Genomic DNA, 57,671 nt, shown 5'->3' with positions numbered 1-57,671 from the left:
AAACAAAAATACCCTATAAGATGACCTTTTTGAAAGCGTCTATCTTATAGGGTACATTTTATTGTGTTGTGATGACTTAATTTTATTAGAAGTGATCCTTATTTTTCATGAAAAAAATTTAAAGCCAGTGAAATTTTATGTTTAGTAAAATTTCACTGGCTTTTTAGTTTAGGGATGAGTTTTGTCCCAGTCTCTTCCTACGATTAGTCAAGTATAGTTTTGTTCTCTACTTTATTCTATTTATGTTTTCACAATGAAAATCTTCTCCCTAATAATGTCCCTAATAATGAAGCTATGGCAACAAAAATGAACAATATCCCATATCCCATATTGCTCCAAGGATTATCTCCTATGAAATAAGTTGTTATCGCTACAATTAGAGAAGCAACTGTTAAAATTAAACCAGGTAAAATATAATGTTTTTTAGACGGATTTTTTTTTGATAATTTCGAGGCGAAAAAATAAACCATTATTATTACTGCTATGCCTGTAATTATAAAATATCCCAATTAAATACACCTCCTTTCAATATATTCAATTATAGAGGTAGTTACAGAAAAATGTAAATAATAAAAAAGGCAGGTATCAAAAGATACCTACCCTTTTTGTTATCTACATTTCATTGCATTTGGACCAAAATAATGGTAAATTAGATCAGTAGCAACTGGTCCATCCCAACGATTAGCTTGGGTACAATCTACCAAAGCTTTATCACAGCAAGCATCACCATTTCCAAATGCAGACCAACAACGATCATGAGCACGACAACAAGCATCAATTGAGTTAATCGGAGTACCGCCACCCTTTGATAATCCATCACCGCAACCAGGTCCACAGTGTTTATAACCCCCAGCTAGACAGAATGGGAAAGGAAAGTCTTTTGCTACAACTCCTTGATATTGGTCATTATCAGCTTGTTCCAGGTCGATTGTAGCATCTAAGAAATTACCTTCAAATTTAATTTTACTATTTAAACGTAACTTACCTTCTTCGAAGACATAAGTAATAACATTTTCACCGTTAACTATATCAATAATGAGCGACTCTCCTTTTTTGTTGTGATTTTGATCTTTAATTAATATATTTTTAATTTGAACTTCCTCGTTAGCTCTTACGGCTGTAATATTACCAAAGTCAATTTCTCCATTATCTCGGTAATCAGGAACGGTAAAATCATATGCAATTTTCAGTTCCAAATCTTCAGTTTTGAAGGGAACGATCTTTTGCAATTGTTGAATTACTCCTTGGCTTTCCAGTTTAGAGATAAAACCTTTTTTTACTTGAAGCTTTTCTTTTTCTTCCTTTACATATTTACCAGATAGAATCAAAATGTAACACTCCTTTTTTATTTTTTATTAATTAATGTCGGCAGTTAAGTAAAGACAACCTCCATTAATTTAAAGGTGATAGCCGGATTCGAACCGGCGATGAAGGTTTTGCAGACCTAGGCCTTACCACTTGGCTATACCACCGCGTCTAACAATCACTTGCCTTACATTCAATAAAAGTGAATTTTTAATATGGGAATTAAAAAAATGTATGAAATTTACTTATAAAATTTTATTTCTCTCTTTTTGAATTGTCTTTTAATTTTTCCACTTATAAAAAAGAAAAGGAAGTGAGTTGGATGCAGGAGTTAGAAGATTTTCTATTTCAAATAGGTAATTTTGGCTTTCCCTTAGTTTTAGCAATTTATTTATTATTAAGATTCGAAAAGAAACTCGAAAAATTGTCCAATGCTATTTCCAACCTAGAAAACACAATAAATAATAAAAAAAAATAAGTTTTTTGTAAGCCGGTATTCAAATAACGCATATAAACCCGCAGCACCTCCAGGTACTCTAAAGGTATCAATTAAAGGAGGTGCCTTTTATATGCCACAGCAAAAATTAATGATTATCCCCGTCACATTATATCCCGAAGTTAAAAATTCCTCTGCAGCCAACTCAACAGAAGATCTCCGCATTAATTACATGTACGATTAAAACAGCAACTATGACAATTTCCTTCTGTAATGGTGTAGATGAGCATATCATCCAAATCGTGATGAGGGAGTTGAAACTTCTGTGAAACGCGATTTTACTAACGTGAAAAATATCTACATCGTTTTGGGAAAGACGAATATGCGAAAAGGCATTGATGGCTTAACTACACTGATTCAAGACTCTTTCGAACTTGATCCCTATAGCAATTCGATTTTCCTGTTTTGCAGCCCAAGTAAAGATTGATACAAATGTTTGTATTTTGATGGGGATGGGTTCGCCCTACTTTATAAACGTCTAGATGGCGGAAAACTCCAATGGTCGAAAGATGAAAATGAAGTACGGAACCTTTCGCAACAAGAGCTTCGCTGGCTGCTAGAAGATTTATTGCTACAGTAGCCAAAAGCAACTTAAAAAACATCAAAAGGTGTATGGTGTGTATTCTAAATTCACTTTCTCAAATGGTATAATATGAGAATCTTATACGAGCGGAAAGCGGTGAATGTTTTGGTGAACGCTTCTTTTAACAACGAGAAATTAATCAAACTTCTTGAAGAACAGCTTGGTTATATGAAGCAATAAAACAAAGACTTATCTAAACAGATTGAAGCACTAACTGAACAAGTACGCTATTTCAATCATGATGGCGAAATTTGTTTTACATGTCGATGAAACATATGCACAAATTATTAAGCGTTTGGATGGAAAGTCCAGGCAATCGAATGCCTACAATTGAGTTTACCGCAGTGTGCCGAGTCAAGGTCCACGATTATTCTATTTCAGAGTTCGTTATCACGGGCTCGGTCTGTCCTTGAGGATTTTACAAAGGGTTATACTGGCACAATTATTTGTGATGGTTATCCTGCTTACAGCAAATTAGAAGGTGTAACCTTCGCCAGTTGTTGGGCACATGTTCGTCGTTATTGGTTGTAGGCGGATAGTAAAAACGGGCAAATCGGCGTAAAATAAATATTGCGATGATTTATATCGACTTGAACGTAAGTTTAAGCACATATCTACAGGGAAACGTCGAAAACAACATAAAAAGCTTTCGAGGACAATCGTTGAAAAGTTTCTGGATTGGGTTGGAAAATCGCCTTTCTATGGAAAAAATGCGCTTGCAAAAGCTGCAGAATATACACTCAATCGGGTGAATGGTCTGGAATGTTGGGCGTATTGCAATCGATAATAATCCAGATGAAAATGCCATTCGTCTCAACGTCATAGGGAGGAAAAATTGGCTTTTTTCTGTCAGTGAAGCAGGTGCAAAAGCAAACGCTATCTGCTTGAGCATCGCAGAAACAGCCAAAGCAAATGGTGTGGACTTCTATCAATACCTGATGAAGTTAATGACAGATCTACCGAATCTGGATATCCATCGAAACCTAAAAATTTTAAATCAGTACACGACTTGATCAAAAAAAATCCAAGTTGCATGTGGAAAATAAAATCGCCGTATATCTGATGAAAAATCAATGATATACAGCAATCGTGATGCGTATCGAAAAGGTTCACCTATTTTTTATAATTTGGGCTTACTTTTTTTAATAATCCAGTCTTAATTTCACTTCTATATATTGAAATGAATTTTAAGGAGGAGTTTTTTATGTCTATAGCAAACAAAACTAAGATTACCGTATTTACTCAAACTGGCTGCCAGCCCTGTGTAATGTTAAAAGAATGGTTAAATGAAGAAACTATTCAATTTGAAGAAAAAAACATTAAAGAAGACCCACAAGCTCGAAAAGAATTTGATGATTTAGGCCTTGCATTTACACCTTTTTCTTATATACAATACAAAGGAGAGGAACATACTGTTCCTGGAGCTGCAATAGAAAGGTTTAAAGAAATTCTTGCCCATTAAATAAATTTCTGAACAAAAAAATCTCGCCTAAAGCGAGGTTTTTTGGCATGTTGTTGAAAAACTATTTTGTTAATATCTATTTTTAGAATTTTCAGTTAAAATTTCTTTCACTCAACTACTTTGAGAGGGAGAGATTTTTTATGTTTTATACACTTTCTTCACAAACCATTGAAATGAATCGACCCTTCTATCGTGCCAGGGTGGATCCAACTCATCCCTTACTTGCACTTGATCATTCCATGAATTGGTCTTTTATTCTGCAAGAAGTCTCAAAGTACTATGTACAAACCAAAGTGGGACGCCCGACTATAGACCCTTTAGTCTTAGTGAAAATCTTATAGATTCAAGTTTTTGAAGGCTTTCGTTCCGTACGTTTTACGTGTCGCCAAATTCATTCGAATGTCACTTATCGTTGGTTTTTAGGCATTTCTCCATTTCAACCCGTTCCTCATCACAGTACGATTTCACGCTTTTTATGGGAACGATTACGAGGGGGAGCTTTTTAGCAAACCCTTTTCACTGCACAACTCGACCAATTCTTCAAAAAAGGGTGGATTGCCAACGAAACATGGACTGCGGATGAAACAGAGTTGAAGGCGAATGCCAATAAACGAATTCGTCAACAGCTACCTATTTTCACAACCATCGCGCCAAAAGAAGTTGTCCATATCACCCATTTCAGTCCAGTTGATTCAGATGCTCGTCTCTCCGTTAAACATGTGAAACGCGGACAGTTTGCTTACTTTGAACACCGGGTTGTCGATACTCCATGGGTTCATTTTGGCCACTGAGGTGACCGCTGCCAATGTGCCAGGGCATCAAATTTTACTGCAACAAGTAGATGAACTACGAGATGTATTGGGAAGTTATGCGAAAGAAATTGCATTGGACGCTGGCTACTACAATGCGCGCTGTGCGAAAGCTTTATTTGAACGGGGCTTTTTGGTGTCTCTGCCTTATAAACCTCCACGGACAAAAGAACAACCACCATGTAAACGAATCCACTTTCAACGGGTACATGAAACGCTTTACTGTTGCCCAAACGGTATCCCTTTCACTTATCGGACAACGACCAGACAAGGCTATCATGAATTCAAGCCTCCCAAAAATAGCTGTGTAGGCTGTCCATTTGCCTTGAAGAACAATCAAGACCGTGTCTTACGCATTTCTATCCATCAACCTATCTATGATCGTTTACGTGTCATTCCTTTATCTTGGCGAGGGAAGATTCTAAGTTGGGTAAGCTTCAATCTTCTTCTTTAAATCTTCAAACGGGCACAGTTCTTCACCATAATACATTTCTTGTTTTAATAAACTGAAAAAGTTCTCCATTGGTGAATTATCTATACAATTACCTTTCCGTGACATACTCTGGAATATTTTGTTTTCCTTAAGTGCTTTTACCCATTTATTATGCTGATAATGCCATCCTTGGTCCGAATGAATCGTTGTTCTGTACGTAGAATCTTTTACGATTTCGAGAGCATCCTCGAGTGGTTTAAGAACTAGTTCTAGGGTTGAACGTGACCTATACCGTATGAAAGAATTTCGCTATTAAACATATCCATGATTGGGTTCAGATATAGTTTTACACCGTCTAAACACTTGAATTCTGTTATATCAGTAGTTAACTATAAATGCTAAAATCTACATGTACAAACGCACTCACTTAAAGATGTACACTTTTGCTTCACTTTCTTGCATACTAATCATGAGGTGATTAGTATGTACATAACGCTAGATGTTCAAACGAATTTTGAGATTAACAGTCTTTCAGACTTACCAAAATTCAAACAGTTAATGGGGAATTTAAAGATGAAAATAAATAAGAGTCAGTTGGCAAGAGAAATGGGTGTAGATCGACGTACTGTTGATAAATACTTAAATGGATTTACACCTGTATTTCGCAATTGAAAAATGAGCCACTTCGCAACTTTCAAATAGAGCCACTCTGTACACATGTGGAGAGGAACAGTTTGTCTTCTTCTAGGCTTGACATGGAGCCTCTGTGAGCATGATTCCCTCATGAAAGGCTTGGCATCAGGTTTCATGTCCTAACCACGGTATCATGCTCACCTCTCCATGTAAAGCCGAGTTGTCCTTCTCAAAAGTACAGGGAATTTTTAGTGGCTCACCTTTTTGATTAATAAATGGCTCAGAATTAGGTTGCGATATACATACACCAAAAGGAACAAAAGAAAAGATATCTATTTTAGACGATTATTATGAAGTGATTACAGCTTTACTATCAGAAGATTCGAAGCAAGTATTTTATTACCGTCGCGTACTTTGGCAATATTTAAGGGATAATTATGGGTTAGAATGTGGAGCTTCTACATTCCGCCGCTATATTTCTAAGAAGCCTGAATTCGCCGTTTATTTCACAGAACAAAAGCGTATCCCTTCACCTAAAGGAACGACAAGATTCGAAACACCACCTGGGCAACAAGCACAATTTGATTGGAAAGAAAGTATTCCTTTTGAAACAAGTGACGGCGAAAAAGTGGAAGTAAATGTAGGTGCGCTTGTACTGGGGTATTCACAATTCCGTGTATTCACACTTACCTTACGAAAAACACAGGATATTTTATTCTCTTTTTTAACAGAAGCATTTGAAAAAATCGGTGGTGTGCCAAAAGAGCTCGTCACTGATAATCCAAAAACAATTATGGACAAACCACGAACAGAATATAGTTCAGGAAAAGTAAACAGCCGGTTCTCAGCATTTGCGAAGGATTTTGATTTCAAGGTACGACCATGCATTGCGGGGCGTCCTCGAACTAAAGGGAAAGTAGAAACACAGATGAAATTCATAGATGAAATCTATGCGTATCAAGGTCAATTGACCTTAGAAGAGTTACATCAGTTTATTGAAAAGTTGATGAATCGCATCAATCAATCTTTTCACCAAGGTTCTGGAAAAATACCTGTATTCGCATTAGAAAAAGAAAAGAGCTCCCTTCTTCCGCTACCAACAGAAAAAATCAGGAACTCTTATCGTATCAAGCATCAGCTTGTACAAGTGAATACATCAAGTATGATCTCCTACAAAGCCAACCAATATTCAGTCCCCACCAAATATATTGGGCAAAAAGTCGGGATACAAATACATGATAATCAATTATGGATTTATTATAACATGGAGTGCATTGCACAACATCCTATATCTAAACGAAAATTAAATATTCGTCCTTCGGATTACAAAGAAACGTTGCAAATTTCTGCACCTCATTATCCAGACATTGATGCTTTAGCGAAAAATAATCTAAAAGCCATTGGAGAGGTGTATGACACATGATACAGCAAACAAACTATCAGCAGCTTCTAAAGAATCTAGAGTATTTAAAATTAAAGCAGATGATTACACATCTAGATGAAGTCGTAGACTTCAGTGTTCATAATCAATTACCGTTTATTGATACGTTGATCAAGCTAACAAATTATGAAATTGATTTACGTGAGCAAAATATGATTCATGCGATGGTAAAAGTGGGCGCATTTCCTAACTTAAAAGAAATAAAGGACTTTGATTTTGACTTTCAACCAACGATAAATCCGCAGCAAATTCACGATTTTACTACACTGCGTTTTATTGAAAGTAGTGAAAACATTGTATTTTTAGGTCCAAGTGGGGTTGGCAAAACACATTTGGCCTCGGCAATCGGTATCGCAGCTGCAAAAAAACGTACAAGCACTTACTTTGTGAAATGCCATGATTTGATTCAAAACTAAAAAAAGGCTCGCTTAGAAAATCGTCTAGAGAGCCGTTTGAAGCATTATACAAAATATAAGTTACTTATTATTGATGAGATTGGTTATTTACCGATTGATCCGGAGGATGCAAAACTATTCTTCCAATTAATCGATATGCGTTATGAAAAACGTAGCACCATTTTTACGACAAACGTTAACTTCAAGTCCTGGGACGAAGTGTTTCAGGAACCCAAATTAGCGAATGCGATTTTAGATCGTATTTTACATCACGCAACAGTTGTCACAATCGTTGGCAATTCATATCGTTTGAAGAACCACTTAGCTCCAGAAGGTGAGTAATTTTATACACAATTAAGTGAGCGTTTTTGTACATAGATTAGTTGACATTTGTAGTTAACTTTTGATGACATACATTTGTGTGAAAACGGCGATTAATACGGTTCTTCGCAATCGTCCCCACAGTCTCTTTGTAAGAACTATACTTACGTGATTTTCTTATGAACTTATCCCTTTTAAGGTCTCGTTTTTTCATGATACGTTGAACCTTTTTGTGATTGACTTTATGTCCCTGGTTTTTCAATTCCAAGTGGATACGACGATAACCATAATTGCTATTATTCTCCTCAAAGATAGAGAAAATACATGCTTCTAGTTCCTGATCGGGATTCTCCTTCTTTGTCATTTTTATATGATAATGATAAGAGGATTCTGGTATACCAACTACCTGCAGGACATCCTTTAATCGGAACGTTTCTTTGAGTTCGAATGATAACGCTGCTTGTGCTTTTCGAGATAGCCGTCCGGATTCATCTGAAAAGCTCGTAACTTTTTTAAGTATTCTCCCTCTAAACGAAGAAGCTCATTTTCTCGTTCCAATTGTTGTTCATATGTCATTTCTTTTTCAACTGAGTGCTTGTTCGTTCCGTTCTTAGCTTTATCAGATCTTAGCTTTATCAGATACAGGTGGCTGTCCTTTCAATCGATCCAGAGCTTCAGCACCACCAGCTAAAAATGTTTTCTTCCAGGCAGTTATCATAGGAGGATTTGTTAGCCCAAATTGAAGGGCTGTTTCTGTTACTGAAGACCCTGTTCTTTTCATAAAGCTTCATACATCTAGCTTGAATTGAACAGAATAAATTTTATTCTGTTTCTTCTTTATGATCCCTTCAATTCCGAATTTCTCATAATTTTTTACCCAGTTAATAATCTGCTTATGCGACTTCACGCCATGTTTCTTAGCCAAACGTGGATATCCAAGTTTTCCTTCTTGATATTTCCGAACACTATAATCATCTTAAATTCATCACTCTATTTAGCCATAAATAAACACCCCAAAAGTTAGATTTTCAACTCTAACTTTTGGGGTGCATCACATAAAAAGCGAGGTTTTTTGTTCATTATTACAGCAATTACAAATCTTAATATTGTAACTTTCTTCGATAGCACTCTTTAAATTTTTTAACTCTTTTGAATATTCCAAGCAAATATTTTGATAAAATTCTTTTTCTCTATTCTCCGTACATTTATCTATACATTGAGCCAATTTTATTAACTCTGTTTTGATGCGATTATATTTAACTATCTCTTTTTCCATAATGGAATCACTCAATATAAATACCTCCTACTTCTTTTATTGTTTAAGTGAAATTTATCAACTCAATTTAAAATAAATTCGTAAAAAAACTATTTTTAAACTATTGAAAATAATTTCACTTATAAAAAAAGGAGGTGGGGTATTGGTAAATGTTCTTCTACCAAAATTCACTATTAAACAATTAGAAACACGTAACTATGGGATTGAAAAAATGGGTGTGGGTAATTTGTGGAAAAAAAATACAAAAGGGAAGCGCATCAATGTAGCGGTTATTGATACGGGGTGTGATGTTGAACACGAAGAATTAAAAGAAGCAATAATAGGCACTTATAATTTCACCACCGACGATAATGGAGAGATCCACAATGTAACTGATTATATAGGACATGGCACCCATGTTTCGGGGATCATAGGAGCTAGAAACAACATATACGATATAGGAATAGCTCCTGAAACAAATCTTCTAATTTTAAAGGTTATCAATAAAAGTGGTTCTGGTAATATAAATGATTTATACAATGCCGTTGAGTATGCTATCAATTGGCGAGGAAATGAAAGTGAAAAAATAGATGTTATTAATATGTCCTTAGGTACTACAGAAGATAGTGTAAAATTGAAAAATGCCATTATTAAAGCCGTAAAGAAAAATGTTATAATTGTCGCAGCAGCAGGAAATGAAGGCGATGGTAAATCCGATACATTAGAAATTTCATATCCGGGGTATTACTCCGAAGTTTTTCAAATTGGTGCTACAGATATTAATGACAATCCAACATTTTTTACAAACAGTAATAAGAATGTTGATTTTCTAGCTCCAGGTAAAGATATATTTTCTTCTAAACCTAATAATAAATATGCAATTCTTTCTGGCACTTCTATGGCTGCTGCACAGGTTGCAGGAGTTATAGCATTAATAAAAGGTCTTTATAGACAACAGGGCCTTGAAGTATCAAATATAACTATTAGTGACTATTTAAAGCAAAGATCTACATTTTTACCGAAAATTTCAACATATATCCAAGGATTTGGTTTAATAAAAATTTAACGCAAAAAAGTTATGGAAAACAAAATTCCATAGCTTTTTTTGCGTAACTCACATTTCGTACCCATATCAGGTTAACTCTTTATTATTTTCCATAATTTTAAAATTATGGAAATAAGAGCTATACTAAATAGCCGTGAAAAAATTCGTTTTTTCACAGCTAGTTTAAGTTGCTCTTACAGATAAATTGATTCGCTCAATCCAAGGTCCGACAGAATACGTTTTCTTCATAGGTCATTGGCTGCCCAAATTGGCATTGCGTACGGCCATCGGGAAGCTCCAGCACTACGACTTGTGTATATTTCAATAGCTGAAAAATTACTTGTCTCGTGGGCTTTCTCAAGATACATCCTCCGGCCTCGTGCAGAGGATTTTTTTCTGTAATCTTTTGACATAATCGACGTTGGAAAATACGGTAAACTACAAGTGCCAGTAACAGTCAGTAGCCGAGCACCAACACACGCTCAGGTTTCTTCAAATAAACTTCATCGACATAAACAGGATCCTTCAAAAACGAAAAGTTCATCTCCATGTTGATTTGACTTTTGTACAGCTCAAGTATCTTTACTTCGTCCATTTTCTTGCCGTCTCGCTTGTTTAGAAGTGTTGTGACGAGCACAAAACGAGAAGCATGGCGGCGCTATTTCATCAAACCGTTGTTGGTCGAATGTGTACGCGACCTTCACGATATAATTCATCACGATTTCAGGCACCGTATCTTTCTTCGGACGACCACGCTTTACTTTAGGACGTTCCTTTTTTCCACCAGTGTTGTTACTGTATGAAAATCTAACTTGAAGCTAGGCGTCACGTCTTATGCGACTTTTTCTGCATCTTCTAGGCAGTAGAATGGTTGCTTTTGGAGGTCTTTCATCAGTTCTTCCATACGTAATTGTTCTGATTCGCATCGGCGTTTAAGCGTATTTTCCTTTTTCTTATCCAGTGCGCTCAATTCTACTACAATCAAACGTACATCATGATCATAATATGTTGCACTCGTTTCAAAAAATTGATAGACAGCACCTGTTTTCTTTATGTACTGATACGGCTCGGACCAGACAGTGGTTGCTTTATCAGCTTGTCCGATCACTTCTTTTACGATTTTGAGATTGCTTCCACCACGTGAAATCAAATGTGACTTTGCTCGTTTAATCGCATTCAGTAAACGCTGAGGAATCCGCAACGTAGACAAAGCCATCTTCTAGTTCCACCTGTTCGAATTGTCGATGTAATCGCTCGAGGACCTGAGAGTTCCACTCTTTGTCCGACGTATTACCATCATGTACGTCCGCATAAATTGGAATCCCGTCCTCATTGCCAATCAAGTCAAACTGAATCTATTTGGCACCAGCACGATCACGACTGTAGCCAGATGTAATTTGAAGGGCATCACTTGGGTTTTCATATGCCCTGTAAAGCGACATACTTGGTGTCTCCCCTTGAAAAACAGTCAGTGGGATTTTCTCATGTTGGTAAGTTTGAAGCAAGAATGTGGTAATGATTTTATGAATCACGTCATACAAGCGAACGAAATGTCGTCCAATTGCTTCATCATTAAGATCAGACGGTTCTAACCCAGACCGAATCAGCTTCTACAAATCAATTTGGGTTGCCATTTTTCCAGATTCACAATCGCTTGTCAGCCGCTCAAAATGTCGAGGATGATAATTGTACAATATCACTTGGCTACTATCTTGCATTGCTCAGCGACAGGTACCAATTTGTCGATAAGTTGTGGTAACTTCAGTTCCTTCATCATCTCACTCATGATATTTAAATACATGGCATTGTATATCGCTTTAATTTGAATTATCACCGAATCCATCGCTCATTTTTTACAAGTTATGATTTATTTCTACAAACAGATAAAAAATCCTACTTCTTCACTTCGGAGAAGTGCGGAATGTGAGACATAATTAAAATATTCAAAAAAACGAATAATATAAGAAAATTATAAAATAATGGTGAATTATACATATTTTTTGTAATTATAGAACATGTTTTGATTTTTCTTTTAAATTTTACCAATTAAATTCACTTAATAAAAAAGAGGAGGTGTTTCTTTTGAAAGAAATTAATGGCCTTTCAAATGAAAATGTATACGCAGTAGAGGAAGATCAATGTTTACAGAAAATCATTCAAGAAAAGTACTTTGAACTAAAAGAACTTCCTGAAGTTCAAGAATTTATTAAGGATAGTAAAAATGAAATTCTCCTATCTGAAGCATTCCAAAAAGGAGAACTTGAAACAGTTCGTAAGTTAAACATTTCTTTTCAAGAATTCCAAACAATAAATAGAAAACGAAAAGCTATTAATTATTCAGTTGGAATTATTAGAATATATTCTAAAGATTATGATAAACGTGTAAATAAGAGGAATAATCGTAATCTTTTAATCTTAGATAAACCTGTTAAAGATAGCAGTGAATCTCCAACTGCATTAATGATAGAACTAATTCAAGATCATAACCAAAAAGAGTTGTCTAAAAGCCTTTTTGTAGATAATCAATTTGAATTTGAAAATGATAATTTGGAAAAGTCTTATACTTACCTTTCGAATTTCCAGAAAGAATTGTTAAATCTTAAATATGTTGAGGGTTATAGCCAAAGAGAAATTTCTCGAATTATTGGCCAAACTGAACAGAATATATATTACTGGCATAGAAAGACTATCAAACAACTTCAAATGATTTTGTCTTCTAATTTGGGTGGTGACATAATACGTGGATAGAAAAAACGATGTGAATAGAGAAATAGAAGAAATTTTGAAAATTATTGAGCCAAAAAAGAGATTTCATTTATTGCAAACAAATATTAACGAAAGAGAAGATTTATCACAGGAAATCGATCTTTTAATCTATCAAAAATTACAAACGTATCTTGAGAAACAACCACAAACTTTTTACCAATATCTAAAATCAAATGAAAACAAGACAAAAGAGTAAAAAAGGAAGAGGGAGGGATTGGACTGACCCCAACAGTATAGACAAATAAAACAATCATGAGCTTTCTTCTCCCAACCCTGGCATGAAAATAAGTTCTTCCTGTCCATAATGGTAGGGACACAAACAGGATGTAAGACGCGGCTTTTTTTGGTGGCTTAGACCCTGGGCATAAAACTGTTTGAGTGAATTTGGTGTTCAATCCTTTGTTAGCTCCACTTGATAGTAGGATGACTACGTACAGAAAAATGCTTATTTTCAAATTCACTCACTGTTTGTGATCTTTATTGTTTGGAGTGATTTTTATGGAGGTATTTATTAAGAATTGTGCAGGCTTAGATGTGCATTCTGAGACAATTGTTGCTTGCGTTTTAAAAGGGAGACACGAAAACGAAGTATATCAAGAAACAGAAACTTTCCCTACGCTCACGAAAGATTTGTTTCGTCTATTGAAATGGTTAGAAAGCCATGAAGTTACACATATTGCGATGGAGAGTACGGGTGTGTATTGGAAACCTGTATTTAATATTTTGGAGGACTTTTTTGATATTACACTTGCGAATGCCCAACGAATCAAAAACGTTCCTGGCAGAAAAACAGACGTTTCAGATGCAGAATGGATTGCGAAGTTATTACGTCATGGCTTGATTGAAAAGAGTTTTGTTCCACCCGTGGAGATTCGAGAACTCAGAGATTTAACAAGACTTCGGAAAAAGTGGATTGGTCATTTAACTTCTGAAAAGAATCGCATTCAAAAAGTATTAGAAAGTTCAAATGTCAAACTAAGTACTGTGATTTCAGATGTATTTGGCGTATCCGGGCGTAAATTACTAAATCGATTAATTGAACAAGGTTATGTAGATAAAGCCGATGTCGAAAAGAATATTCATGGAAGGTTAGCCCCTAAAAAACAATTGATTACCGATTCTTTATTTGGAACACTCAATGAACATCAACTATTTCTTATTCGCCAATCTTGGCGACACATTGAATATTTGGAGTCATTGGTTTTAGAAATTGAAGAACGGATTAATCAACTATTACAAAATTATCATGAAGAACTTCAATTATTAATGACAATTCCAGGTATAAAAAAAGATACTGCCGCAGTTATCATTGCAGAAATCGGTGTAAACATGAATCAGTTTCCCACATCACAACACCTTGCTTCATGGGCAGGCGTATCTCCTGGTAATCATGAGAGTGCAGGAAAAAGAAAAAGTACGCGTTCTATTAAGGGAAATCCACACATTAAATCGGCCATGTGTGAGGCAGCTTGGGCAGTTTCAAGAAGTCGAAATCGTTGGTTAGCGAACAAATATTGGTCACTCGCAGCACGAAGAGGCAAGAAAAAAGCACTCGTTGCGATTTCGCATCGAATGCTTCGAATTATTTACTCCATGCTACTGAACAAGGAGCCATATAAAGAACCACAATTGGTTTCGTTTAACCAAAAACCAAAAGTTATAAACCCAGATACCTTCCGACAGGTACCTTTGCTTTCTCATTGGCTTTTTTCGTTATTTATAGAATGACCTAGTCCACTTAATAATATTCAAAAAACAAAGGCATTATTTATTTTCACAGAAAAAAGCATTTTCGATTGAATTCGGGTTTAGAAACCTAAACTTCAATTAGGAGGTGCTTTTTCTATGAGTACAAGAATGAGTTATTCATATGAAATAAAAATGAAAGCTATTGAGATGCGACTAGCAGGTATACCAATGAAACAGATTTTAAATGAATGAAATATACGGCATCGAACACGGGTGGAAACATGGATGCGTTGGTATAAAAATGGAGAAACCCATCGATTTGAACAACCTGTCGGTAAACAATATACGTTTCATAAAGGGCCAGAGTATGCGAGTGAACAAGCAAAATTAGAAGCTGAAAACCGTTATTTAAAGCAACAGATTGAGGTCTTAAAAAAGTACGTGGAGTTGGAGAGGAAGCGGTTGGAGAAGTAGCTGTACAGTTGAAGGGATGTGCGTAAAGGATATATGTACACACTTAGGGATTGCACGATCTACCTACTATCGTTGGAAACAGGCATCTACTGATGGCGGGTATCATCAGGCCATAGAGCGATGGATTGGTCATCTCTGCCGTGCACATAAATTTCGATATGGTTATCGAAAAATTACGGCACTCTTACGCCAAGAAATAGGCGTGAATCATAAGAATGTACAACGTATCATGCAAAAATATGGTTGGCCATGTCGCGTGAAAGTGAAAAAACGTAAACAAACTGGACAACCTTGCTATATCGCCCCTAATGTATTCAATCGCGATTTTATGGCAACCGCACCTTTACAAAAGCTCGTTACCGACATTACTTACTTGCCTTTTGGTCAGAAACAGTTGTATCTTTCAAGTATTCAAGATTTATATAATGGCGAAATTATCGCTTATTCAATTAGTGAGCGTCAAGATACGGATTTTGTGTTGCATATATTAGCCCAACTAAACCATGTGCCTGAAGGTTCTACGTTGCATAGTGACCAAGGCTCGGTATACACATCTTATCGTTATCAACAAGCTGTAAAAGGAAAAGGCGTTACCATGAGCATGTCCCGTAAAGATACACCCGCTGATAATGCTCCTATTGAATCGTTTCATTCTGCATTAAAGTCTGAAACGTTCTACTTAGACAATTTAAAGCGTACTACAACGACCATCGTAGAGCAAACTGTCAAAGACTATATAAATTATTATAACTATATCCGAATACAAACGAAACTAAACAACCAGTCGCCAGTTCAGTACCGCCAACTGGTTGGATAATGCTTTTTTGATCCCTATCTTATATATAGGGGTCAGTCCCAGATACCCTTCCTTTTTTACTTTTTATAATGGTTGACAGCATCCATAAGCAACTTTTCTTCCATCAATAAACACTTTATATTGATTCAAACAGTCTGCGTTTGTATAACAACAATTACGGTTTTTATTTTCACAAGTTATATAATATGGACCTTCATTAATTGCTTTTGGTTCTAGGTTATTTGAATTATTTTCCATTATTTCACACTCCCTTTTTTATTTTATTAGCAATTACAGATAGTTTTTTTCACAATATTGTGAGTATAAGAGATATCTTGTTTCCGAATGAAACATTACCTCATATAGACAACAAGACTCATCAGCCTTTTTTACCGCCATCAATTTCGTATTTTAGCCAAACCTTAATCACCACCTGTCATAATAGATTAAGTGAATTTAGTGATTAAAATCTAAAATACTTAATGAGAAAACTATTATCTTATTATTATTTTCCCAAAAACATGTTTGTAACCTACGGAGTATTTTTCATACATTATTTGGATTAACCGGTAATATACAGGATTTATGTTCTTTAGTTAGAGTACCGTCAAGAAAGTAGGCTTAGCATTGTAAATCTGCATTCTCACTACGGTATCCCATAATTAATAAGACAATAATTCACGTCTGTTGATTAACTAATTTCTACCAATAAAATAGAACAAAAAAGAGAGATTCCGTGTAAAATGTAAGTTACCACACCAACTTTTACGAGGAGGAATCTCTCATGGCTAAGAATACCACGATTTTCACGTACCCTCAAAACTTTATTTCACAGGACGAAATCGCAGGGATTCTTGCTGAATTTGGCTTTGAAGATACGGCTCGTAAATGTGATGTACCAACACTTTTAAGCTATTTAGTTGGTGCTGCGGCGTTTGAATGGAAAAGCTTGCGTCACGCAGCGGATGTCGCTTCTGCACAGGGCTTGAAATCAGTGGATCATTCCACGCTTTCGAAACGTTTGGACGAACTCAATTATCAGATGGTCAAACGTATTTTTAATATCATTGTGGGCCGTTTGAACCGTGCCGCACGACGCAAATTAAAGCTAAAAAAAGACTTACTGGCAATCGATTCAACAACGATGACAGTTGGGAAAAACCGCTTACCATGGGCGTTATATCACGGTGAACGTTCAGGCATTAAACTGCATGTTAGCTTCACGAATGCGACTGAGATGCCGCTCAAAGTCGTGGAAACAACGGGCTTGAAACACGATGGTCCAATCGGCGAAAAGCTGGCGGACAAGCGCTTCATTCTCGTGGCAGACCGTGCTTATTTTTCGATAGATAAAGCCGATTGTTACGCACAAACAGGGCAAGATTTCGTCATTCGTTTAAAGGAAAACATTCATTTAAGCCGTAAAAAATCATTGAAACGAAAAGCGAAAAAAGGCTCAAATGTCTGCGCTGATTTCACATGTATTCTGGGCACACCCCAAAAACAAACGATCAAACGTCATCGTATCGTAGAATTTACCGATGATGAAGGTAACCTCGTTCGTGTGGTCACCAACATGCGTAACGTAACCGCTGAAGAAATCGCCGGCATGTACAAAGAACGCTGGGCCATCGAATCGTTCTTTCGTTGGATCAAGCAGAATTTGAACATCCCAGTGTTATTTGGCACGACTGAAAATGCGGTGTATAGTCAGCTATTCGCAGCATTAATTGCCTACGTGTTACTGAAGTTTTTACAAACAGAATGCCATAAGAAAAAGAACTGCAAACGCCTGTCTTTCGCTGGTTTCACACGCCAGTTTCTTTGGGATACCCTGCCGCTTGAATGGCGCATTGAGTTGAAAGAAATAATTGAATTTCAGAGAGCGCTTTATCAGATAGATATTGGATGATTTTGGTTAATCAACACATGTGACAATAATTCATTTACAAATAAAGAGCAGCTCAAAGTTTCTTAATCACTTTTCTTATTAAATTCTTTCTTTGTATAAAGTGAACTAGAATTTTAATCAAACCAATGAGTACGATAATCATTAAGGTTACGTGAGGATCCATTTAACTTTTTCACAAATTCCGAATGTAGTCCAGTTTTTTCAATGCCTTCAGCCATTTTCGGCGTGTTATATGAACTATGCCAATAAGCATTGGCATGGGGGTATTCATATTCCGTTAATTGGGTATCATTTTTAAACCCGACTAGCCCATTAAAAGGTTCCTTTGATAGAAGTAAATACCATCAAAAAAATCTTTTCAAACTATTCTGCTATAGTTTAAGTTCAATTTATCAATAAGTCAGTCTAAACTCATTAAAACCTTTCTACTATCAAATCCATATTGATGCTTACGGCAGCCTTAAACCCTTCAGCAGCAGCAATCATTAACGAAGACGGAGCTACCTTTTTAGTTTCACCTGCAATATATACGCCGCTCACTGTCGTTTGTCCAGCGCCATCTGCCATAATACACTGGTTTTCATCAAGTTGACAGTGCAATTGTTCTGCAAATTTATTTGGACGCGTAAAGCTTGGCACGACAAAGCCACCACTTCTTGCAATATTTTCACCTGTTGTTAATTCAATGCTCTGCAAGTTACCATGCTCGCCATGTAATTTTTTAATAGGAGCTGTATAAATTTTAATCTTCCTCCGTTCAAATTCATGGTGAATTTCATTGGATAATGGATTGCCATTTGTAAACACCATTAAATCCTGTGACCAATTATAAACCAATTTAGTCATATGCTGAATATGTTCTTCATTCTCTGCTAGTATAGCCAACGGTTTTTCCTTCAGCTCCCAGCCATCACAATAAGGGCAACTAAATAAGCTTTTACCATAATATTGTCGAATCTGTGCTAGAAAGAACTCCTCCTGTATACCACTAGCTAATAGTATTTTTTCGGATAAATAAGACTCATTATTGGCAGTTTGCACTAAAAATAAATTAGTTTCTTCTTTCTTGATAGCAATAACTGTCTGATGCAAAACTGAAATAGTAGGATAAGCCTCCAATTCCTTCATCGCAATGCTTTTAAATTTTAACGGTGTAATACCATCTCTCGTTAAAAAGCCATGTGATGCTTGTGTCACACGATTGCGATTTGTTTCATTATCAAATAGAGCAACCTTTCTACGCGCTCTTCCTAAAGTTAAGGCTGCACTTAATCCAGCAGGTCCGCCACCAATCACAATACAATCATATTTATTCATCACTGTGTTCCTCCATTTTCAAAATATATATTACAGACCTTTATTATCTATAATTCAAGTAAAAAAATATTACTACAAATAAGAATACGTCTAAATATAAATTTTTATACAACGTTATTTCTACGTTGCTCTGTTATTATGTAGCCATTTAGCATAATCTTTAGCGGAATATGTGATGATGGGCATCAGCTCCTGCTCTAAACATACTTAGAAAGGTTTCTTCTACTACTTGCTGTTCATCTATCCAGCCATTGATAGCGGCTGCTTTAAGCATGGAATATTCTCCGCTAACCTGATAAGCAATAATAGGTAAACTACTATTATTTCTAATATCTCTAATAATATCTAAATATGCTAATGCTGGTTTAATAATAATAAAGTCTGCTCCTTCCTTTATATCAGACGCTAGTTCTCTTATTGCTTCCAATCTATTGGCAGGATTCATTTGGTATGTATCTCTATTGTCTCCACCAGACGGTGCATTTTCAGCAGCATCTCTAAATGGTCCATAAAAAGCAGAACTATATTTTATCCCATAAGACATAATTGGCGTATGTTCAAAACCATTATTGTCCAATGTAGCTCTAATCGAGGCTACAAATCCATCCATCATACTTGATGGTGCTACTATATCAACTCCAGCAATAGCCTGTGATAAAGCCACTTGATTATGAATTTCTAAGCTTTCATCGTTTACAATGACACCATCTTGCAATAAACCACAATGACCATCCGTTGTATATTGACAAATACATGTATCAGCAATCACTAAAAAATTAGGATAATTTTCTTTAATGAATCGCGTAGCACGCTGGATAATGCCATCTTTCTGAAATGCCCCACTGCCTAATGCATCTTTAACCTCTGGAATGCCAAATAATATTATTTTATTTAATCCTAAAAAACGAAGCTCCTGTAATTCAAGTAATAATTGATCTAATGATAAATGATATACACCAGGCATACTTGGAATTTCTTCTTTTATATTCTCCCCTTCTACAACAAACAAAGGATAGATTAATTTATTTATATCAATCGTCGTTTCTTGTACAAGCGCACGTATTTCCTTTGAGGCTCTTAAACGACGATGTCTTTTAAATTGATTCATAAAAATAACTCCTTTTTTCAAATAGTAATGATTACGTTTTTCAAAAATGTTACTATCATAGAGTAGCAATATTATTTTATATTTGCAAGAAATTTAATTTAAAGGGCTACAGCTAATCATTATTTCATTAGGAGGAAATTCTATTATGAATTTAGACCAAATATATAAAGCAGAAATTATCTCATTGGCTCAAAATTACAAATACCGCTATAAGCCTCAGGTGTATACACACCAGATAAACTTTAAAAATCCCACTTGTGGGGACATTATGTCATTATACTTACATGTTCTTGATGACAAAATTATTCATCTTTCATTTGTAGGAGAAGGGTGTTCTCTTAGTATGGCATCGACAAATTTATTTATTGAATATGCTACGGGTAAAACTTTTGAGGAGGTAAAGTGCGCCTCGGTGCTATTCTATCGCTTAATTATCAGCAATGAGATAATAGACGAAAAAGCTATGGATGAATTAAATATTTTTGCCAACTTAAATCAATTGCCTGCTAGACATAATTGTGTGCTCTTTCCTTGGCAAGCATTCAATAAATTAGTCGCTTCTCTTTCATCATCATAAAAATGATGTTAATAGCAAAGGGGTGATTTCCATTACGACAATCACCCCTTCTATACTTTTATGAACAACTTTATTTTTCAACATGATGAAAAGGGCTCTGCTAATGCAAAGCCCATTCCCTCAATTGCTGACAATAAATTTAGGTAATGGATCACTAAATTGTTGCCAATCCTCCATCATTTCAGCATCTGTTAATAAACATTTATCAAGTTCACTTTCAATTTCTTCACGATCAAGCTCTATGCCTATAAAAACCAATTCCGTTTGCTTATCACCGTATGTTTCATCCCAACGCGCTCTTAATGCTGGGTCCTCCTTCAATTCAGCCTCCTGAAGCTCTTGAGGTAAATCGGCAATCCATTCACCAGCTCCTTGGAATTGAATAGAAGCTCCTGCTTGCGATAATATGCCAGGTATATCCCTTGTAGCTAGCCAAAAGAAACCTTTTGCTCTAACAATTTCAACTGGTAACTGATCTAGCCACTCATACCAGCGCTGTGGATGAAATGGTCGTCTTCTTCGGTACACAAATGAAGAGATGCCGTATTCTTCAGTTTCAGGAACATGCTCTTCATTCAGTTCTTTAATCCAACCAGCACCTTGGCTTGCTTTATCAAAATCAAATAAGTGACGATCTAATAATAATTCAGGTTTAATAGTGCCATTTTTCACGATATGTTGTTCAGCATCTGGGTTTAGCTTTAACAAAAATGCTTGCAGAACCTCAAGATATTCAGGCGTCACTAAATCTGCTTTTGTCACACAAATAATATCCGCAAATTCAATTTGATCAATTAATAAATCGGATACATCACGTTGATCGTAAATATCATCTGTTTGCTTTCGCTCTAGTAACGTTTCGCCACTCTCATAGTCATGCCAAAAACGATTAGCATCTACTACAGTAATCATAGCATCTAATCGACAATGGGGTGTTAAATCAATGCCTGTTTCCTCATCAATATAGGAAAATGTTTGAGCGACAGGTATTGGCTCACTAATCCCTGTTGATTCAATAACAATTGAATCAATGTCGCCTGCTGCCACTAGCTTCTCCACTTCAATCATTAAATCCTCACGTAATGTACAGCAAATGCAGCCATTCGATAACTCCACTAGCTTCTCTGTTGTCCTAGAAAAGCCTTGCTCCTTAATTAACTGTGAATCAATATTAATTTCACTCATATCATTGACGATAACGGCTATTTTTCTACCATCTCTATTTGCTAATAATTGATTGAGTATCGTCGTTTTTCCTGCACCTAAGTAGCCACTTAGCACAGTAACAGGTATTTTAGTCATACTGTACGATTACTTCCCTTCAAATGTTAATATTGCTCTAACTGATTTAATTGTTCCTTTAGTAAATCCTTAGCTAAATTTTCACCAATAATGACAAGGTTTAATGGTAAATTCATTTCTTCTCTGTAGAAAAAAGGTACACCAAATGCATATTGAAATAAGGCGATACTATTTACATCATCTAAAAACTTTAGAAAACCTTTTATTCGATAAACACTTACAGGCAATTGTTCTAACCATTTTATAAAGAGGTCCCGATTAATCGGTTTGTCAAATGTATAAGTGAGGCTTGAAACATGTAAATGCTCTGTTACATGTAGCTTTTCATGGCTCAACAGGCTCTTTTGATCCCTATTAATGATGTCCACTACATTTAATCTTGAAAATGTTGTCATATGTTGCATAGCATGTGGATTTAATTGCTTCGTATCTTCTACAATTTGGTTGTACTGCCCACTTGTTAATAAATCTACTTTATTAATAACAATTTGATCAGCATATCGAATTTGCTCTTCCAGCAATTTTTGGATACGCAAGCTTAATGTATGTTTTCCAGACCATATATTTCCGTCTACTACAGTGATGATGCTTTTAACTATAATATTTTGAGCAATTACTGGTGATAGACATGCATCATAAATTTCCATTGGATGTGCTATGCCAGAGCCCTCAATATAGATTACGTCTGGTTTTTCTTGCACATAAAGGGTTAATAAAGCATTTTCAAGCTGTGTTTTGCTTGTACAGCAAATACAGCCATTGATAATTTCTTCAAGAGGTGTATGGTCATTTAATAAGTTACGATCAATGGATACCTGCCCTATTTCATTCATCAGGACAGCAACTTTACGATTCCTTTGCTGCTCTTGCGCTAATAAATTTTGTAGTAATGTCGTTTTACCGCTGCCCAAAAAACCACTTAAGATCACAATTTCTATCTTATCAAGCATACTATCTACCACTAATCTTCCAGCCAAATGGGTCTGCAAGCTTGTCCCATGCCCCCATCATTTCATCCGTTGTTAATAAGCACTTATCTAAGCTGCTGACAATAGCATCCTTCGGTAAATCCATTCCAATAATAACGATTTTCGTCATACGATCTCCGTACTCCATATCCCAATCCTCTTGAATGGCGGGATTTTGCTGTAGTATTTGCTCTTTCTGATGCTTTGGTAAAGCAGCTACCCAATAGGATACTGGGTTAATATTGACAGAAGGGCCTGCCTGCGATAAAAGAATAGCGATATCATTATGCGCTGCACTCCAAACAATCCCCTTTGCTCTCACGATTGATTTTGGCATATGCTCTGCCCATTCTTTAAAGCGCTCTGGATGAAATGGTAGTCTTCTTGTATATGTGAACGAGCTAATACCATATTCCTCTGTTTCAGGTGTATGATTTTCATGTCCTAGCTGCAATTCCTTTAACCAGCCTGCGGAATTTGATACCTTTTCAAAATCAAAGCGTTTGGTATTCAATATTTCTGAAGGGTCAATTTCGCCGTTAATCGTGCGAATAATTTTAGCTTCAGGCTGCAATGTTCGAATGACATTCTCAAGCTTCTCTAATTCTTCCTCATCTACTAAATCACATTTATTTAGGAGTAGAATATCGCAAAACTCTATTTGATCAATTAATAAATCGGCAACATCTCGCTCATCTAACTCTCCAACAGCTTCCTTTCTATCCAATAGACTTTCGCCAGATTGGAAATCATGCCAAAAACGATTAGCATCTACAACTGTCACCATCGTATCTAGCTTGCATGTAGCTGTTAAATCAATGCCTAATTCTTCATCAATATACGAGAATGTTTGTGCCACTGGAATTGGCTCACTAATCCCTGTTGATTCAATAACGATATAATCGATATTGCCTCTTTCCGCTAATTTCTGTACTTCAATTAATAAATCCTCACGCAATGTACAGCAAATACAGCCATTTGACAGCTCCACAAACTTCTCCTCTGTACGAGAGATGCCGCTGCCCATTTCCACTAGCTCTGCATCAATATTAATTTCACTCATATCATTGACAATGACAGCCACTCGAAGATTTTTTTCATTTTGTAAAATATGATTGAGAATAGTTGTTTTTCCCGCACCTAAATAGCCGCTAAGCACTGTTACTGGTATTTTTTTCATAAGGAATCTCCTTAAATAGTAATTATTACGATTTAACACTTACAAAGTAAATCATAAAACAAATCATATTGCAAGTTTTTATTCTCTATCTTGATCTAAATAAATTTTGCTGCCTACTGCATTCTTTTGATATTTGTATTTTCCATTGTATGCATTTGCAACAGGTAGATCTGTTTTAACAAAGACGAGCTGGCAAATTCGAATCCCTTCTTCTATAACGACTGCTGTATCATTGGCATTAAATAATTCCAGCGTGATTTGCCCCGCAAAGCCAGGATCAACCCAGCCAGCATTTTGAATAAATAAGCCCATTCTTCCTATAGAACTCCTTCCCTCCACAAAGGCTGTTAAAAAATTCGGCAACTCTATATATTCTTTCGTTGTCGCTAACAGGAAGGATTTTGGAGGGATAGTCATCCTCTCTGCTATTATTTCTTCATACGCCATTGCTTGAGCAATATTAAAGCAATTATCTTCATTAGGCATAGCCTTTAAAAAATGATTACCCAATCTTAAATCGACAGAAGCAGGTTGTATTTGCTTTGTTCCTAATGGTTGAATTTTCATAGATGCATTATTAAGTAAGCTTTGTATTGTTTGATCTGAAAGTACCATCTATCCCCCACCTTACGTTATTTATTGCTTTCAATGACAGCAATTGCATTGTGTAAATGAATGGATTCTTCATTTTCACAAGTCACTTTATAATGTTTAATCCAGTGTACTTCTTCCAAATCCGCTGCCACCAATCGCGCTAAATCTTCAACAAACCTTGGATTTTGATAGGCTTCCTCCGTCACAAATTTCTCATCCTCACGTTTTAAGACATTATAAATAGGGGCGCTGGCATTCGATAAAGCAATGTTTTTTAAGTCATGTTTCCAGTTGTCACTAATTGCTGTTTCATCTACCTTCGCTTGCATTGTAATAAAGCCACGCTGATTATGTGCACCGTAGATGCTTATTTCTTTAGAGCATGGACATAGCGTTGTAACCCCTATTTTCATCGCAACCCATAGCTCCATTGTCTGGTGACTATCATAGCGAATGTTTAGCTGTAGATTAGCATGCTGCATGCTTGTTAATTGTGTAACGGGACTAGTTGTTTCAAAAACCCATGGAAAATCAATTGCTAAATCAACACGCTCTTGCTTTAACGAATAGGCTATTTGTTGGACTAATTCTTTTAATAATGGCAATGTCAATGGCTTTGCTAAATACAGTTCAAGATTTTGAATAAGCCGACTCATATGTGTACCCCGCTCATTGCTTTTTAAAGATGTTGTGAGTTTGATTGTTGCTAAAGGAGTCTGTAATCTCTCTTGTTCCTTTAAAATAATCGGTAATTTGACATTCGATATCCCTACTTCTTGAATGTCAAACTCAAAATTCTCCTTTTGCTGCTGCACATCCTTTAAGCCTTCTTGCTGATTTAGAAAAGCTTCATCACTATGAAATAGAGTTTTCAGCTTGTGATTAATCGTATCTACTTTCAACATTTACGAACTCCTTTTCAACACTTATCAAATTTAAGTTAATTTTTAATACTTTTATATGGTAACATAAAAGAAAATAGTAATCATTACTATTTTCATAAATAGTGTTATTCTCTCTTAAATGCTTCCTTCCCTATGTCGATTTTATACATCCGTCAACTCCTTGATTATTTTAATAAAAACATAGATGAAAATAGTAAAAAGGATTGCTTGAACATTAATTTCAAGTCAATCCTTAGCATTTTTCTTACTTCAAAATTTCATGATTCTCTGCATTTAACTGCATTGTATGACTTCTTACAGCTTCTTCGATTTCTTCAAAAGCCCAATAAGTGATTGGAACATCAATAAATGTGGAGGTTGTTACACCCGTTAATGGCCCACGTTTAAATAAGCGGTTTAATACCTTCACTGCTTGGGCTCTTGTTAGTTTTTCATCAGGACGGAATGTCTGGTCCTCATAGCCAATCATAAAGTTGGATACTTTCATAAATTGAATGGACTCAAATGCCCAATGAGTCGCTGTTACATCCTTGTAGCTTCCTTTGTGTAGGGATACAAGCTTTGCACAGCTATCAAATGTATTTTCATCACGTTGACATTCATTTTTTATCCAACGATAGGCAATTTCCGCCATTTGAGCACGTGTGATTGAACCGTTCGGATTAAATTGATTCTCATTTGTACCAAGCATAATGCCTTCTTGTTTTACTTTCATAATCTCTTGATAGGCACTATGAGTTGAAGGAACATCCGAATAATCAGAAATATTTGTGGACACAATTTTTAAATTACGTCCAAGCATTGTTGCCATTTGTGCTCTTGTAATATGCTCATTGGGGCGGAATGTTGCACCGTACCCTTTAATGTATGGCTCATGTAATAGTACCTGGCTGTTATTATTTTGCTCGCCCTCTTCCATGTAAATTAACGTAAAGGTACTAAATTTATTAACTGTAAATTGTATTCCTTCAGTACCATCGTTCATTTTTACAAGAGTGCCCTTCATTAATTCTTTTGTGCCGTCACTATGCTCAATATAGACGCCTAAATTAGCTAGTATTTTTGTACGTTCTTCTGCATTTAATGGCAGGCTTTCTTTTAATGGAAGAACAATGGATACTTCTCTATTTTGCATATTTGTTGCAATTTCCATTGGACGTCCTATCACCTGTACGGATTGTTGATGAGCCACCTGCTGAACAATTTCCTCTGACTTCGCTCGGTTTTCAAGTTCTTTCTGTTCTTCCTCTGACTTAATAGGAATTACTCGGAAGTAGAGATTATCATTGAAATCTATAATAGAGGCTGTCGGAATGGAAATGATCGCATTTGCTGTTGCAATTTCAAGTTTTAGCTTACCTTTGTTTAATTCTTCCAATGCTATCTTTGATATCTCAACAAGTACTTCTTTCACTTTATCTTCATTATCTGGAATAACAATCCGTGCTGTATCAAGACCCTGTTCTTTCGCCTTTTCTACAGTTTCTTTTGCAATTTTCTCTGTCAATGAAACCTTATCTTTTAGCGTTCCATCTGGTTCTGTTGTTCGAGTAATTGGCGTTTTAGTTAAATTCCAACCATTCTCACCATCTACATTGACAACAATCATTTCTGTTGTAGGAGAAGGTGAAGAAGGATCTGTAGCCCCATCATTCCCTGTTGGATAGGAGGTAGATGGGGGAGTTAGAGCTTCCCATTTTGCATATAAGATTACATTTGTACTGCCAATTGTGAATGTATTATTAGCTATATAGGTTGTACCAGTCCCATTAACTTTGGTATTCCAGCCAACAAACCTGTAACCTGTTTTTTCTAAATTACCTACGTTGCCAGCTACTGTTGCTGTTGTTCCTGCTAAATATTGAGTAGAATCGGTTGGGACACTTCCACCTGTATTGGTATTACCATCATACATAATAGTAAAAGTAGGCTGGGCTACATGAATCGTCACTGTACCCGTAATTATTCCACCATGTCCATCATCTACTTGAATTGTAAAGGTATCCATTCCTACAAAATTACTATTCGGTGTATAAGTCCATACGCCGTCCACATTCACTTCTACTGTTCCATTTGTTGGTTCACTACCTTTGCTGTACGTCAATGGATGATCATCCGCATCGTAGCCAGTCGCTATAGCTGAAACAGGTGTATTAGCAGGAGTTGTCTTTGTAATATCAGCCATAGTAGGTGGTGTATTGATTATCGTTGTATCCTGAACTGCTATAGCTAGATTCATTGGTAAGCCATCGCTAAATGTAAAGGTTAAATTTGTTGTCCCAACTGGTTGTGAGGATAAATATTCTTTTGTGATTGTCACATTGTTTTGCACATCAATAAAATAGTCAATATCCTTTACTAATAAATTACTGCCGTTTGCAATACTATCCAAAATGTTACCATTTAGCGACATTGTCGTTATAACATCTGCACTATTTGTAAGGTTCTTATCAAAAGTAGCTGTAGTAGGACTAATTGTACTATTAGCATTTGAAACGGTGTAGCTTTCAGACATTACTTGACTTGCTATCCAGCCTTCCTTCATAGCAATTGCTTTAACAGTCATTGGATGATCCAATTGAATGGGTTCACTATAAACAGCACTATTAATAGTCGGATCATTTCCGTCTGTTGTATAATAAATAACAGCCCCCTGTGTCTTTGATGTCAACGCAATTGCCGTTCCCCATGGCACATGACTACCAGCTATGCTCGTTTGAGGTTTATAGACACGCAAGCTCGGTTTGATCGTTTCAGCATTATTTATATTGATAGGACCCGAATTACCTGACCCTCCTGCTACAAAAATAGTTTCTCCATTTAAGGATGCTGAAGAAGTGTGACCAAGGCGGCCTGGACTCATAAAATTACTACTTTCCGTCCAAGTATTTGTTTCTGAATCATAAACAACTGCAGAATTTAGCAGTACATAATTGGGATCAAATCCACCTATTACATACACTCTGCCGTCTGCTGCTGTTACCGCAGCTGTCACATATCTAGGTTGAGGCAAGCTAGTTCCAGCCGACCAACTATTAAGGATCGGATCATATATTTCAACACTGCTCGACATGGATCCATTGACTGTCCCTCCTATTACCATGACTCTACCATCATCCAGCAACACTGCACTATGCTCCTTTCTAGTTGCGCCCATATCAGGACCTAATGTCCAAGTATCAGTAGATGGATTATAAATCTCGGTAGATTTCAAATCCTCTTCATCGTTTCCGCCGCCAGTTACCAATACCTCACCACTCGGCAAAGTCACAGCTGCATGGCTAGCACGTTTTATAGACATTGGCGCACACTCCGACCATGTATTGTTTAAAGGATCATATATTTCTGCCGATTGTAAGACACCATCCTCGAAACGATTTCCCCCTGTAGCTAAAATCATGCCATTTTGAAGCCTTACAGCTGCATGGCTAAATCGGGCTGTATTCATATTTGCTGCTACATCCCATGTGCTTGTCGTTAAATTATAAATTTTAGTGGAGGTTAGATGAGTTAAGCCATCATTTCCACCCATAATGATAATTCTATTCCCATCTAAGGGGGCAGATGATAAAAGTTGGCGCTTGTCATCCGTATTAGCAAAAACAGAAGCCCCATTAGAAAATGAAGTTAGACCTAATAAAAAAATTACTACAACTATAAATAAACGTTTAAAATTAACTTTCATATAACACCCCTAATAATTGATATATTCAGTAAATAAAAACCTAGGAACTATAATTACTCTATTTTCCTCCTACTTTTTTGATGAAATTAATAAAAAAATTATAGCATAATCAGTATATTATTAATTGTTAAAAAAATTTAACATACTCAAATTGTTAAAAGAAGTCACGTACAAAAACTTTATCTATTCTACTCATCTCGTACTTAACAAGACATTCTGTTATATTGTTAATCTAATCGATTCGGAAATTCAAATCTCTTGTGGATTTTTATACGGTTTTAGGGGAGAGGAAAAGTTATATAATATGTAAGGAAAATGTAAAAGTATCACAAGTATCTAACTTATAAAGTGCTCGTTTATTATTAAATTTGTTTAAAACTATACGAAACTTTTAACAGACATACATCAAAATGAACTGCACCTTCACTTGTTGATATGCTCCCCAATAAGTAGACAGATTAAAAAATAAAATCTGTTTACCTATTGGGGAGATTTTTTATGAGAAAATATAGCTTTTCAAAAGAAGAAAAGTTAGAGATTCTAAATTTTTATGAAAATAGCCAATTTACTCTTAATGAGGTGGCTGAACTGTATAAAGTTGATTCTCGAACGATCAAAGATTGGCAAAATAATTACTTGTTTTTTGGAGAGGATATCCTTAACAGAAGTAAACATCATAATACATACCCTAAAGAATTAAAGCTGGCAGCTGTTCAAGACTATATTTCCGGAAGTTATTCATTAAGAGAAACCGTTAGAAAATATAGACTTTCTGGTACAACCGTTTTGCGAAATTGGATTAAAAAGTATACTAGTCATAGTGAATTAAAAGATTCAGGTAAAGGAATGAGCAAAACTATGACTAAAGGTAGAAAGACAACAGTACAAGAGCGAATTGAAATAGCACAAGCTTGTATTGCCAACGGTAAAAAATATCAAGTAATAGCTGAACAATATGCGGTTTCTTACCAGCAAGTATATCAATGGGTAAAAAAATTCGAACAATCCGGAGAGTTAGGCTTACAAGATCGCCGTGGTCTTACAAAGTTAGAAGAAGAGTTAAGCACTGAAGACAAGTTTCGTTTAGAACTCCAACGTATGGAACGTGAAAATGAACGATTACGTGCAGAAAATCTTTTCTTAAAAAAGTTAGAGGAAATCGAAAGGAGGCGTCGCTAAGCCAAATTCGCTTACAACAACGCTATGTAGCGATTCAAGAAGTACACCAAGAGGAGAAATTTTCGATTCTTTTACTATGTAAAATCGCTGGTGTTTCGCGCGCTGCTTACTATAAGTGGCTCAATCGCAAGCCCTCTAATAGAGAGGTTGAAAATGAAGCCATTTTAAACGCGATTCATCACCTTTACCAACAAGTAGAGGGTATATATGGCTATCGTCGTACGACGTTGACCATCAATCGTCAGCGAAAAGAAAATCATCAAATGATGGTGAACAAAAAGCGTATTTATCGTTTGATGAAAATGTGTCGATTAAAATCGGTGATTCGTCGAAAACGAAAAAAATATCGTAAATCAAATCCAGATTATGTAGCAGAAAATATACTTAGTCGCAAGTTCGAAGCAGACCTACCAAACCAAAAGTGGTGTACAGATGTCACGGAGTTTAAATATGGGAATGGAAAAAAGGCTTATCTAAGCGCCATTATTGATTTATACGATAATTCAATTGTGAGTTATGTATTAGGTCATTCGAATAACAATAAACTTGTTTTTCAAACGATGACGCCAGCTATACAAAAATTAAAAGAGGATGAGCATCCCCTTATTCATAGCGATCGCGGTTATCAATATACTTCAAAACTTTTCAAACAGATGATAGATGATGCTGGGATAGTACATAGTATGTCTAGAGTGGGACGTTGTATCGATAATGGACCAATCGAGGCTTTTTGGGGTACGCTCAAATGCGAAAAATACTATTTAAATAAATATGATACATATGAAGCGCTTAAAAAAGCAATTGTAGGATACATTTCGTTTTATAATTCAGAGCGCTATCAAGAAAAATTAAACGGCTTGAGCCCCTTGGAATTCAGGGATCAAGCCGCATAAAGTATTTTTATTATTTCCACTGTCTACTTGACGGGGAGCACTTCATGTTAAATAGTGTCTAACAAGTGAGGTGCAGTTCAAGAGTGTATAGTTTTTATAAGCTTACTAGCTGATTAACTGTGCTATACTTCCCTTCATAAAAGGCAAGTGGTGACCCTTCACTCATAACGATATCAGTTACTTCGCCAATAAAAAGTGTATGATCTCCTGCAATTTGTTTACTATGAACATTACACACAATATTTACCAAGGCATTCTTTACTACTGGTAACCCATCTAACCACTCAAACTCAACTTGACGTTCTTCTTTAATTTGTCCCGCAAAATGCATTGATAGTTCTTTTTGTTCCTCTGACAATATATTAACAGCGAATTTGCCTGACGTATTAATTTTATCTAGCATTCTAGCTTTTTCACCAATTGATATTAACACCAATTTTGGGTCAAGCGATACCGACATAAATGCATTTGCTGTCATACCATGTGCTTCCCCCTCTATAACTGTTGTAATTACTGTTACCCCTGTAGCAAATTTACCCATTGCATTTCTAAAAGTTCTATCATCCATCATTTGACTTCCTCCTTAAAATTAAAAGTGTTTTATTATAGATTTAAAATGAGCTATAAATAATTTTATCGTGACTTCCCATTGATTTAAGGACCTTGGATACGGATATCCAAAGACGTACAATTTTTTATTTCATAAGATTCAGAAATAAAATTAACTACCTTTTCAACCTAACTATTTAATAACCAGTTCTTTCTGAGGTAATGATTGATCATCTACTAGGCTCTCTTCCATCACTGGCGCCTTGCGTAAAAATGTGACAGAGATAAAAGAAGCTACTGAAAGGATCGCAATAAAAATAGCGAGTGGAATCCAAGAGTTATGATAAGCACTTAGTAAGACAGTAGCGATCATAGGAGCAGTTCCCCCAAATAATGCCGAGCCTGCTTGATAGCCAAGTGTTATTCCCGTATAGCCAACATTCGTACTGAACATTTCTGTAAACATTGTGCCAATGATACTTGCAATGGAAGACCATAGAATACCTAAGCCAATAATGGAAACGGCATAAGCCCAAAATGTTGAGGCTGTTGCCAATAAATAATAATAAGGGAACGAGAAGAGAGCAATGCCAGCTGCTCCCATCATGAATACACGTTTACGGCCCAATACATCCGATAATTTCCCCATTATTGGAATACATAATGTTGTTACAATAGTTGCAACAGTAATAATGTTTAATGCTGTAGTCCTTGAGAAACCTATGCTGTCTGTAGCATAGGAGATAAAAAATGTTGTGAATAGATAGAATGGACCCACTTCAACACATTTTGCTCCTAATGAAATTAACACAGCTTTCCAATGATAACGTAGTGTCTCAACAAGAGGAATTTTCACAACATTTCCTTTTTGTTTTTCTTCACTAAAGGCTGAGGTTTCTTCAATACCACGGCGTATCCATAAACCAGTAATTACTAAAACTGCACTTAGTAAAAAAGGAATTCTCCATCCCCATGAAAGAAATTGTCCCTCTGGTAGTAAAGTCATTATTGAAATAGCTGTTGTTCCAAGTAACATACCAAGAGGGATTCCCATCGCAGGGAAACTTCCGTAGAATCCTCGTTTTTCTTTCGGTGCATTTTCAACTGCTAAGAGAACAGCTCCTCCCCATTCCCCACCAACAGCAACCCCTTGTAAGAGTCGTAAGAATACAAGTAGAATGGGTGCTAAAATTCCGATTGTACTATATGTTGGTAGCAAACCTATACATACTGTTGAAATCCCCATTAATAGAAGGGAGATAACAAGGGTATTTTTTCTTCCAAATTTATCGCCCATATGGCTAAAAATGAGACCACCAAGAGGGCGAATAAAAAATGTAACACCAAAGGAAGCATAAGCAAGTAATAGACTTACATATGGATCATGGCTTGGGAAAAATAATTTATTGAAAACAAGCGCTGCCACGGTACCATAAAGAAAAAAATCATAAAATTCAATTGTACTGCCCACTAAACTAGCGAATAATACTTTTCGGGAACTTGCAGTTGATTGTTCTTTTCTCATTCATCACATTCCCCCAACTATTTGATTTTTAAATACAGATTTGTAGATAAGCTTTAATTCCAAATAGGTATAGTATCCATAGAGGCTACTTTGTTAAAAAATTTAACAGTAATTTCTTTTTGATGCCCTTCTTTCAATTGTTCCAGTTTATTACTGCTTAGTTCAAAACGATTGTTATGAGGGCTAGTATGCTTAAAGAAACCTTGAATGGTTCTGATCCCATTCGTAATTTCGACTTTATAGAGGCCTCTTTTCGGCAAAACATACTTCCCATGAATTTGAAACTCAATATTACTTAACTTCTGTTGTGTATACAAATTCATGGGAAAATTTATTACCCCATTCATTTCATAATGTTTCCCTAAATAGAACGGTACTAAATGAACATCACCTTCACTTATTAACGCTCTAATTAACGTTGAACTTATTTTATTATCATTCGTAACCCTTTTTGAAATTACTGTCACTTCAAAGGGATTGTACATACTGACCTGTCGTAAATAATCTACATTGCCTTGAGCTTTACAACCAAAAGTGAAATCAAAGCCCACAACAATATGGGTTGCATGGAGATTTATTATATATTGCTTAATAAATTCGCTTGCAGAAAGTGAAGCGAACGGCAATGTAAATTTCATTACAAAAACTTTATCTACACCAAACTTAGACATTTCTTCAAGTTTGGAAGCCAATGGGGTTAAATATTTTCTATCTGATTCACGTTTGATGATCTCACTAGGATGAGGATCAAAGGTCATAACAGTTAATTTTATATTTTTTTTGTTGGCGATTTTCTTTGCTTGCTGCAATAAAAACTGATGACCTAAATGAACACCATCGAAAAAACCTAAAGCCATTACATGAGGTTCTTGAACGCCTAATGGCTCATTCATTGGATGTGTTAAATGTAAAATTTCCACTGTGCTTCACCTTCCTTACAAGCTATTTCGTTATGAGAGAAACGAATTCTACACCTTTAATGCATACTGTATTGTGTATACATTAAAGAACGATAAAAAGTGCAGAATTTTGTCTAATTTCACATATATATATTCGTACCAGAGGCATTTTAGATGAGATTCTTCACCCCATCTAATTAGCTTCTATTTCTATATTATTTAATTGCTTATTCGTTAGTAGAGTAATAGCGAACCTCGAAAATTTTACAGCCATTTGGTGATTTCCATGGTCCATGCTCCATACCAGGAGGACGACACGCAACCATTCCCGCCGTAAATTCCTCGTTTAGACGTAAGTCGATTAATGATCCTTCTATAATGTATAGTTCTTCCCAGAAGTCATGGATTTGTACGCCATCTGGAGATGTATCTGTTCCTGCCCCTAGCTCAAGGATACGAGTCGCAACTTCAGTACCTGGAATTTGTGCAATAATTCGTTGTGCTGACCCTTTCACTGTTTTTGACGGAGTTGCTTCAAACGTTTTATAATCAACAAATTCATGTTCCATTTTTTCCTGGTCTGCATAATAACGAACTTCGAAAATTTTACAGCCATTTGGTGATTTCCATGGTCCATGCTCCATACCAGGAGGACGACACGCAACCATTCCCGCCGTAAATTCCTCGTTTAGACGTAAGTCGATTAATGATCCTTCTATAATGTATAGTTCTTCCCAGAAGTCATGGATTTGTACGCCATCTGGAGATGTATCTGTTCCTGCTCCTAGCTCAAGGATACGAGTCGCAACTTCAGTACCTGGAATTTGTGCAATAATTCGTTGTGCTGACCCTTTCACTGTTTTTGACGGAGTTGCTTCAAACGTTTTATAATCAATAAATTCGTGTTCAGGCTTAATCGTAACTTCTATTTCTGATTTTCTCATGTTATACGACCTCCGCATCTGTCAAAATATGAACCTTATAATTTAATTGGATTTTACTGTCCGTTAAACGATCATATAATTCTGCTGAAAAACCATCACCGTAAATAAATTCACCAGTTATAATAGGAAGCGTTCCACAAAATACAACCATATCCTCACTGTAGTATCCACGCTCTTCTATAATTTTAAGTAAATCTTTGGGCTGGAGGAATTCTCCGAGTGTTCCTGCTTGATACTCTTTCTTATCACCATCAACAATCATCCAGCTTCTCATTTCAATGTTATCCCAGCGGCTTTCAATGTCATCTAAAGGCCAGAACTGTGCAGAAATAGGCTTGCTGCAAACTTGTTTAGATTTCTGAATAGACACTTTTTCAAGTTCACGATCCGTATGATCACTCCCAAGTCCTACATACCATTTTCCGTCAACACTCATAATAATTACTTCTGCTTCTCCACTACTACTTTCTTGGACAACTGAAATAGATTGACTTGTCGTAAGAAGATTTGTTGAAATATCATAAATCATTGGAACTTGTGGAGGAGCTGGCACGCCAATCTCTCTTAATTCATCAATATGTTTTTTTACAGATGCCTGATCCTTCCCCGTGTAACCAGCAATAAGTAGTCGTTTTGGGCTTACACTTATATGCTCTCCGGAAACATGAATATTCATTAAATTAATTCCTCCTGTTTATCTAAAACTCGATGCTTTAAATTTGGAAAAGCATCACGAATAGAAGCGATTTGAGATGGATCAATTTCTGTTTTTACAATCGTTTCTTCATCGCCTCCACTTGCCATTACAATTCCCCAAGGATCAACCACTTGACTATGACCACCTAATTGGATGCCATGTGTATTACCTACACAATTACTCGAAATCAAGAAACATTGGTTTTCTAATGCTCGAGCCATATTAAATATTTTCCAATGCTCTAATCTAGCATGTGGCCAAGCAGATGTAACAAGAAGTAATTCTGCTCCTAAATCTACTTGTGCACGATACAATTCAGGAAAACGTAAATCATAGCAAGTTGATAATCCTACCTTCCCAAAGTCTGTATCTACTACAGTTGTTTCATTGCCTCTTGTTAAAATTTGCCCCTCCTGTGAACCGTAACGGAATAAGTGCATTTTTCTATAGGTTCCAATAAGTGCACCTTCTGGAGAAAATAAAACACTAGTGTTATAGAATTTTCCATTATTTCTTTCTATAAAGCTGCCTGCAAATAGATAAGAACGAATTTCTTTTGCCTTTGAAGAGAATCGCTGTACAAAATCTCCATTTATTTCTTCCGATTCATCAACATATCGATCAAATGCAAAGTACCCAGTTGCCCATGTTTCAGGTAGAACAATTAAATCTTGACCCTTTAATTTATCAATCATTGCTTCCACACGATCTATACGAGCGTTTTTAGATTCATTATCTTTAATCTCTAATTGTATTGATGCAATCTTCATTTTTTCAACATCCTTTTATCTATATTTCCTAAACGAGTTCCTCCACTTGTGTAGGGAGAGAATAACTTTCTAAAAATGTCTCAACCATTCTCACAGGTTCTTCATATCCATAATTTCTAAATGAATAGCCTTTCGTAACGAACGGTGCGCCATTATAGAACATTTCGTACTGTTGATGTCTCCCTCCAAATTCTGATCCAATGATATCCCATACTAACTTAAATAATTTAATTTTCTCCTCAGCACCTACGCCTGTAGAACGTATATATTGATAGATATCATCTTTCGTCTCAGGATTGATCAGTTCTTTATAGGAAGAAGGTAATTGTAAAACGCCTCCACCACATAGCTCTCTTAAAATTCTAATAACTGATGCATAAATAATATCCTGTTGACCAACTACACCGTAAAGGAAACGCGGATCTGGTCGTGCTACACCATTTTTATCAATGGTACAATTATATTCAGAGGCTAAAAGGTTACCTTCGACAGAAGCTGCAATAGATGCCAATTCACCTAGCTTTTCTTGAACAGAAGGAATTTTATCTATCCCGTTCATTGCTGTCACTTTTCGAGCCGCACCAATTAAAAATTTCAATTTATTACTAAATCTTATTTGGGCTTGATTATTACCTAATACGTGGGCCGGCGTTTCATGGAACTGCGCTCTTACAATATCAATATTTTTGTAAACAAAAATATCTGACCACGGAATAAATACATCATCAAAAACAACTAATGAATCACTTTCATCAAAACGAGAAGATAATGGATAATCAAATGTGCTTGGTGATTTGTCAGCGTAGCTAGGTCTCGCATAGAATTTTAGCCCTTTAGCATTGATTGGTAATACAAAGGATACAGCGTAGTCTTCATCACCAGGTCGCAGTGGAGTAAGACAACTTACAAATAAATAATCAGATACTGCTGATGCTGTACCAAGCATTTGAGAACCTCTTACAACAATACCGTCCTCTTTTTCTTCATAAACACCCACTGGGAGAAATTTATCTTCCAATTCATGAGCTGCTTTACTTCGGTCAATTTGTGGTGGAATGATAACATATGTTACATATAAATCTTTATCGCGCACATGCTTATAGAAATTGACAACATTTTCTCCAAAACCTTCTCCACCACGTTCAAATACCTCGGGTGAACTAGCAAATGAGGCTAAAAAGCTAGCAACATGATCAGGACTTCTGCCTACAAAACCGCAAGTTGCTTGAGACCATTTAGAAATCGCTAATCTTCGTTCCTTTAGTTCTTCACGACTCTTCGGGATCATATAAATTTTGTTTGCGAGTGTGCCATCCTCTGTTGTATAAGTCATATTTTGCGAGTCATCTAATGCTAAATCATATAAACCAGCAATCGTATTTGTAATTCCTTTAAAGGCAGGATGTGTGGCTACATCTTTGACTCTTTCTCCATTTATGTAGATCACTCGATCATCTTTCAGTGCCTCTAAATACTCTTGACTTGTTCTAACCATATTTAATTCCTCCTCGTGTATTAAATAAATAGATGTTTTTAATGAATCATTAACTCCCTTTTCAGCACTCCGCATACTGTATTGTGTATACATTGATTCCCTCAAAATTTTATACTACAACAAATGCTTAGAAGCAAGCGCTTTCATTCAAGCAAATTAATTTACAAATGCCACAACATATTTACTAACATCTAGCTCATTCGAAGTTGAAGCATCCGTTAAATAGTATCGAGACAAAAGCCCTCTTGCATAAGAACTTCCTTATAATGGGAAGTTCTCCCTCCACTAAAGTTAGTGGTACACTTCCTTAACACCCCCCTTCAAAACATTTTACCTATCAGGAATTATCAATAACTACTAATGTTTCTTTTGTATTTTCTAAATGGTTTACAATCATCTTTGAAGCTAATTCAGGATTTTTTTCCTCTATAGCTTGTACAATCTGCTGGTGTTCAATTAGAACACTTCTCATTCTCCCAGGCTTCCTCACTGCTCTCAGCCCAATAAGCTGAGTAAGATTGTGAAGATTCGTTAAAATTTGTTCAATGATCGTGAATTTAGCCAGCTTTGTAAGAGATAGATGGAACTCATGGTCTAGCTCAATAAATCTAATCGCATCATCATTTTCCAATGCTTCCTCTTGTTGTTTTAAAATTATTTTCAATGATTTCAGCTGCTCAGTCGATGTAATTATTTCAATAAGCTTTTTTACTGCTTCCACTTCAATAGCACTTCTTACTAAAAAGATTTCATCCTGTTCCTCTTTAGTAATTTTTTTTACGGTCATTCCCTTTCTTGGAATCGCCACAAGCAAACCTTCTTTTACCAAATCTTGAATAGCTGCTCTTACTGGTGTTCTTGAAGTATTGAGTGTTTCTGCTAATTGCACTTCCGTAAAAATTTCGTCACTTGTAATCCCACCAAATAATATAGCTTTCTTAATTTGTTTATAAACTTTATCTTGAGTTGTTTTTTCTTTTGCTATTGGCTTTAATTGAACCTCTTCCATATTAATCCGTCCTTTTACTAAGTCTTTACCATACTCCATTAAAAATTTGAATTTATATGAATGGTTTAAACTCTTTATGTTTTATGTATACATAATACGAAAAACTACTTATAGAAGTCAATATTTTTTATTTTTTCTGAAATTTTAGAATAAAATTTAATTAATACTTAGAATGTTCAAGTCTGTCGCTTTATTAAAATATCAATCGTATACGTCTTTAAGGGAGATTAATTCATACACCTACTAAGACTGACAGAGCCAATAATTTTATAAACAGCTCCAAAATAGGAGGAGGTTCTACCAGCTGTAATAGAATCCTCCTGTTTATTTGCAAGGTTCTTCTATAGTCATAATTAATTGTTATTTAGCAATCCCCCGCCAAAAAACTTCCCAGCTTATCTTTAATCTTCTTTCATATTCTTCTTCAGAGAAATTCACCATATAAAAGAGCGTACCATCTAACATACAAAGAAAAGCTGTCACAATCGTCTCTGTTTCAACGTATTTATCCGATTCATTCTCTAAAATATTATAGAGTAATTTTCTAATTTCTGATTCCGATTCATTATATTTTTGAAGCATAAAATCCTTAAATTTCTCAGGAGGCACAACCCCATATCTTTTAATAAAAAAGCCCAGCTCGTGATCATAAAAATATTTATTTAATTTTTCCATAAGCGTGTATAATTTTTCCTCTACAGAAAGCATGTTTAACGAACTTAATTGGTTACGCATAAAAAGATGATAATCTCTCATAACATTATTAGTGACATTTTCAAACAATTCTTCTTTACTGGAGAAATAAGCATAAATAGATGGTGCTTTAATATTTACCCTGTTTGCTATCTCTTTAAGAGATGTTTCTTCATATCCTTTTGTAGAGAATAGGATTAGAGCATGCTTCAATATTTCTTGCTTTGTTGCTTCTCCCTTACTCATCATTTCTCACCTCATTATAATATCCTCCTATTAGGATACCAATTTCAGCCCAACAATACTTATGATAATTCCACCAACAAGAACTAGCTTTTTTGCATCCTTAGGCTCCTTGAAAACCATCATGCCAATTAACACACTTCCGGCTGCCCCGATTCCTGTCCATATACCATAACCAATGCTTACAGGTATTTCCTTTAACGAGATAGATAGAGCGATGAAGCTTAACCCCATAAATATGATTAACATAATAGTTGGCTTTATTTTCGTAAAGCCTTCAGATAATTTTAAAAATATTACACCACCGACTTCCATTATTCCTGCTAGCACTAAAAATAACCAGCTCATCCTATACACCATCCTCTGTTTCAGACTGATTGGATATAAATTTAAGCCCAATAATACAGCTAATTAACATTAACACGAATACAATCTTTATAAGACTAACGGAATCCCCTAAAAATACCATGCCGACAAGGGCCGTCCCAAAAGAACCCAGACCTGTAAAAACAGCATAAGCCGTTGATATGGGAAGAAACTTTAACGCTTTAGAGAAGGCATAGAAGCTTAATACCAGTAATATAACTGTTGGAATTACGACTTTTATATTTGTGAAACCATTTGAATACTTCAATCCTAAAACCCAACCTACTTCTAGAATTCCTCCAAAGATAAGAAATAGCCATGCCATAAAACTGCTCCTTTGTATATATTTATTGTCAATAACGTTTACCAATAATAAACGTAGTGTGAGATAAATAGATAATAATTTAACTAATGTTAGTTAGATTTTAAGTAAAAAAAAATAAAAAATCAACCTTTTTATTAAGTATTTTTCAGGAACGATCATTTTTTGTCTGTAGTGAATGGGCGTTTTCCCACGTCTCGCATTGATTGGTGATAGAAGAGCATAAACTAAGAACTTTGCATCCTGCGAAAACGCTTGTGTGACCGACATCTTGTTGACCTCAACCTTTATTTTTACAGGCTGTTTGTCCCTACTTACACACGATGGTTTTACCTTATGTTTTGAAGTGGGGATCTTACAGCCTGTAGCTGCCGCTGGTATGGCATTCTAAAATTGTACCTTTCGGTTACTAATTTATGTATGAAAAAACCACTTGCCAACATTACCCAATAAAAGTAAACTCCTCGTTGGACCAAAAACGTTTGACAGGAGGATTTTAGGAGTTGTTACATGTGGTAGAAATCAATTATATCAGACATGAAGTAAACCAAAAAGGTAAAAGTTATGCCGAAGTTGCAAGGCAAGTTCAGCATGATGAACGAACGGTGAAAAAGTATGCAGATCAAGAGCAGTTTCCTCAAAGATATAAACAAACACGTACATCACCAGTCATGGATCCAGTAAAACATATACTCGATGGATGAATTCGTGAAGATTTGAAGTTGAAAAAGAAGTTTCAACGCACGGCACAACGTATGTATGATCAATTAGTTGAAGTACATAATTTCTGTGGAGGAGATCATACGGTAAGACGCTATGTTTCAGAACGTAGAAAAGAACTCTCAAAAGAAGCTGAAGGTGCATCCCTACCACTCGAAACGATTCCGGGTACAGCACAAGTAGATTTCGGAAAGGCACCCTTTAAGTATTTAAATGAAGTAATTGAATTACCATTTCTGGTTATGTCCTTCCCCGATGCCAATACATTCTATTTTCAGGTATTTCCGTCGGAAAATACAGAATATCTATTAGAAGGTTTACAGCGTATTTTTCAGCAGATGAAGAGTGTACCTAAAACGATTCGATTTGATAATTTATCGCCAGCTGTAAAGAAAGTTCATGCAAAAGGTGAACGTGCTCTAACGGATATGTTTGAGCGATTTGTGCTACATTACGGATTTGAATACGAGTTTTGCAATCCCGCAAAAGGAAATGAAAAAGGTCACGTAGAAAATAAAGTGTACCCTTTGTAAAGGACATTTTGAAAAAGGTTAGGCAACTTCTTGAAGCTGCAGTCTGTATTTTACAGGCGGCAGCTTTTTTAAATTCCACTGACCTCGATAATGGTTATAATAGATCATATAGCTTTTCACTTCTTGTTTTACATCTTCTAATGTCTCACAATCTTTTATATTCGACTCATCTTTAAAATGCCCAAAGAATGATTCTTGAGGTGCGTTGTCCCAACAGTTGCCTCGGCGTGACATCGATTGACCTAAGCCCATTTGTTTCACGAGTTTTTGGAACGCTGGATTGGTATAATGAAAACCTTGGTCTGAATGGATGAAGGCGTCCTGAGCTAGATGCTTTAGCTTTTTCAGTTTTTTCAAAGTGTTGAGCACAATCTCCATTGTGATGCTATCTGCTACTTCATACGCCAAAATCTCATTCGTTTCAGCGTCTTTAATCGTTGATAAATAAGCACGTTTACCATTTTTATAAGTCAAATACGTGATATCCGTTAAGAGGACTTTACCAGCCACGCCTTGTTTAAATTGACGTTCGAGCATATGTGGACACGTACGATGTTCTTGTGTGGCTTTGGCTAGACGACGATAAGGATTCGCTTTACGAATTGGACAGATCACCCCGAACTTCTTCATAATGCGGCGAATTCGCTTCAGGTTATAGGTAATACCGTATGGATGGTGAAGCGTCATTTTGATTTGACGTGCTCCTTTGTGACGTCGTCGGAATCGATACGCTTTTAAAATCACTTCCTTTACGACTTCATCTGCTTGGTGTTTTATCGCTCTTTTTTGAAGAGATTCTTTCTTAAAATAGTTATAATAGCCTGAGCGTGATACCTCCAACACTTCACAAAGATAGCGTACCATTCGCTTCAATCCATACCTTTCAATCGTTTGACCAATCAGTTCAAATTTCAGTTCTGGTGCGAGTTTTATTTCTTTTTCAACATCTGCCTTTCGAGTAAATCGCTCTTTTTTAATAGTTCGTTTTCCGCTTCTAGTAAACGCATTTTCGCTTCAAGTCGTGCATATTTTTCCTCTATACTTAATTCTCGCTCAATAGGACGTCCTGAACTGTGTTTTCGAGAATCTTCTAAACCTGTAATTCCACGTTTTTTATAAGCTGTTCTCCACCTAGTACCTGCTCTGTGAATACGTGTTATACCAATCGCTTCCACGTCAAATCCCGCTTCTTCAAAAATTTCTCTTGGTAATTTTCCTGTTTCAGATTGTGCAATAAATAAGCGTTTAAACTCATCCGTATACGTAATCGCTTTATCGCTCACAGCTTTTACATACGGATTCTTTTTTAATTCATTTTGTTGGTGAGGTGTTAAAAAGTTCTTAGTCATAGTAGTGGCTCCGAATCTTGTTTTTTTCATTATAAACAAAAAGCGCCCTATAAGATGACCTTTTTCAAGTGTCTATCTTATAGGGTACATTTTCTATTAACAGATCTATCTTTCTTTTTCCTTTAGGAATTAGCTGCTGCAATAACCCAGATGGAAATGTTAACAGAAATAATAAGAAGAAGTGTGTAAATTAGATACTTATTATCTTCTTTCTTCTCTGTTTTAAAGAATAAAATTTTGATGAGCATCAACACAAATGCAAGACCGCTAAGTATTTTTGCAAGTAGGAACATAGATATCTTTGTTTTTCTCTCCTTTAATTACTACTTATTAACATCGCGAGCCTGTTCAGTGAATTATTAAAACTCCATATCTATTTGCATTGGCCACTGTTAAGGCACCCGCTTCTATTTCATCAAATTGAAGTCGATTTCCAATGAAAGTGAATAAGGGTGAAATTGCCAGAGCATTTTTGGTTATTTTATTAGACTCTCTAATTTTTCTTTTATTTTATCGGATGAAATCCCAATCAATAAATCCTATAAATCTTTATCGACTGTCCCTTTCTCAAATTATTTGTTACTTTAAGTGTAAATTATTTACTGTAAAATAATAGTTTCAGTTCGATCTTCGTTGACAGTATAAAGAAAGAAGTTTAATGTAATCTCTTGATCTTTTATATTTTTAAATGTTTCTACTTGTTTGTTTATACTTAACAATCCTTCATTAGAACGATTTTCAGCAAAGATTCTTTTGCCATTCTGATAAATAATACTTTGTGTGATACCACCAAATTGCTTGTTCTTACTTTCTGATTCAACAATTAAATCACTACCATTAGAATAATACGTTATATCAATTGGATACCCATGTAATTCTGTTTGTATTGTTTTTGGTATATCAGAAATATTTTCAAGTAGTACTTTATCTTGTTTTTCAGCTTCATAAGAGACACTTGCATCTTTCAAAGTAAGAGCAATTTCTTTATTCGTAATATCTTTAATCAACTCCTGTGTTTCAAAAGAGAAATAATCATCATCTAAATACCCCGATAATTCCTGTTCACCCACTCGTAATTTTATCTGACGATAATAATTGATATAAGACCAATTATCATTGGTTTCTATATGGTTCTCATCAAAATAAAGCTTCACTCTACTCGGAGTAATCACAAGCTCTTTAAGTTGAAGTTGTCGAGAACCCCTCTCAATATTTTCGTCTATATCCATAACAAAGGTAGATTTTTTAGCAAGAGCATGATTATATTGAAAATCTAGATTCCATGTTTCTGGTTTATAACTTACCGTATCATTATAATTTAAAAATACACCTAATTTTTCTACCGCTTCTTTTGGTATCTCTAGTGAATCACTTTTTTTAATGACGTTTGGTTGTGGACGTTTACTCGTAACACCAAAATTCGCAATGGGATTGTTTTGTAAGGTATAGGATAAATATGCATGCTCTATGTTATTGGGCTCCTCCAGCTCGATAAGGTAATCCAATATATATTGCCCATTTTGATAATCATTTGAAGTGAACTCTATTTGTGATATTCCATCTTGATGAATGGTAATCTTTTCAGGATATGTGTGTGATTGAGCCAAATCTTTTAACTCTATACTTTTCAATTGTATTTCCTTTAAACCACCTAGTTGAAGTGTAACATTACTGTTATGTGGGATTTCCTCCTCTGTGTGTAGGACCCCCACTAATTTATCTGACTCAAGATTATATACTGCACTTGCTTCCATCTGTATTTCTTTTCTGTCATCCAATTTGAGTAATGCTTGTTCGAAGTCTGCAGCATATATTGGATAATCGTGATCAATATCTAAGCTAAAGTTAATAGTAGTACCATTTTGATCTGATATTACATTATGGATAGTTAAGACCCCGGCTTCATTTTCAACAGTTTTATTGATTTCCTGTCCAAATCCATTTTCTAAGGAAGTAATAACACCCGTTCTATTCATATTTCTCATCCATTCCAAGATTTCTGTTGTATATTTAGCAAATACAGGTGTGGATGATAAAATAATTGCAAATAAAATGGCAGTTAATATAATTTTTGGTTTATAGCTTTGTTTTTTAGTTTTATAATTAGGATTTTGTTGCTTAAGTAGGATTTTACGCCACATTTCATTTTCATTCGGGAAATCAACTTGATCATTTCTTACTTGTTCTTTTATTAAATCATCCATATTACTCACGATGATCCCTCCATTCAAACAACAAATTTTTATCTACTTCTATAAACTTTTGAAGTAACTTTTTCCCTTTAAAAAGCCTCGATTTAACCGTCCCCTCAGGGATTTTTAGAATTTGAGCGATTTCTCTATCTTTACAATCATGCACATATTTCAACACCATAACCTTTCGTATACGAACAGGCAGTTTATTCATTAAATCGACTAACTCATTTTTATTTTCGTTGAGCTGTATTGTTCGCTCAATATTTTGGGTATTGTCAAATCGTATAGATGATAGAAAATTAAAGTTTTCTTTTAAAAGTATTCTGTTCTTTTTCTTTAAATAATTTCGAGACATATTCATGGCAATACTAAGTAACCAAGATTTTTGATTTTGTATGGCTCGAAAATCTTCACTCAAAGCTTTCGCAAATACATCCTGACAAAGATCTTCCGCATCGTATTTATTTTGAAGCATGTAATAGCAAGCCCTGAAGACGTCTTTATAATATGTTTGAAACAATACTTTTTCATCGCTAAATTGTTCCACAACCCCACCTCCTTTTCCGATTTCTACACAAGTAACAATTTAGTATTATAAATAGTTCATTTTTTCAAAAAAATTTTTACAGAGTTTAATTAAAGAATGTTCACTAAATAATTCGGATTTATGGTTAAACGGTGCAGTACTACCCTTATTTGTATTATTGGCATCTTTATACTGGCATTTGTGATGACTGACAATTTAACTACCTCTATTAGTGGTTTGTTTAATAGCTTTATTTATGAGCTGTTATCGACCATTTAATGATTTCTATTATTGTTGCCATGAGTCAGGTCATGATGACATCAGGCATTAATGAGATCATGGTTGCTCCGTTTACAAAAATTATTAAAATACCTGCAATCGCCTATTGGACAATTGGTTTGTTCATGATGTTTATTTCTTGTTTTTTCTAACCTCCCCTTGCTGCTGTACTGTTAAGAGCGATACTATTGCCTGTGGCGATTCGGATCTTCCAGCCCTCGAAGTGCCGAACGTCATCAAAAGAACTTTTTAAATATATAAAAAATCAATGTTATTTTCATCCCTTTTCTTTCATTAGATAATCTCAAAAAGGCTTAGGGATAACTCCTATGCCTTTTAATATTAAGCAATAGAATAAGGATTGAAAAAGTTTCCTTCAGTTTTTATTTAAAGAGTCAATAAACCAATCAAAACAATCACCAGTTGGAGGGGCTGTCGGGGCACTAGAAGTACGACTTTAACAACTTGAAAAAGCTGAAAGTCGTAGCTAGGAATACCGAGTGTCTTCATAAGAACCTTTTATAAAGAAAGAGCATTCCTATTTTTATATAAGAATGCTCTTGCTAATTTAAAATAACGTTTGATCAATTTGATATTGGTAGCCTTGAATAATAGATGATTTTAAAATTTTTGAATTTGCTCCTTAATATTTACCTTACTCAATCCTCCATGGTAACAAACCACGCATTCAATATCTAGGTCTAAATATTTCTTTAAGGATTGTCGAGCAACATTTATATCCAAAGTGGTTGGTGCATGAATTCCCTCGAGCGTACCGTTTACACTATACATCGAATCCCCCGCAACAAGCGTTTTACTTTGCCTTAAATATAAGCTGATATGACCAGGAGTATGTCCTGGAGTATGAATAACACGAATTCCGCCACAATACGGCAGCTCTTGACCGTCATGCAAGGTATCATCTACTTTTCCCTTGGGTGGATTCACTATGTGCCCGTCTTTCAAAAGTGGTAATTCCCCCTGGATATAAGGCTTATCTAGTTCGTGAGCATAAACGTTAATATTCCTTCCACACTCCTGTAATATTTCAGGAAGGCTGCCTATATGATCTATATCCTGATGTGTCAAAATCACAACTTTTAGTTTATTAAACGACACGCCTACCTTGTCCATTGCTACGCGCAAATCCTCCATTTGCCCCGGGAATCCAGTGTCAATTAAAACAGCCATCTCATGATCCCATAAAAGCGTTGGATGAATGAAGGCTCCGTTAAATTTAAGCTCCAGAATCTCTACTCCCCTAGAAATTTTCATCATTTCTTCCCCTTTATGATTAGATTTTATTATTCTTTTACATCCTGAAGAACAGTCCTCTTCCGCCAAAGCAACTCTCTCAATGTTTCAAAATTGACTAGAATCGTTCCAACAATAATCGTCAGCGTACCTATTCCTGTTAACCACGAAATATATTCATGATAGAAGGTAACACCAAGTATAACGGCAATTAATGGTGAGATATACAGCCATGTAGAAGGAAAAACAGGATTTGTCTGGGAGACAAGCCAATAATAAATGCTATGACCAATCATTGAACCAAAAATAATTAAATAAAGAAGAGAGCCCATTGAAGCTGAGCTTAAAAGATAATGAAGCTGAATATTCTCGGTAAAAAGTGACAAAATGATTAATAAAATCCCACCATGCATCATTTGCGCTGCATTTAAAGCAATCGGAGATGTCGTTTCAAATTTTCGGATGACATGCTTTGTATAAATCGTTCCAGATGCATAAAAAACTTCACCCAATATAATGGCGAAACAGCCAATCATCCAGAAGGAATTAATGTCAATTGAAAAACTAGGTAAGATCAAGAACATGACACCAATGACTCCAACAACACAGCCAATAAATGATTTTCGATTTCCTTTTTGCTTCAATAGGAATGTCTGAATAACGATAATCATCATCGGACCTGTAGCAGATAAGACAGCTGCAATCCCTGATGTCACATACTGTTCTGCCCAGTATAAGGCGGCAAACGTCCCAAAGGTTAAGCCTACTCCTGTAAAAAACATTTCTTTCCGAAAAAATAACCGTATTGTCGTTTTTTCTTTCCAAACCATAAAACTAAATAGCAGCAAACCGGCAATGAAAAACCGAAGGCCAGCTGATAAAAACGGAGGCACCCCTGCATCCACACCAATTTTAATCGCTAAAAATGTCGTGCCAAAAATCAAACACATAAAGAAATAATTAATAATAACCATAGTAATCTCCTCCTCTTTTCTATCATAAAAGAAAAACGATAGAACAGAATAAAAGGGATAGAACAGATTAGATTAGATCGTGGTACAATCATTTTAAAGAGGAGGAATCGATGTGGGTAAAGCGGTTCAAAATGGAGACTATCTTTTTATGAAAGTGTACGATTATGTACTTCACAGAATAGAACGTAAAGAATGGAAAGAACATGAAAAGCTTCCCTCTGTCCGGCAACTAGCATCTGAAATGAAAGTTCATCGATTAACGGTCTTAAAGGCTTATCAATTGCTGAAACAGCATGGCAAAGTTTATGTAAAAGATAAAGCAGGCTATTTTGTCCAATCAAATGTCACGAAAAATTTTGAATATCTATATCAGGACAATCCCATTGTTTCTGCATACGTACAAAAAAATCATTTATCTGAAATCCATCAACCATCTGTTTCCTATCATTTTTCTCAGGCATTAATTGATCCAAACCTTTTGCCTAATCATTATTTTGCAGATTACGTGAAAAAAGTGTTTGACCTTTATCCAAAAGTACTTGCCACTTACTCAACGGTGCAAGGTGATTTAGAGCTACGTGAAACACTCACTCAATATTTTATCAACCAGTATAAAACTCATCTCCATGCAGATAATGTGTTCATCACGTCTGGCTCACAGCAAGCGATTCACTTAATCGCTCAAGCTTTTATTAAACGAGGAGACGTGGTTTTATTTGAACGTCCAAGCTATAGTGCTGCAATTGATATTTTTAGAGCACAAGGAGCACAGATTGTAACGGTTGATATTCATCCAGAGGGGTACGATTTAGAACAGGTTGAACTAGCTATTAAACAATACAAGCCACGTCTATTCTATCTCAACCCCACATTCCATAACCCTACTGGTTATACTATTTCTATTGAGCAGCGTAAAAAATTAGTAGAATTAGCTGAACAATATCGATTTCTATTAATTGAAGACGATGCCTATCACGACATCTATTTTGATCAAGCCCCGCCACCACCAATTTATACCTATGATAGTGCTAAGGCAGTTATTTATATCCGAAGCTTTTGCAAATATATCTCACCTGGCTTGAGAATTGCAGCTGTTATTTGTCCATCATCATTAATGAACTCACTACTAGCACAAAAATCGTTAGCTGATAATGGCTCACCACTTCTCAATCAGAAAATTTTTCTCCATTACTTTTCATCACTACGAATGCAGCAGCACTTGGAGAAAATCCGGATTGCCCTACAGATCCGAAAGGAAATCATGGAGAGAGAGCTAGCGGTAACAGATTGGAAATGGACCAGTCCAAAAGGTGGTCTGAATTTATGGGTGCAGCTCCCAGATAATTTTTCAACTGAATTATTATTAGCCAAAAGTATCGAACAATCTATATCGTTTGTGCCAGGTCAAATTTGTGATCCATTAAAACAGCTATCATCCTGGATACGTTTAAGCTATTCTTATGCAAATGAAAAACAACTAAAAGAAGGGGTAAAAAACTTGGTTGCAGTCGCGCAATCTCTTTCTAAGTAGGGAGCTTGGGAAGCCAGATACCCACTTTCAGAGGAGCCTAGGCTTTTAAATTTTCTTTACAAACTTTTTATTTGCACGTTGGATACTAATTACGATTGTTGCAACTGGCGATTTAATTTCATCTATAAGTGATGTTTTTAACAGCTTTATTTATGCCTTTACAGAGCTATTATTAACCATTTTAATTATTTCGTTTATTGTTGCCATGAATCTAAAATGGCGGTGGTCATAGCAACAATAGACAACCACATCCACCTAACATATTTAACTGTCAATTGGAATAATATGAAACAAAGTTATACACCTAGCTCTTATATGTAACATGGCACAACATTCGTACAGATGAGAGCTGTTTTGAGGCACTCGATACAACGAATTCCAATGATAGTGCCACAAAAAAAGTAATTGCAATGAAGGACAGAAAAAAATTGTTCTCCATGTAGTCGACAAAGTAGTTTATGTAATCGCAAATGGATAAAAATTCGTAATTACCATTAGCCTACAGCTAAAATTTCCCAAGGAGACGACAATGGTGCCTTTATATTTGATAAAGTCATATTGACTTTTTATATTTCAACAAAATAACGGTCAAATCTACCGAAAAACAAGATTGAGAAAAATTTCTGTTCTCATAACATCCCTGTAGAATGATAGAATATTTTTATACAGGGATAGAAGGAGGAGAAAGATATTGTCTAATCAAAATGAGACTTCATCAGATAAGGAAAAACAACCTGATCCGAAAATCAAGGTAGAAAGGAAAGAGGGAGAACCGACTGCTGCTTTTAAGGGCGCTTCCTGGGCAGCATTGTTAATAGGGGTTACTGCTTATTTTATAGGCTTGTTTAATGCAACAATGCAACTAAACGAAAAAGGATATTATTTAGCCGTTTTAGTATTTGGACTCTACTCAGCAATATCTTTACAAAAAGCAGTAAGAGATAAAGAAGAGGGAATACCTGTCACTAATATTTATTATGGTATCAGTTGGGTTGCACTTATTGTATCTATTTCATTAATGGGTATTGGGTTATATAATGCTGGAAGTATTATTTTAAGCGAAAAAGGGTTCTATGGTATGTCATTTGTTCTTAGTTTATTTGCATCCATCACGGTTCAAAAGAATATTAGAGACACACAGCGGGCAAGAGAAAGAAATTAAGTGATATTACTAAAGGAATCGAGAAGTTCATTGTCGATTCCTTTGTCATTTTTCTTCGCTCATTATATTTCATACTAGTCGAGCATAAGCATTTTATTAAGCTGCTTGTCATGTCCAAGCAGCTAGTTTGTTTAAAGTCATAGCAACAAAAATTCCGCATGGACAATCTTTCAAAAATTATTTTCTGTAAAATTCTACATACCTTTGGAACGTTCCACTGCCGATTTTAGCGAAAATTTTTCATATTGATTAATGAGTAAAAACGGTGCTCTTGCCTGTTGTGGCACTTGGCGTTCAGAATGCTAACAAAAAACTGGTGAAGAAAAGTCTATCAAGTGTATTCACCAGTTTAATATTCAAATAATTATTACACATACAAAACAATATTAAAATCCATATCCAAAAGAAGATTGGATAGACTAATGCCTAATAGTGTAAACACAATTTTAGTATTATTGTCATAATAGAAATAAAGCTAATAAATATACTCTTCTAGTTGTTTAGCCATATGAAGCAATAACGGTGCTTTTAAGGTACCTTTATATTGATGGGCAAAAACTCGATAATTATGTGTTAAAGAAATCCATTCTTCAGGATTATCTTCTTTATTTAAATGAATTGGATACAGCTCTACTATATTCGAAAATTTTAATGGCTTATTTGCATTTTGCATTAGAAGCTTACTGTTATTACTATATAAAGTATTAGCATAATGAGCATCTAAGGGTTTTTCACCCAAACTATAAAATACTTCATTTAAACTAAATAATCCTTTTTTCGATTGATATTCTCCATTCTCTTTTTTAGGTGTTAAATAATCCGGAACTTCATCATTTACCCTAACACGAACTAGCCTTAATTGGTTCTCATCAGTGAAAGTAAGCCCTTCATTTTCTTTGCCTTTTTCAAACCAAATTGATTTTAAAGTATATAACTCTTCTTTATTAATAGAGGATAAATTTTTATCTGTAATAAATGGCCATTCTTTACGGGTAACACCATCACTAAATAAAAGTAGTAAATGTGGTTGGTCCTTCTTATAACTCAATTCATAAATTTTATTTTTTATATCTCCAATAACACGTTCCGGGTTAAACTTTTTAAAGCCTTCAACAGTTGCAATTTCTTGGAAAGCAAGACTTGCTTCCCAATAATATTTTTGTCCATTCCATAAAGCAGGACATTCAACTAATACTGGGCCTTGATTTGCTTTCCGAACAATATAAACAACTGCTCGTTTCGTATTGCCATATGGAGTTCTCTTAAAATTAACAATATGAAGAGCTGAAATAGTTGTATCATAATTAACCGTTTCAAATTTATTAGTTTCAAATGGATCAATATAACCTAACTGTCTTAGCAGATCATGAATAGCAACTTTCACACGATATTCTGGCGACTTAGGATTCATACTATCAATAAATTGAGACAATCTACCAGTTGTTGCTAAACCTGCTCGTATAGCTTTTTTCGGATCTTCTTTTTCTTTATAATATGAATGACCTTCTTCATTAATAAATGGTAATAATACTAAACAAGCTGTTAAACCTGTTGACTTATGAATTGTTTGCTGAATTTGTTGAATCCTTTCTTCATGGCGATCTTTTTCCTTTTTTGTTTCATCTAATGATGATAACAATTCGTTTTGTCGACTATAGGAAATACTGATTTTTATATGTTCTGAGGTAAATTCCCCTTCTCCTACACCCAGTACCATTTCTAAATTTTGCTTTACTAAATTTATTAACTCTTCTTGTTCCCCTATATAAAGTACTTCAATAAATAATTGCTTTTGACCTGTCACTTTCGCTAGAACTTCATGTACCTTTTCGATATTTTCTAGATTATCTTTTATTCTTTTTTTACTGTTTTGTCCGATAACACTTTTACTTTTTAATACCGATGCAAACGGTTTAATTAGTTCGTCAAGTTCACTTGTAATCCAATCGTTTAAAATATAACGATCATGCATTGATTCCCCTGCACCAACAGCAATATTACCAAACTCTAATCGATGAGATACATAAAAATTATTAAAGCTATTTGGACGATTTACGAGTTCATTAATAGCCGGTAAAGGCTGACCTATATAAACCGCATTATACATTTCATGTTCAGATGGTTCCCAAAATAGTTGATTATTCTTTTTCACAATTTCTATTTTTACTAATCGATTATCTAAATGAGCATAGACTGACGTGTTTGATTCATTCCGGCTATATAAGGGTAATTTATAATTCATCCAACGTGTTATACTAAACTTAAACTGTATCATTGGAGTACACTGATGTGGAGTTGTTTGAATATTTGCTATGAGTCGAATCGAATAATAATATTTCGAATTTTTTGTACTATAACAGAGCAAATTTGGTTCAGAAAGCATACCATTATGTGTTGGTATAAAAGATAAAGTTTGATCCCCTAATACTAATGGCTTTGATTCTAGTTGTTGATAAATAAAACGAGGTAATACTTCAAATGCTAAATTATTTTCATGGATCGTTCCTTCATTTGTCGTTAGAGGAATTCGCTTCATAATAAGCTTCAGTTCAATAATTTCATCTAAATTATTAATCCAATTCTCAAAAGCTTCTTTAGTATAAGGATTTTTTATTAAATCAATCGTAATTTGCAAACACATTTTAAAGATTGCTATTACAGTAGATTCATCTATAGGTTTACGAGATAAAATCCATGTATTTTGCCTATAAGTATTAGTAAAATCATTTACAAATAAAATATTAGGATCCCAACTATATAAAAATTCTTTTATTTTTTTAAATGGTAAATGTCTTTTATCCTTTCCTAAAAGAAGATTAACAGTTTGAAAGCTTTCAATCCATTGTTGCGGATACTGATAACAGTATACTTCAAGTTCTATATTTGGTTGTAATGTATATGCTTGTAATTTTAATGTATCAAACAAGTGATTTCCCTCTTTTCAATCCTTCTAAAAAAGGACTATATAATTTCTCTACTAAAACACCATCTCTAGGGGATACCATTATATCTTCTAAATATCTTTCAATCTCCTCTAATAAATCAAAATCATTCTGCTTTCTTCCGACAAATGCATGATCTAATAAATTGATTTCAGGTGGGGCAGCTTTTAAATTTGTTACCCTTAATAAACGTCCAATTAACTGCGTTAACAATATCAATCGCGAAACAATGATATTACGCTTTAGAAGCTCATCCGCATTTTGAATGCCGTAAAAGTCACGTAAGGTTTTATTCCAAATCATCTGTGCAGAGTTCCTACAGTTTTTAATTCTTTCAAGCTCTACAGATAGAAAAGGTGATACTAACTGCATCGAACGAATCCTCGTCACTTCACCATTTACAATTGATACGATTGTTTCAATTTCTTTTGGCTTTGACATAGGTCTTACAAGTACAAACATTTTTTTGAATAATGAATGCCCTTTTTCATCCACAATATTAAATCCTCTCGCAATAGCAATTGCAGGTGCAATTAAAAATTTATAAGCGATATTTTTTGACTGATTTAACTTACTTCGCTGAATCGTCTCATTTGTAACAATACTTGAATCCGGGATAAGTCGATATACTTTTGTAGGTAAAATTTGTTTCAACTCATTTTGAACCCATTGTGCCTGTTCATAACTATTAACAATTATGAGTGAACGCCCGTCTTCATTTAATGCATTCATAAACAGTTCCTTGTTAGCATGACAGATTTCCTTTAATGCTGCTTTTTTATTTTTAGCTCCGGAGATTTTAATATTAGTGTTTACATATTTTATATTTATTTGTTTTATAAACTGCTGAATATTATCTGGAGCTTGTAAAATATATTTTACTGGACGATGAATATGATGCGCGCTGCTACCTGGTGCAAAACTTGACCCTGATAATAAAATTGTATGTGGTCCAAGAGGCTTGCCATTTTTATCAACTTTTAGATATGGCAGATCAGTCATCGCACTTCGACCAATTGCTTGCTGTCTAAAAATTTGCAGCGTATTTCCTTCTTCATCATATATAAAACCAAAACGATTATTAGTAGGAGAACTTGGTAATAAACGCATCAAATCTTTATTAGGCCGTTTAAATATATTCGGTATCCCAGTTGTTTGAATTGTATTATTATTTTTTTGTATTTTCTCTAACTCGGTTTGTAAAGATAAAATATACTTTTCTGTAAGTACTAAAGCTATTAAAAAACGGACAGCAAAATAATCTTTCTTTTCAATACGATACTGCTCATATAACTCCTTATATCTTGCATCTAACTTTTGTGAACCCATTAAGTACGCTTCTTGCATACCAAAAAAACTTTCATCTTTATTTTCAAGTATTCGATTATAATCTTGTGCAAATCCATTAGGCAAAAAATCTATTGATTTAGCTAAAATAAATGATGAAAACCATTGACCATATTTAATTTGTTTAAACCCTTCTAGTACTGATCGCTTTTTTAATAAGTTTTTTACTTCTGTTAAGCCGTTTAGTACTATTCGGAAATTAGCATCCAAATCACGATATTCACTGAAATCACCGTTTGAAATCGCTATTTTTATATAATTATATAGCTCATTAAAACTATTATTTAAAATCGTTTCAGTATATTCTGATTCATTAAGCAGATGATCTAGTTTCATTTGAAGCTCATCTGCTTCATCAAAAATCACTACATCTACAAAATCGATCACATACTCTAATAAAAGCAGCCTACCTCGTCCTTTTATTAGTCCTGTACGGTTATATAATAAGCTATTTATATTTGCAAAAATGGCGGATGCGTTATACAGTTTTCGGCTATTCTGTTTTCGAGGACAAATCGAGTAAAATGGACATAAAGTAGCTTTTCCTTCATATGTCATACGATAACATGGTTCCTCTCCGTACAATTTCAAATCATCGTATACACCGCCTGATAACTGACTAATATAACAATTTCCTGTTAAATTACTCGCATACTTTTCGGGTATAATCATTTCTTGATATTCAATCACTTTTTGAACACGTTTCTCTTGCTTTCTTTCACCATTAATTGCTGTAGATAACACACCCAAATTATCAAATAAATCAGCATGTGTTAATACATCTTTAACCGTTTCAAACAGCACCATTGTTTTATATCCATTTTTTGACAAATAATAAACAAGTACATGAATCAGCGTCGATTTTCCAGTTCCCACCATACCAATGATATGACACACTTCTTTTAAAAGAATTTGATCTGTTGATTGTATTCCGTAGTGATCGTTCGCATAAATATCAAACTTATTCATTCGATCTACATAGTTTTGCTCATCTACATTTGGTTTACTTGCAATCATTGCATCCATTTCTTTAGCAGCTAATTTCAAATCAGCTATCATAATTTTAATATTTCCTCCCTTACGAGGTGAAGGTTGTTGGACTTCATATTCTGGTAGCTGATATTTAGAAATATCAATTTTTTTCCCATCTAGTTCGATGTGTGAAAGATCATTTTTTACTTGCGGTATTTTAACTCGATTAGTTTTTTCTAATTCTTGAAAAGTTGCCTTATAGATACGGATACGATCATTATAAAAATCTGATTCGCTATTTGTTTCGAAAATATTTTCTAAATCAAACATTCGTAAATTCTTTTCTAAGTGGTTGTATTCTGTGATTACCTTGTCCATTTGATTCTTACTCGAAATTGCTTTCAAATTTTGATTAATTATATCTAGTTCATAGTGAAAATTTGTTAATTCACTCTTAGCAATTTTATGCATACCTTGGAGTATATTACGTAATTCTAGTGGATTTTCCGTCAGCTGGTGAATATAGTTAAAATATAATAAACTTTCAAATTTTAATGTTTGTACAATTTGTTTTTCTGAAAGAATACTGTTACCTAATTCGTGAATTTGAAAAACTTTCTTAGAAAGTTGCTTAAATGTCTCCATTTTTTACCTCCTCACGTAATAATTTTTTTAACTGTTTCACATTTATACATTGAATGTTTTTATATACAGATAATGTATGTTTAACTATTTCGAGGTAGCCTTGCTTTCGTATTCGATGATCAGGAATAACTAATATCGGTCGTTCATCTTCATTTAAACGGTTGAATAACCCGTTTTGTTCAATATGATAAGCTAACGAATAAGGAC

The 57,671-nt window shown here is 35.1% G+C and carries 46 protein-coding genes, 1 tRNA gene and 8 pseudogenes (1 of these 55 only partly in view); 19 read left to right on the top strand and 36 right to left on the bottom strand.

Annotation, left to right across the window (positions count from 1 at the left end; translation table 11 throughout):
- Window positions 1-248 precede the first annotated feature (248 nt).
- From MHB44_RS07405 to MHB44_RS07395, 3 genes are all read right to left on the bottom strand, one after another.
- Window positions 249-509, bottom strand: coding sequence for a YesK family protein (locus MHB44_RS07405; RefSeq protein WP_341302193.1), 261 nt, complete (start codon window positions 507-509; stop codon window positions 249-251).
- A 99-nt stretch (window positions 510-608) separates the two neighbouring features.
- Entirely contained in the window at window positions 609-1,328 is a 720-nt protein-coding gene (locus MHB44_RS07400; RefSeq protein ID WP_341302192.1) for a hypothetical protein, read from the bottom strand.
- 73 nt (window positions 1,329-1,401) lie between these two features.
- Window positions 1,402-1,472 (bottom strand) — tRNA-Cys (locus tag MHB44_RS07395).
- A gap of 155 nt (window positions 1,473-1,627) precedes the next feature.
- Here MHB44_RS07395 and MHB44_RS07390 point away from each other — a divergent pair.
- The 8 genes and pseudogenes from MHB44_RS07390 to istB all read left to right on the top strand — a co-directional run bounded on the left by MHB44_RS07390 (window position 1,628) and on the right by istB (window position 7,899).
- A complete protein-coding gene (locus MHB44_RS07390; RefSeq protein WP_341302191.1) occupies window positions 1,628-1,783 on the top strand; it encodes a YvrJ family protein in 156 nt (51 codons plus the stop codon).
- A gap of 931 nt (window positions 1,784-2,714) precedes the next feature.
- Entirely contained in the window at window positions 2,715-2,915 is a 201-nt protein-coding gene (locus MHB44_RS07385) for a transposase (RefSeq protein WP_341302190.1), read from the top strand.
- 79 nt (window positions 2,916-2,994) lie between these two features.
- Window positions 2,995-3,397 (top strand): annotated as a pseudogene (locus MHB44_RS07380) (transposase).
- A gap of 191 nt (window positions 3,398-3,588) precedes the next feature.
- Window positions 3,589-3,846, top strand: a complete 258-nt coding sequence (locus tag MHB44_RS07375) for a glutaredoxin family protein (protein ID WP_341302189.1) — start codon at window positions 3,589-3,591, stop codon at window positions 3,844-3,846.
- A 780-nt stretch (window positions 3,847-4,626) separates the two neighbouring features.
- Window positions 4,627-5,109, top strand: coding sequence for a hypothetical protein (locus tag MHB44_RS07370; RefSeq protein ID WP_341302188.1), 483 nt, complete (start codon window positions 4,627-4,629; stop codon window positions 5,107-5,109).
- Window positions 5,110-5,571: 462 nt separating this feature from the next.
- Window positions 5,572-5,745: pseudogene (locus MHB44_RS07365) on the top strand (IS21 family transposase); the annotation flags it as partial.
- 280 nt (window positions 5,746-6,025) lie between these two features.
- A pseudogene (gene istA, locus MHB44_RS07360) lies at window positions 6,026-7,144 on the top strand (IS21 family transposase); the annotation flags it as partial.
- Window positions 7,141-7,899: pseudogene (gene istB, locus MHB44_RS07355) on the top strand (IS21-like element helper ATPase IstB). The pseudogenes istA (MHB44_RS07360) and istB, both read left to right, overlap by 4 nt.
- 399 nt (window positions 7,900-8,298) lie before the next feature.
- Here istB and MHB44_RS07350 read toward each other — a convergent pair.
- The 3 genes from MHB44_RS07350 to MHB44_RS07340 all read right to left on the bottom strand — a co-directional run bounded on the left by MHB44_RS07350 (window position 8,299) and on the right by MHB44_RS07340 (window position 9,169).
- The gene (locus tag MHB44_RS07350) at window positions 8,299-8,454 is read right to left on the bottom strand and encodes a hypothetical protein (RefSeq protein WP_341302187.1); all 156 of its coding nucleotides are present in this window, start codon (window positions 8,452-8,454) and stop codon (window positions 8,299-8,301) included.
- Window positions 8,455-8,497: 43 nt separating this feature from the next.
- Window positions 8,498-8,659: a helix-turn-helix domain-containing protein gene (locus MHB44_RS07345; protein ID WP_341302186.1), complete on the bottom strand. Its 162-nt coding sequence runs from the start codon at window positions 8,657-8,659 to the stop codon at window positions 8,498-8,500.
- Between the two features lie 270 nt (window positions 8,660-8,929).
- Entirely contained in the window at window positions 8,930-9,169 is a 240-nt protein-coding gene (locus MHB44_RS07340) for a hypothetical protein (protein ID WP_341302185.1), read from the bottom strand.
- A gap of 127 nt (window positions 9,170-9,296) precedes the next feature.
- Between MHB44_RS07340 and MHB44_RS07335 the strand changes: the two genes are divergently transcribed.
- Entirely contained in the window at window positions 9,297-10,199 is a 903-nt protein-coding gene (locus MHB44_RS07335; protein WP_341302184.1) for a S8 family peptidase, read from the top strand.
- 193 nt (window positions 10,200-10,392) lie between these two features.
- On the opposite strand, the gene MHB44_RS07330 is transcribed toward MHB44_RS07335, so the two are convergent.
- On the bottom strand, window positions 10,393-10,539 hold the full coding sequence (locus tag MHB44_RS07330) for a hypothetical protein (RefSeq protein WP_341302183.1): 147 nt from the start codon (window positions 10,537-10,539) through the stop codon (window positions 10,393-10,395).
- A 471-nt stretch (window positions 10,540-11,010) separates the two neighbouring features.
- Entirely contained in the window at window positions 11,011-11,394 is a 384-nt protein-coding gene (locus tag MHB44_RS07325; protein ID WP_341302182.1) for a hypothetical protein, read from the bottom strand.
- Window positions 11,395-12,260: 866 nt separating this feature from the next.
- Here MHB44_RS07325 and MHB44_RS07320 point away from each other — a divergent pair.
- The 4 genes and pseudogenes from MHB44_RS07320 to MHB44_RS07305 all read left to right on the top strand — a co-directional run bounded on the left by MHB44_RS07320 (window position 12,261) and on the right by MHB44_RS07305 (window position 15,924).
- Complete coding sequence (locus MHB44_RS07320) at window positions 12,261-12,926, top strand: sigma factor-like helix-turn-helix DNA-binding protein (protein ID WP_341302181.1); 666 nt, start codon at window positions 12,261-12,263, stop codon at window positions 12,924-12,926.
- Window positions 12,919-13,140, top strand: a complete 222-nt coding sequence (locus tag MHB44_RS07315) for a hypothetical protein (RefSeq protein WP_341302180.1) — start codon at window positions 12,919-12,921, stop codon at window positions 13,138-13,140. Before MHB44_RS07320 ends, MHB44_RS07315 begins: the two co-directional genes overlap by 8 nt.
- A 302-nt stretch (window positions 13,141-13,442) precedes the next feature.
- Window positions 13,443-14,579: pseudogene (locus tag MHB44_RS07310) on the top strand (IS110 family transposase); the annotation flags it as partial.
- 210 nt (window positions 14,580-14,789) lie between these two features.
- Window positions 14,790-15,924: pseudogene (locus MHB44_RS07305) on the top strand (IS3 family transposase).
- Between the two features lie 63 nt (window positions 15,925-15,987).
- Here the strand turns inward: MHB44_RS07305 and MHB44_RS07300 are convergent.
- Entirely contained in the window at window positions 15,988-16,161 is a 174-nt protein-coding gene (locus tag MHB44_RS07300) for a hypothetical protein (protein WP_161804055.1), read from the bottom strand.
- A gap of 526 nt (window positions 16,162-16,687) precedes the next feature.
- On the opposite strand from MHB44_RS07300, the gene MHB44_RS07295 reads away from it, so the two are divergent.
- Entirely contained in the window at window positions 16,688-17,815 is a 1,128-nt protein-coding gene (locus MHB44_RS07295) for an IS4 family transposase (RefSeq protein WP_341302179.1), read from the top strand.
- A gap of 414 nt (window positions 17,816-18,229) precedes the next feature.
- Here MHB44_RS07295 and MHB44_RS07290 read toward each other — a convergent pair whose 3' ends face one another.
- Both MHB44_RS07290 and hemB read right to left on the bottom strand, forming a co-directional pair.
- Window positions 18,230-19,132: an NAD(P)/FAD-dependent oxidoreductase gene (locus MHB44_RS07290; RefSeq protein WP_341302178.1), complete on the bottom strand. Its 903-nt coding sequence runs from the start codon at window positions 19,130-19,132 to the stop codon at window positions 18,230-18,232.
- Window positions 19,133-19,252: 120 nt separating this feature from the next.
- A pseudogene (gene hemB / locus MHB44_RS07285) lies at window positions 19,253-20,240 on the bottom strand (porphobilinogen synthase).
- A gap of 145 nt (window positions 20,241-20,385) precedes the next feature.
- Between hemB and sufU the strand changes: the two are divergent.
- Complete coding sequence (sufU, locus tag MHB44_RS07280; protein ID WP_341302177.1) at window positions 20,386-20,817, top strand: Fe-S cluster assembly sulfur transfer protein SufU; 432 nt, start codon at window positions 20,386-20,388, stop codon at window positions 20,815-20,817.
- 120 nt (window positions 20,818-20,937) lie between these two features.
- Here sufU and MHB44_RS07275 read toward each other — a convergent pair whose 3' ends face one another.
- From MHB44_RS07275 to MHB44_RS07250, 6 genes are all read right to left on the bottom strand, one after another.
- Window positions 20,938-22,119 (bottom strand): GTP-binding protein, encoded by a 1,182-nt coding sequence (locus MHB44_RS07275; RefSeq protein ID WP_341302176.1) that lies wholly within the window; start codon window positions 22,117-22,119, stop codon window positions 20,938-20,940.
- Between the two features lie 26 nt (window positions 22,120-22,145).
- Window positions 22,146-23,069, bottom strand: a complete 924-nt coding sequence (locus tag MHB44_RS07270; RefSeq protein WP_341302175.1) for a GTP-binding protein — start codon at window positions 23,067-23,069, stop codon at window positions 22,146-22,148.
- A 1-nt stretch (window position 23,070) separates the two neighbouring features.
- The gene (locus MHB44_RS07265) at window positions 23,071-24,267 is read right to left on the bottom strand and encodes a GTP-binding protein (RefSeq protein ID WP_341302174.1); all 1,197 of its coding nucleotides are present in this window, start codon (window positions 24,265-24,267) and stop codon (window positions 23,071-23,073) included.
- 78 nt (window positions 24,268-24,345) lie between these two features.
- A complete protein-coding gene (dcd, locus tag MHB44_RS07260; protein ID WP_053994214.1) occupies window positions 24,346-24,882 on the bottom strand; it encodes a dCTP deaminase in 537 nt (178 codons plus the stop codon).
- Window positions 24,883-24,899: 17 nt separating this feature from the next.
- Window positions 24,900-25,766 (bottom strand): GTP cyclohydrolase FolE2, encoded by an 867-nt coding sequence (folE2, locus tag MHB44_RS07255; RefSeq protein ID WP_341302173.1) that lies wholly within the window; start codon window positions 25,764-25,766, stop codon window positions 24,900-24,902.
- A 244-nt stretch (window positions 25,767-26,010) separates the two neighbouring features.
- Complete coding sequence (locus MHB44_RS07250) at window positions 26,011-29,451, bottom strand: kelch repeat-containing protein (RefSeq protein WP_341302172.1); 3,441 nt, start codon at window positions 29,449-29,451, stop codon at window positions 26,011-26,013.
- A 498-nt stretch (window positions 29,452-29,949) separates the two neighbouring features.
- Between MHB44_RS07250 and MHB44_RS07245 the strand changes: the two genes are divergently transcribed.
- Window positions 29,950-31,523 (top strand): IS3 family transposase gene (locus MHB44_RS07245; protein ID WP_341302171.1). Its coding sequence is split into 2 segments (ribosomal slippage): window positions 29,950-30,583 and window positions 30,583-31,523, totalling 1,575 coding nucleotides; the frame shifts between segments, so codons are not numbered across the junction.
- 94 nt (window positions 31,524-31,617) lie between these two features.
- Here MHB44_RS07245 and MHB44_RS07240 read toward each other — a convergent pair.
- The 11 genes from MHB44_RS07240 to MHB44_RS07190 all read right to left on the bottom strand — a co-directional run bounded on the left by MHB44_RS07240 (window position 31,618) and on the right by MHB44_RS07190 (window position 41,038).
- A complete protein-coding gene (locus tag MHB44_RS07240) occupies window positions 31,618-32,091 on the bottom strand; it encodes a flavin reductase family protein (RefSeq protein WP_341302937.1) in 474 nt (157 codons plus the stop codon).
- A gap of 174 nt (window positions 32,092-32,265) precedes the next feature.
- A complete protein-coding gene (locus MHB44_RS07235) occupies window positions 32,266-33,597 on the bottom strand; it encodes an MFS transporter (protein ID WP_341302170.1) in 1,332 nt (443 codons plus the stop codon).
- A 53-nt stretch (window positions 33,598-33,650) separates the two neighbouring features.
- A complete protein-coding gene (locus MHB44_RS07230) occupies window positions 33,651-34,517 on the bottom strand; it encodes an FAD synthetase family protein (protein WP_341302169.1) in 867 nt (288 codons plus the stop codon).
- A gap of 206 nt (window positions 34,518-34,723) precedes the next feature.
- Window positions 34,724-35,440 (bottom strand): hypothetical protein, encoded by a 717-nt coding sequence (locus MHB44_RS07225; RefSeq protein WP_341302168.1) that lies wholly within the window; start codon window positions 35,438-35,440, stop codon window positions 34,724-34,726.
- 1 nt (window position 35,441) lies between these two features.
- Entirely contained in the window at window positions 35,442-36,116 is a 675-nt protein-coding gene (locus MHB44_RS07220; protein ID WP_341302167.1) for a DUF2848 family protein, read from the bottom strand.
- Complete coding sequence (locus tag MHB44_RS07215) at window positions 36,116-36,907, bottom strand: carbon-nitrogen family hydrolase (protein ID WP_341302166.1); 792 nt, start codon at window positions 36,905-36,907, stop codon at window positions 36,116-36,118. Before MHB44_RS07215 ends, MHB44_RS07220 begins: the two co-directional genes overlap by 1 nt.
- A gap of 28 nt (window positions 36,908-36,935) precedes the next feature.
- Window positions 36,936-38,402 (bottom strand): 4-hydroxyphenylacetate 3-hydroxylase N-terminal domain-containing protein, encoded by a 1,467-nt coding sequence (locus tag MHB44_RS07210; protein ID WP_341302165.1) that lies wholly within the window; start codon window positions 38,400-38,402, stop codon window positions 36,936-36,938.
- 337 nt (window positions 38,403-38,739) lie between these two features.
- Entirely contained in the window at window positions 38,740-39,411 is a 672-nt protein-coding gene (locus MHB44_RS07205; RefSeq protein ID WP_341302164.1) for a GntR family transcriptional regulator, read from the bottom strand.
- Window positions 39,412-39,771: 360 nt separating this feature from the next.
- Window positions 39,772-40,353: a TetR/AcrR family transcriptional regulator gene (locus MHB44_RS07200; RefSeq protein ID WP_341302163.1), complete on the bottom strand. Its 582-nt coding sequence runs from the start codon at window positions 40,351-40,353 to the stop codon at window positions 39,772-39,774.
- A gap of 27 nt (window positions 40,354-40,380) precedes the next feature.
- Complete coding sequence (locus MHB44_RS07195) at window positions 40,381-40,695, bottom strand: multidrug efflux SMR transporter (protein ID WP_340805116.1); 315 nt, start codon at window positions 40,693-40,695, stop codon at window positions 40,381-40,383.
- 1 nt (window position 40,696) lies between these two features.
- Window positions 40,697-41,038, bottom strand: coding sequence for a multidrug efflux SMR transporter (locus MHB44_RS07190; protein ID WP_341302162.1), 342 nt, complete (start codon window positions 41,036-41,038; stop codon window positions 40,697-40,699).
- A 500-nt stretch (window positions 41,039-41,538) separates the two neighbouring features.
- Between MHB44_RS07190 and istA (MHB44_RS07185) the strand changes: the two are divergent.
- Window positions 41,539-42,267 (top strand): annotated as a pseudogene (gene istA / locus MHB44_RS07185) (IS21 family transposase); the annotation flags it as partial.
- Between the two features lie 39 nt (window positions 42,268-42,306).
- Here istA (MHB44_RS07185) and MHB44_RS07180 read toward each other — a convergent pair.
- The 5 genes from MHB44_RS07180 to MHB44_RS07160 all read right to left on the bottom strand — a co-directional run bounded on the left by MHB44_RS07180 (window position 42,307) and on the right by MHB44_RS07160 (window position 48,865).
- Window positions 42,307-43,637 (bottom strand): IS3 family transposase gene (locus tag MHB44_RS07180; protein WP_341302161.1). Its coding sequence is split into 2 segments (ribosomal slippage): window positions 42,307-43,256 and window positions 43,256-43,637, totalling 1,332 coding nucleotides; the frame shifts between segments, so codons are not numbered across the junction.
- A gap of 599 nt (window positions 43,638-44,236) precedes the next feature.
- Entirely contained in the window at window positions 44,237-45,841 is a 1,605-nt protein-coding gene (locus MHB44_RS07175; protein WP_341302936.1) for a DUF4179 domain-containing protein, read from the bottom strand.
- 1 nt (window position 45,842) lies between these two features.
- The gene (locus MHB44_RS07170) at window positions 45,843-46,379 is read right to left on the bottom strand and encodes an RNA polymerase sigma factor (RefSeq protein WP_341302160.1); all 537 of its coding nucleotides are present in this window, start codon (window positions 46,377-46,379) and stop codon (window positions 45,843-45,845) included.
- A gap of 879 nt (window positions 46,380-47,258) precedes the next feature.
- Window positions 47,259-47,912, bottom strand: coding sequence for an MBL fold metallo-hydrolase (locus MHB44_RS07165; protein WP_341302935.1), 654 nt, complete (start codon window positions 47,910-47,912; stop codon window positions 47,259-47,261).
- A 29-nt stretch (window positions 47,913-47,941) separates the two neighbouring features.
- Window positions 47,942-48,865, bottom strand: coding sequence for an EamA family transporter (locus MHB44_RS07160; RefSeq protein WP_341302159.1), 924 nt, complete (start codon window positions 48,863-48,865; stop codon window positions 47,942-47,944).
- A 112-nt stretch (window positions 48,866-48,977) separates the two neighbouring features.
- Here MHB44_RS07160 and MHB44_RS07155 point away from each other — a divergent pair, with 112 nt between their 5' ends.
- Both MHB44_RS07155 and yiaA read left to right on the top strand, forming a co-directional pair.
- The gene (locus MHB44_RS07155; protein WP_341302158.1) at window positions 48,978-50,396 is read left to right on the top strand and encodes a PLP-dependent aminotransferase family protein; all 1,419 of its coding nucleotides are present in this window, start codon (window positions 48,978-48,980) and stop codon (window positions 50,394-50,396) included.
- 691 nt (window positions 50,397-51,087) lie between these two features.
- A complete protein-coding gene (gene yiaA / locus MHB44_RS07150) occupies window positions 51,088-51,558 on the top strand; it encodes an inner membrane protein YiaA (protein WP_341302157.1) in 471 nt (156 codons plus the stop codon).
- A gap of 475 nt (window positions 51,559-52,033) precedes the next feature.
- Here the strand turns inward: yiaA and MHB44_RS07145 are convergent, their stop codons facing one another.
- The 3 genes in view from MHB44_RS07145 to MHB44_RS07135 are tightly spaced (each overlapping or abutting the next) and all read right to left on the bottom strand, a layout consistent with a single transcriptional unit that may run on beyond the window.
- Window positions 52,034-54,484: a DUF3962 domain-containing protein gene (locus MHB44_RS07145; protein WP_341302156.1), complete on the bottom strand. Its 2,451-nt coding sequence runs from the start codon at window positions 54,482-54,484 to the stop codon at window positions 52,034-52,036.
- A complete protein-coding gene (locus MHB44_RS07140) occupies window positions 54,477-57,464 on the bottom strand; it encodes a hypothetical protein (protein WP_341302155.1) in 2,988 nt (995 codons plus the stop codon). Before MHB44_RS07140 ends, MHB44_RS07145 begins: the two co-directional genes overlap by 8 nt.
- Window positions 57,451-57,671, bottom strand: the end of a protein-coding gene (locus MHB44_RS07135) for a hypothetical protein (protein WP_341302154.1). It continues 919 nt past the right edge of the window; 221 of the gene's 1,140 nt are visible here — the last part of the coding sequence; its start codon lies beyond the right edge, outside the window; its stop codon occupies window positions 57,451-57,453. The genes MHB44_RS07140 and MHB44_RS07135 overlap by 14 nt, the downstream gene beginning before the upstream one ends.

Origin of the sequence: Lysinibacillus sp. FSL H8-0500 (assembly GCF_038051955.1) — a bacterium.
Lineage (GTDB): Bacteria > Bacillota > Bacilli > Bacillales_A > Planococcaceae > Lysinibacillus > Lysinibacillus macroides.
Note: the sequence above shows the minus strand (reverse complement) of the source record. Positions and strands in the feature narration are given on the sequence as shown.

Coding starts and splice junctions, on each gene's coding strand:
- MHB44_RS07390 (WP_341302191.1), top strand. CDS start 1,628: ATGCAGGAGTTAGAAGATTTTCTATTTCAAATAGGTAATTTTGGCTTT.
- MHB44_RS07375 (WP_341302189.1), top strand. CDS start 3,589: ATGTCTATAGCAAACAAAACTAAGATTACCGTATTTACTCAAACTGGC.
- MHB44_RS07350 (WP_341302187.1), bottom strand. CDS start 8,454: ATGACATATGAACAACAATTGGAACGAGAAAATGAGCTTCTTCGTTTA.
- MHB44_RS07345 (WP_341302186.1), bottom strand. CDS start 8,659: ATGAAAAGAACAGGGTCTTCAGTAACAGAAACAGCCCTTCAATTTGGG.
- MHB44_RS07325 (WP_341302182.1), bottom strand. CDS start 11,394: ATGGCTTTGTCTACGTTGCGGATTCCTCAGCGTTTACTGAATGCGATT.
- MHB44_RS07300 (WP_161804055.1), bottom strand. CDS start 16,161: ATGGAAAATAATTCAAATAACCTAGAACCAAAAGCAATTAATGAAGGT.
- MHB44_RS07295 (WP_341302179.1), top strand. CDS start 16,688: ATGGCTAAGAATACCACGATTTTCACGTACCCTCAAAACTTTATTTCA.
- MHB44_RS07290 (WP_341302178.1), bottom strand. CDS start 19,132: ATGAATAAATATGATTGTATTGTGATTGGTGGCGGACCTGCTGGATTA.
- sufU (WP_341302177.1), top strand. CDS start 20,386: ATGAATTTAGACCAAATATATAAAGCAGAAATTATCTCATTGGCTCAA.
- MHB44_RS07275 (WP_341302176.1), bottom strand. CDS start 22,119: ATGACTAAAATACCTGTTACTGTGCTAAGTGGCTACTTAGGTGCAGGA.
- MHB44_RS07270 (WP_341302175.1), bottom strand. CDS start 23,069: ATGCTTGATAAGATAGAAATTGTGATCTTAAGTGGTTTTTTGGGCAGC.
- MHB44_RS07265 (WP_341302174.1), bottom strand. CDS start 24,267: ATGAAAAAAATACCAGTAACAGTGCTTAGCGGCTATTTAGGTGCGGGA.
- dcd (WP_053994214.1), bottom strand. CDS start 24,882: ATGGTACTTTCAGATCAAACAATACAAAGCTTACTTAATAATGCATCT.
- folE2 (WP_341302173.1), bottom strand. CDS start 25,766: ATGTTGAAAGTAGATACGATTAATCACAAGCTGAAAACTCTATTTCAT.
- MHB44_RS07250 (WP_341302172.1), bottom strand. CDS start 29,451: ATGAAAGTTAATTTTAAACGTTTATTTATAGTTGTAGTAATTTTTTTA.
- MHB44_RS07240 (WP_341302937.1), bottom strand. CDS start 32,091: ATGGATGATAGAACTTTTAGAAATGCAATGGGTAAATTTGCTACAGGG.
- MHB44_RS07235 (WP_341302170.1), bottom strand. CDS start 33,597: ATGAGAAAAGAACAATCAACTGCAAGTTCCCGAAAAGTATTATTCGCT.
- MHB44_RS07225 (WP_341302168.1), bottom strand. CDS start 35,440: ATGAGAAAATCAGAAATAGAAGTTACGATTAAGCCTGAACACGAATTT.
- MHB44_RS07220 (WP_341302167.1), bottom strand. CDS start 36,116: ATGAATATTCATGTTTCCGGAGAGCATATAAGTGTAAGCCCAAAACGA.
- MHB44_RS07215 (WP_341302166.1), bottom strand. CDS start 36,907: ATGAAGATTGCATCAATACAATTAGAGATTAAAGATAATGAATCTAAA.
- MHB44_RS07210 (WP_341302165.1), bottom strand. CDS start 38,402: ATGGTTAGAACAAGTCAAGAGTATTTAGAGGCACTGAAAGATGATCGA.
- MHB44_RS07205 (WP_341302164.1), bottom strand. CDS start 39,411: ATGGAAGAGGTTCAATTAAAGCCAATAGCAAAAGAAAAAACAACTCAA.
- MHB44_RS07200 (WP_341302163.1), bottom strand. CDS start 40,353: ATGATGAGTAAGGGAGAAGCAACAAAGCAAGAAATATTGAAGCATGCT.
- MHB44_RS07195 (WP_340805116.1), bottom strand. CDS start 40,695: ATGAGCTGGTTATTTTTAGTGCTAGCAGGAATAATGGAAGTCGGTGGT.
- MHB44_RS07190 (WP_341302162.1), bottom strand. CDS start 41,038: ATGGCATGGCTATTTCTTATCTTTGGAGGAATTCTAGAAGTAGGTTGG.
- MHB44_RS07175 (WP_341302936.1), bottom strand. CDS start 45,841: ATGGATGATTTAATAAAAGAACAAGTAAGAAATGATCAAGTTGATTTC.
- MHB44_RS07165 (WP_341302935.1), bottom strand. CDS start 47,912: ATGAAAATTTCTAGGGGAGTAGAGATTCTGGAGCTTAAATTTAACGGA.
- MHB44_RS07160 (WP_341302159.1), bottom strand. CDS start 48,865: ATGGTTATTATTAATTATTTCTTTATGTGTTTGATTTTTGGCACGACA.
- MHB44_RS07140 (WP_341302155.1), bottom strand. CDS start 57,464: ATGGAGACATTTAAGCAACTTTCTAAGAAAGTTTTTCAAATTCACGAA.